42 protein-coding genes, 2 tRNA genes and 2 pseudogenes are annotated in these 47,914 nt (G+C 70.7%); 33 read left to right on the top strand and 13 right to left on the bottom strand.

Going from position 1 to position 47,914, the window contains the following annotated elements; translation table 11 throughout:
• The coding region (locus TR46_RS30225) for a serine/threonine-protein kinase (protein ID WP_201776464.1) at nt 1-1,087 on the bottom strand (1,087 nt) is incomplete at its 3' end.
• 147 nt (nt 1,088-1,234) lie between these two features.
• Between TR46_RS30225 and metG the strand changes: the two genes are divergently transcribed.
• The 10 genes and pseudogenes from metG (at nt 1,235) to TR46_RS30275 (ending at nt 10,389) form a co-directional block, all read left to right on the top strand.
• The gene (gene metG / locus TR46_RS30230; RefSeq protein ID WP_042407759.1) at nt 1,235-2,851 is read left to right on the top strand and encodes a methionine--tRNA ligase; all 1,617 of its coding nucleotides are present in this window, start codon (nt 1,235-1,237) and stop codon (nt 2,849-2,851) included.
• Nucleotides 2,852-2,858: 7 nt separating this feature from the next.
• Nucleotides 2,859-3,806: a TatD family hydrolase gene (locus TR46_RS30235; RefSeq protein WP_084719068.1), complete on the top strand. Its 948-nt coding sequence runs from the start codon at nt 2,859-2,861 to the stop codon at nt 3,804-3,806.
• A 649-nt stretch (nt 3,807-4,455) separates the two neighbouring features.
• Nucleotides 4,456-4,695: pseudogene (locus TR46_RS44675) on the top strand (transglycosylase family protein); the annotation flags it as partial.
• 33 nt (nt 4,696-4,728) lie between these two features.
• Nucleotides 4,729-5,691, top strand: a complete 963-nt coding sequence (gene rsmA, locus TR46_RS30245) for a 16S rRNA (adenine(1518)-N(6)/adenine(1519)-N(6))-dimethyltransferase RsmA (protein WP_042407763.1) — start codon at nt 4,729-4,731, stop codon at nt 5,689-5,691.
• A 4-nt stretch (nt 5,692-5,695) separates the two neighbouring features.
• Nucleotides 5,696-6,616 carry a 4-(cytidine 5'-diphospho)-2-C-methyl-D-erythritol kinase gene (locus TR46_RS30250; protein WP_042407766.1) on the top strand — a complete coding sequence of 307 codons (921 nt, stop codon included), beginning with the start codon at nt 5,696-5,698 and terminating at the stop codon, nt 6,614-6,616.
• A gap of 37 nt (nt 6,617-6,653) precedes the next feature.
• Nucleotides 6,654-7,205 (top strand): SUKH-4 family immunity protein, encoded by a 552-nt coding sequence (locus TR46_RS30255; protein WP_042407769.1) that lies wholly within the window; start codon nt 6,654-6,656, stop codon nt 7,203-7,205.
• A gap of 308 nt (nt 7,206-7,513) precedes the next feature.
• Nucleotides 7,514-8,248, top strand: a complete 735-nt coding sequence (locus TR46_RS30260) for a WXG100-like domain-containing protein (protein WP_042407772.1) — start codon at nt 7,514-7,516, stop codon at nt 8,246-8,248.
• Complete coding sequence (locus TR46_RS30265; RefSeq protein ID WP_042407775.1) at nt 8,245-8,901, top strand: NucA/NucB deoxyribonuclease domain-containing protein; 657 nt, start codon at nt 8,245-8,247, stop codon at nt 8,899-8,901. Before TR46_RS30260 ends, TR46_RS30265 begins: the two co-directional genes overlap by 4 nt.
• 19 nt (nt 8,902-8,920) lie before the next feature.
• Entirely contained in the window at nt 8,921-9,745 is an 825-nt protein-coding gene (locus tag TR46_RS30270) for a hypothetical protein (RefSeq protein WP_042407863.1), read from the top strand.
• Nucleotides 9,742-10,389: a hypothetical protein gene (locus tag TR46_RS30275; RefSeq protein ID WP_042407777.1), complete on the top strand. Its 648-nt coding sequence runs from the start codon at nt 9,742-9,744 to the stop codon at nt 10,387-10,389. Before TR46_RS30270 ends, TR46_RS30275 begins: the two co-directional genes overlap by 4 nt.
• Nucleotides 10,390-10,400: 11 nt before the next feature.
• On the opposite strand, the gene TR46_RS30280 is transcribed toward TR46_RS30275, so the two are convergent.
• Entirely contained in the window at nt 10,401-10,820 is a 420-nt protein-coding gene (locus tag TR46_RS30280; RefSeq protein WP_042407780.1) for a hypothetical protein, read from the bottom strand.
• Nucleotides 10,817-11,158 (bottom strand): ribbon-helix-helix domain-containing protein, encoded by a 342-nt coding sequence (locus TR46_RS30285; protein WP_236655582.1) that lies wholly within the window; start codon nt 11,156-11,158, stop codon nt 10,817-10,819. Before TR46_RS30285 ends, TR46_RS30280 begins: the two co-directional genes overlap by 4 nt.
• A gap of 102 nt (nt 11,159-11,260) precedes the next feature.
• Between TR46_RS30285 and TR46_RS30290 the strand changes: the two genes are divergently transcribed.
• The 5 genes from TR46_RS30290 to TR46_RS40185 all read left to right on the top strand — a co-directional run bounded on the left by TR46_RS30290 (nt 11,261) and on the right by TR46_RS40185 (nt 18,283).
• The gene (locus tag TR46_RS30290) at nt 11,261-12,550 is read left to right on the top strand and encodes an MFS transporter (RefSeq protein WP_042407785.1); all 1,290 of its coding nucleotides are present in this window, start codon (nt 11,261-11,263) and stop codon (nt 12,548-12,550) included.
• Between the two features lie 187 nt (nt 12,551-12,737).
• A complete protein-coding gene (locus tag TR46_RS30295) occupies nt 12,738-14,549 on the top strand; it encodes an ABC-F family ATP-binding cassette domain-containing protein (protein WP_042407788.1) in 1,812 nt (603 codons plus the stop codon).
• A gap of 154 nt (nt 14,550-14,703) precedes the next feature.
• Nucleotides 14,704-15,252 (top strand): hypothetical protein, encoded by a 549-nt coding sequence (locus TR46_RS38410; protein WP_052433217.1) that lies wholly within the window; start codon nt 14,704-14,706, stop codon nt 15,250-15,252.
• A 28-nt stretch (nt 15,253-15,280) separates the two neighbouring features.
• On the top strand, nt 15,281-16,930 hold the full coding sequence (locus tag TR46_RS41615; protein WP_152626769.1) for a WXG100 family type VII secretion target: 1,650 nt from the start codon (nt 15,281-15,283) through the stop codon (nt 16,928-16,930).
• 12 nt (nt 16,931-16,942) lie between these two features.
• Nucleotides 16,943-18,283 (top strand): S8 family serine peptidase, encoded by a 1,341-nt coding sequence (locus tag TR46_RS40185; protein WP_084719069.1) that lies wholly within the window; start codon nt 16,943-16,945, stop codon nt 18,281-18,283.
• Nucleotides 18,284-19,337: 1,054 nt separating this feature from the next.
• Here TR46_RS40185 and TR46_RS30320 read toward each other — a convergent pair.
• Nucleotides 19,338-19,961 carry a hypothetical protein gene (locus TR46_RS30320; protein WP_042407799.1) on the bottom strand — a complete coding sequence of 208 codons (624 nt, stop codon included), beginning with the start codon at nt 19,959-19,961 and terminating at the stop codon, nt 19,338-19,340.
• Nucleotides 19,962-20,089: 128 nt separating this feature from the next.
• Here TR46_RS30320 and TR46_RS45420 point away from each other — a divergent pair, with 128 nt between their 5' ends.
• The 3 genes from TR46_RS45420 (at nt 20,090) to TR46_RS30335 (ending at nt 22,074) form a co-directional block, all read left to right on the top strand.
• Nucleotides 20,090-20,404 carry a type VII secretion target gene (locus TR46_RS45420; protein WP_042407802.1) on the top strand — a complete coding sequence of 105 codons (315 nt, stop codon included), beginning with the start codon at nt 20,090-20,092 and terminating at the stop codon, nt 20,402-20,404.
• Between the two features lie 119 nt (nt 20,405-20,523).
• Nucleotides 20,524-21,933, top strand: a complete 1,410-nt coding sequence (locus TR46_RS30330) for an alpha/beta hydrolase (RefSeq protein WP_152626770.1) — start codon at nt 20,524-20,526, stop codon at nt 21,931-21,933.
• A 65-nt stretch (nt 21,934-21,998) separates the two neighbouring features.
• Nucleotides 21,999-22,074 (top strand) — tRNA-Thr (locus tag TR46_RS30335).
• Nucleotides 22,075-22,148: 74 nt separating this feature from the next.
• Here TR46_RS30335 and TR46_RS30340 read toward each other — a convergent pair.
• Nucleotides 22,149-22,796 carry a nucleoside/nucleotide kinase family protein gene (locus TR46_RS30340; RefSeq protein WP_042407805.1) on the bottom strand — a complete coding sequence of 216 codons (648 nt, stop codon included), beginning with the start codon at nt 22,794-22,796 and terminating at the stop codon, nt 22,149-22,151.
• A 205-nt stretch (nt 22,797-23,001) separates the two neighbouring features.
• On the opposite strand from TR46_RS30340, the gene TR46_RS30345 reads away from it, so the two are divergent.
• From TR46_RS30345 to TR46_RS30365, 5 genes are all read left to right on the top strand, one after another.
• Complete coding sequence (locus TR46_RS30345; protein WP_042407809.1) at nt 23,002-23,673, top strand: response regulator transcription factor; 672 nt, start codon at nt 23,002-23,004, stop codon at nt 23,671-23,673.
• A gap of 96 nt (nt 23,674-23,769) precedes the next feature.
• On the top strand, nt 23,770-24,885 hold the full coding sequence (galT, locus tag TR46_RS30350) for a galactose-1-phosphate uridylyltransferase (RefSeq protein WP_042407811.1): 1,116 nt from the start codon (nt 23,770-23,772) through the stop codon (nt 24,883-24,885).
• On the top strand, nt 24,882-25,883 hold the full coding sequence (gene galE, locus TR46_RS30355; RefSeq protein WP_042407812.1) for a UDP-glucose 4-epimerase GalE: 1,002 nt from the start codon (nt 24,882-24,884) through the stop codon (nt 25,881-25,883). The genes galT and galE overlap by 4 nt, the downstream gene beginning before the upstream one ends.
• Nucleotides 25,884-25,909: 26 nt before the next feature.
• Complete coding sequence (galK, locus tag TR46_RS30360) at nt 25,910-27,088, top strand: galactokinase (protein WP_042407816.1); 1,179 nt, start codon at nt 25,910-25,912, stop codon at nt 27,086-27,088.
• A gap of 128 nt (nt 27,089-27,216) precedes the next feature.
• Complete coding sequence (locus tag TR46_RS30365) at nt 27,217-28,170, top strand: LuxR C-terminal-related transcriptional regulator (RefSeq protein ID WP_439654401.1); 954 nt, start codon at nt 27,217-27,219, stop codon at nt 28,168-28,170.
• Between the two features lie 16 nt (nt 28,171-28,186).
• Here TR46_RS30365 and TR46_RS42705 read toward each other — a convergent pair whose 3' ends face one another.
• The 5 genes from TR46_RS42705 to TR46_RS30390 all read right to left on the bottom strand — a co-directional run bounded on the left by TR46_RS42705 (nt 28,187) and on the right by TR46_RS30390 (nt 33,833).
• Complete coding sequence (locus tag TR46_RS42705; protein ID WP_236655583.1) at nt 28,187-28,927, bottom strand: hypothetical protein; 741 nt, start codon at nt 28,925-28,927, stop codon at nt 28,187-28,189.
• 2 nt (nt 28,928-28,929) lie between these two features.
• Entirely contained in the window at nt 28,930-30,741 is a 1,812-nt protein-coding gene (locus tag TR46_RS30375) for a phosphatidylglycerol lysyltransferase domain-containing protein (protein WP_042407823.1), read from the bottom strand.
• A gap of 132 nt (nt 30,742-30,873) precedes the next feature.
• A complete protein-coding gene (locus TR46_RS30380) occupies nt 30,874-31,764 on the bottom strand; it encodes an SGNH/GDSL hydrolase family protein (RefSeq protein ID WP_052433220.1) in 891 nt (296 codons plus the stop codon).
• Nucleotides 31,765-31,958: 194 nt separating this feature from the next.
• On the bottom strand, nt 31,959-33,221 hold the full coding sequence (locus TR46_RS30385) for a glycosyl hydrolase family 8 (RefSeq protein WP_052433221.1): 1,263 nt from the start codon (nt 33,219-33,221) through the stop codon (nt 31,959-31,961).
• Between the two features lie 114 nt (nt 33,222-33,335).
• The gene (locus tag TR46_RS30390) at nt 33,336-33,833 is read right to left on the bottom strand and encodes a MarR family winged helix-turn-helix transcriptional regulator (RefSeq protein WP_042407829.1); all 498 of its coding nucleotides are present in this window, start codon (nt 33,831-33,833) and stop codon (nt 33,336-33,338) included.
• A 116-nt stretch (nt 33,834-33,949) separates the two neighbouring features.
• Here TR46_RS30390 and TR46_RS30395 point away from each other — a divergent pair, with 116 nt between their 5' ends.
• Both TR46_RS30395 and TR46_RS30400 read left to right on the top strand, forming a co-directional pair.
• Nucleotides 33,950-34,732: a trans-aconitate 2-methyltransferase gene (locus TR46_RS30395; RefSeq protein WP_042407833.1), complete on the top strand. Its 783-nt coding sequence runs from the start codon at nt 33,950-33,952 to the stop codon at nt 34,730-34,732.
• 29 nt (nt 34,733-34,761) lie between these two features.
• Nucleotides 34,762-35,174, top strand: a pseudogene (locus TR46_RS30400) (VOC family protein).
• Here TR46_RS30400 and TR46_RS30405 read toward each other — a convergent pair.
• On the bottom strand, nt 35,171-35,842 hold the full coding sequence (locus tag TR46_RS30405; protein WP_063770702.1) for a TetR/AcrR family transcriptional regulator: 672 nt from the start codon (nt 35,840-35,842) through the stop codon (nt 35,171-35,173). The pseudogene TR46_RS30400 and the gene TR46_RS30405 overlap by 4 nt on opposite strands.
• A gap of 52 nt (nt 35,843-35,894) precedes the next feature.
• Nucleotides 35,895-36,890, bottom strand: coding sequence for an acyl-CoA desaturase (locus TR46_RS30410; protein WP_042407839.1), 996 nt, complete (start codon nt 36,888-36,890; stop codon nt 35,895-35,897).
• 292 nt (nt 36,891-37,182) lie between these two features.
• On the opposite strand from TR46_RS30410, the gene TR46_RS30415 reads away from it, so the two are divergent.
• From TR46_RS30415 to TR46_RS41620, 7 genes are all read left to right on the top strand, one after another.
• Entirely contained in the window at nt 37,183-38,055 is an 873-nt protein-coding gene (locus TR46_RS30415) for a hypothetical protein (RefSeq protein ID WP_042407842.1), read from the top strand.
• A 15-nt stretch (nt 38,056-38,070) separates the two neighbouring features.
• Nucleotides 38,071-38,143 (top strand) — tRNA-Gln (locus tag TR46_RS30420).
• A gap of 144 nt (nt 38,144-38,287) precedes the next feature.
• Nucleotides 38,288-39,748, top strand: a complete 1,461-nt coding sequence (glmU, locus tag TR46_RS30425; protein WP_042407846.1) for a bifunctional UDP-N-acetylglucosamine diphosphorylase/glucosamine-1-phosphate N-acetyltransferase GlmU — start codon at nt 38,288-38,290, stop codon at nt 39,746-39,748.
• A 211-nt stretch (nt 39,749-39,959) separates the two neighbouring features.
• The gene (locus TR46_RS30430; RefSeq protein WP_042407849.1) at nt 39,960-40,937 is read left to right on the top strand and encodes a ribose-phosphate diphosphokinase; all 978 of its coding nucleotides are present in this window, start codon (nt 39,960-39,962) and stop codon (nt 40,935-40,937) included.
• 247 nt (nt 40,938-41,184) lie between these two features.
• Nucleotides 41,185-41,778 carry a 50S ribosomal protein L25/general stress protein Ctc gene (locus TR46_RS30435; RefSeq protein WP_042407852.1) on the top strand — a complete coding sequence of 198 codons (594 nt, stop codon included), beginning with the start codon at nt 41,185-41,187 and terminating at the stop codon, nt 41,776-41,778.
• A 106-nt stretch (nt 41,779-41,884) separates the two neighbouring features.
• Complete coding sequence (pth, locus tag TR46_RS30440; protein WP_042407855.1) at nt 41,885-42,469, top strand: aminoacyl-tRNA hydrolase; 585 nt, start codon at nt 41,885-41,887, stop codon at nt 42,467-42,469.
• A gap of 310 nt (nt 42,470-42,779) precedes the next feature.
• On the top strand, nt 42,780-43,487 hold the full coding sequence (locus tag TR46_RS41620) for an LAETG motif-containing sortase-dependent surface protein (RefSeq protein ID WP_063770703.1): 708 nt from the start codon (nt 42,780-42,782) through the stop codon (nt 43,485-43,487).
• Between the two features lie 76 nt (nt 43,488-43,563).
• Here TR46_RS41620 and ppc read toward each other — a convergent pair whose 3' ends face one another.
• On the bottom strand, nt 43,564-46,317 hold the full coding sequence (gene ppc, locus TR46_RS30450; RefSeq protein ID WP_084719074.1) for a phosphoenolpyruvate carboxylase: 2,754 nt from the start codon (nt 46,315-46,317) through the stop codon (nt 43,564-43,566).
• A 169-nt stretch (nt 46,318-46,486) separates the two neighbouring features.
• Between ppc and TR46_RS30455 the strand changes: the two genes are divergently transcribed.
• On the top strand, nt 46,487-47,833 hold the full coding sequence (locus tag TR46_RS30455) for a sensor histidine kinase (protein WP_052433223.1): 1,347 nt from the start codon (nt 46,487-46,489) through the stop codon (nt 47,831-47,833).
• Nucleotides 47,834-47,914: the final 81 nt, after the last annotated feature.

The raw sequence follows: 47,914 nt of genomic DNA on the forward strand, positions 1-47,914 counted from the left end.
CCGTGGCTGCGCCCGTCCCCGCTCCTGCCGTCCCCGCACCCGCCGCGGCCCCCAGGGCGAGCCCCGCGGCCCCTGCCGCCCCCGCGGCTGCCGCGGCACCGGAGCCGCCCGCGGCACCGGAGCCGTCCCCCGCACGGGAGCCGTCCGCGGCCCGCCTCCCCGTCGCGTCGGTGGTGCCGCCCAGCGAGCGGAGCCGGCTCGGCAGTTCCGCCTCCACCCGCGCGATCATGCCCGTCAGCTCGGCCGGGAGCCAGGTCTGGGTCGGGTCGTGCCCGGCGTCGGCCGGCTCGCTCTCCTCCAGCCGGTCGAGCAGCCCGTCCGGCGTGGGCCGCACCGCGGCGTCCTTGGACAGACAGGCGGCGACCAGCCCGCGCAGCTGTTCGGGCACCCCGTCCAGTCGGGGCTCGCTGTGCACCACCCGGTAGAGCAGCGCCGGAGTCGCGCCCTCCCCGAACGGACCCGCGCCGGTCGCCGCGTAGGCGAGCACCGCGCCCAGCGAGAACACATCCGTGGCCGGGGTCACCGGGGACCCCTCGATCTGCTCCGGCGACATGAAGCCGGGTGAGCCGACGACCATCCCGGTGCGGGTCAGCTCGGTGGTCTCGGCGGCCCGGGAGATGCCGAAGTCGATCACCCGCGGTCCGTCCGCCGCGAGCAGCACGTTCGACGGCTTGAGGTCGCGGTGCACCACCCCGGCGGCGTGGATCGCGGCCAGCGCCTCGGCCAGCCCCGCCGCCAGCGCCCGCACCGAGTCCAGCGGCAGCGGCCCGTGCTCGCGCACGGCCGCGCTGAGCGAGGGACCGGACACGTACTCGGTGGCCAGCCAGGGCGTCGCCGCCTGCGGGTCGGCGTCCAGCACCGACACCGTGAAGGCCCCGCCGACCGCCCTGGCCGAGGCCACCTCCCGGGCGAACCTGGCCCGGAAGTCCGGGTCGTCCGCCAGCTCCGGCCTGATCACCTTGAGCGCCACCCGCCGCCCGCCCCGCGACCTGGCCAGGTACACCCGCCCCATGCCGCCCGCACCCAGCCGCGCCAGCAGCCGGTACCCGCCCAGCTGCGGCGGATCGTCCGATTCCAGTGCCTGCACTGTCCCCCCTCGGCGCTGCCTTCCCCTGTTGGAGCACTTTCCAGGGAACACCGCCCCGACCCCCTTGCATAGACTCTTCTGCCACCGTTCTGTCACGGTCTGTAATCAGTTCGGAACGCCCCCGCCCGGCCGATAGGATTTGGGACCATGGCGGCCACTACAGACAATTCCGGGGCATCGAACGCGTACTACGTGACGACGCCGATCTACTACGTCAACGATCGCCCCCACCTCGGCCATGCCTACACGACCGTCGCAGGCGACGTGCTCACCCGCTGGCACCGCCAGCGCGGCGAGAAGGTGTGGTACCTGACCGGGACGGACGAGCACGGTCAGAAGATCATGCGTACTGCCGCGGCGAACGGCGTCACCCCGCAGGAGTGGTGCGACAAGCTCGTCGAGGAGGCGTGGAAGCCGCTCTGGCAGCACCTGGGCATCGCCAACGACGACTTCATCCGCACCACCGAGGCCCGGCACACCGCGAGGGTCCAGGAGTTCGTCCAGGACCTCTACGACAAGGGCGAGATCTACCAGGGGGGCTACGAGGGCCCGTACTGCATCGGCTGCGAGGAGTACAAGTCCCCGGGCGACCTGCTGGACGGCCAGGGCGAGTTCGCGGGGCAGAAGCTCTGCCCGATCCACAAGACCCCGGTGGAGATGCTGAAGGAGGAGAACTACTTCTTCAAGCTCTCCGAGTACGGCCCCCGGCTGCTGGAGTACTACGCCGCGAACCCGGGCTTCATCCAGCCCGAGTCGGCCCGCAACGAGGTGCTGCGCTTCGTCGAGCAGGGCCTTGAGGACCTCTCGATCTCCCGCTCCACCTTCGACTGGGGCATCCAGATCCCCTGGGACCCCAAGCACGTCATCTACGTCTGGATCGACGCGCTGCTCAACTACGCCACCGCGGTCGGCTACGGCGCGGACCCGGCGAAGTTCGACAGCACCTTCCCGGCCGACGTGCACCTGGTCGGCAAGGACATCCTCCGCTTCCACGCCGTCATCTGGCCCGCGATGCTGATGGCGAACGGCCTGCCGCTGCCCCGCAAGGTGGCCGCCAACGGCTGGCTGATGGTCGGCGGTGAGAAGATGAGCAAGTCCAACCTGACCGGCATCTCCCCGCAGCAGCTCACCGACCACTTCGGCGTGGACGCGTACCGCTACTACTTCCTGCGGGCGATCCCGTTCGGCACGGACGGCTCCTTCTCCTGGGAGGACTTCTCCGCGCGCTACACCTCGGAGCTGGCCAACGACTTCGGCAACCTCGCCTCCCGGGTGGCCGCCATGGTCAACAAGTACTTCGACGGCACCCTCCCGGCGGCCACCGCGAGCGGTCCGGCCGAGCAGGCGCTCGCGGACGGCCTGGCCAAGGCCTTCGCCGAGGCCGACGACCGGATCGGCGAGCAGCTGGACTTCGCCGGCGGCCTCGCGGCGATCTTCGAGTTCGTCAAGCAGGTCAACGGCTACATCACCGAGCAGGAGCCCTGGAAGGTCGCCAAGGACGACTCCGCGGACGGCCAGGCAAAGCTCGCCACCATCCTCTACGCGGCGGCCGAGTCGCTGCGCGGGATCGCGGTCCTGCTCAACCCGGTGATGCCGCGGGTGTCCGGGCTGCTCTGGGACTCGCTGGGCGCCGAGCCGGTGCTGGGCGCGCTGGCCGATCAGAAGATCGGCGAGGCCGCCGCCTGGGGGCTGCTGCCCGCCGGGGTGACGGTGGTCAAGGGCGAGATCCTGTTTCCCCGCCTGGAAGAGAAGAAGGACGCCTGAGCAGCCGATGACTGGCTCCGACAAGACGCCGTCGCATACGACGCCGTCGAGCAAGACGCCGTCCAGCAAGACGCGGTCGAAGAGGTCGCAGGCCGACCGCGGTGTCCCGCCGCCGCTCCCCGAGCCGCTGCGGGTCGCGGTCGCCGACTCGCACACCCACCTGGACATGCAGGACGGCACCCCGGAGGAGGGCCTGGCCAAGGCCTCCTCGGTCGGCGTGGACACCGTGGTCCAGGTGGGCTGCGACCTGTCCGGCTCGCGCTGGGCGGCGGAGCTGGCGGGGCGTCATGCCCACGTCCACGCGACGGTCTCGCTGCACCCCAACGAAGCCCCGCGGATCGTCCTCGGCGACCCCGACGGCTGGTCGGGGCAGAAGCGCGGGCCCGGCGGCATGAAGGCCCTGGACGAGGCGCTCGCCGAGATCGACGCCCTCGCGGCGCTGCCGCAGGTCCGCGGGGTGGGGGAGACCGGCCTGGACTACTTCCGCACCGGGCCCGAGGGCGTCGAGGTGCAGCAGGAGTCCTTCCGCCGGCACATCGCGCTGGCGAAGAAGCACGGCAAGGCCCTGGTCATCCACGACCGGGACGCCCACGAGGACGTCCTGCGGATCCTGGCGGAGGAGGGCGCGCCGGAGCGCACCGTCTTCCACTGCTACTCGGGCGACGCGGAGATGGCCAAGGTCTGCGCCGCGGCCGGCTACTACCTGTCCTTCGCCGGACCGGTCACCTTCCCGTCCAACCACCACCTCCGTGAGGCCCTGGCGGTGGCCCCGCTGGACCGCGTCCTCGTGGAGACCGACGCCCCCTTCCTGACCCCGGCCCCGTACCGCGGCCGCCCCAACGCGCCGTACCTGATCCCGGTCACCCTCCGCGCGATGGCCGCCGTCCGCGGCCTGGACGAGGACACCATGGCCGCCGCCGTCGCCGCCAACACCGCCCGCGCTTTCGATTACTGACGCGGAGCACCCGACGGGTGACCGGCTCGCCGCTCGATCGTTGATCCTTCAGCAAGCGAGCACATGCCCTGTCGGTCGGCGTAAGGATTCGAGTACTCCAATTCTCCGGGGGCGACCCCCGTACCCCACGCGAATGGTCGGTGGTGGGTGCAGGGCGGTGACCGGCTCGCCGCTCGATCGTTGATCCTTCAGCAAGCGAGCACATGCCCTGTCGGTCGGCGTAAGGATTCGAGTGAACGGTTCTGCGGAGCAGGTGCGGCGGAAGCTGCCCAAGGCGTTGGCGCTGGCCCTGCTGGTGGGCGGCACCGGGGCGTTCGTGAACCAGCAGCACCAGGCGCACCTCACGGCCGACGGTCAGCCGCAGCGCGTCGCGCTGGACGCGGATCCCATCTCGGGGGCCGAGCAGAGCGGCGACCACCTGCTGCCGTCCCCGCCGGCCGCGCTCACCATGCTGACCCCGGACGTGCCGTCGCTCCCGCTGGCCCGGTCCATGCCGGTCCCGGTCCGGGCCGGCGCCGACCGGTCCTCCCGCTCGGAGGAGCCGGCCCGGCCGCCGCTCCGCCACTACCGCTCGACCAGCGACTACTTCCGTCACCACCGCACCCGGTCGGAGGACGGCGGCCCCTCCCTCAGCACCCACCACGGCACGGGTGACCTCAACTGGTCCGCCCTGGCCCGCTGCGAGGCCGGCGGCAACCCGCACGCGGTGGACCCCAGCGGGCGCTACGGCGGGCTCTACCAGTTCGACAGCACCACCTGGCACCACCTCGGCGGCCACGGCCGCCCTCAGGACGCCCCCTCCGACGAGCAGACCGCCCGCGCGCGCCAGCTCTACCACCAGCGCGGCAGCTCCCCCTGGCCCAGCTGCGGCCACCGCGCCGGAGGCTGAGGGAGCGCGGCGGCACCCTCTAGTCTTGACCCCGTGAGCACCAGCCCCGAAACACCCTCCACCACCCCGGCGCCCCCAGCCGACCACGGCCCGCTCCTCGGCGCCGCCGACATCCGCGGCCTCGCCGCGGCCCTCGGGGTCCGGCCGACCAAGCAGCGCGGACAGAACTTCGTCATCGACGCCAACACCGTGCGCCGGATCGTCCGGGCGGCCGGAGTCGGGCCGAAGGACGTGGTGGTGGAGGTCGGCCCGGGCCTGGGGTCGCTCACCCTGGGCCTGTTGGAGGTCGCCGACCGAGTCACCGCCGTGGAGATCGACCCGCTGCTGGCCCAGCACCTGCCGACCACCGTGGCCGCCCGGATGCCGGACCGCGCCGACCGCTTCGACCTGGTCCACGACGACGCCATGTCCGTGGCGGAGCTCCCCGGCCCGCCGCCGACCGCGCTGGTCGCCAACCTCCCCTACAACGTCGCCGTCCCGGTGCTGCTGCACATGCTGGAGACCTTCCCCTCGATCGAGCGCACGCTCGTGATGGTGCAGTCCGAGGTCGCCGACCGGCTCGCGGCCGCCCCCGGGAACAAGGTGTACGGAGTGCCCTCGGTCAAGGCCAACTGGTACGCCGAGGTCAAGCGTGCCGGGGCGATCGGCCGCAATGTCTTCTGGCCGGCGCCCAACGTGGACTCGGGCCTGGTCTCACTGGTCCGCCGCGACCCGCCGGAGACCACCGCCACCCGCGAGCAGGTCTTCGCCGTCGTGGACGCCGCCTTCGCCCAACGCCGCAAGACCCTGCGGGCCGCCCTGGCCGGCTGGGCCGGCTCGGCCGCGGCCGCGGAGCAGGCGCTGACCGCCGCCGGCATCGACTTCCGGCTGCGCGGCGAGACCCTGACAGTGGAGCAGTTCGCCCGCATCGCCGAGGCGAAGCCGGCTGTGAACAGCGCTGCAGGGGGTCCCGCCGAGAGTGCCGCCGGGGGCGCCTCCGACGGTGCGGCAGAATAGGCGCGTGTCCTCAACGATCACCGTCCGGGTCCCGGCCAAGGTCAATGTCCAGCTCGCCGTAGGCGGCCGTCGCGCCGACGGCTTCCACGGCCTGGCCTCGGTCTTCTTCGCCGTGGGCCTCTACGACGAGGTGACGGTCACCCCCTCCGACCGGCTGACCGTCTCCGTCGCCGGTGCTGACGCCGCCGCCGTACCCGCCGACCGCAGCAACCTCGCCGCCCGCGCGGCGGTGCTGCTCGGCGCCCGCTACGGGATCACCCCTGAAGTCCACCTGCACATCGACAAGGGCATCCCCGTGGCCGGCGGCATGGCCGGGGGCAGCGCCGACGCCGCCGCCGCGCTGGTGGGCTGCGACGCCCTGTGGGGCACCGGCGCGCACCCCGCCGCCCTGGCGGAGATCGCCGCCGAGCTGGGCAGCGACGTCCCGTTCAGCCTGCTCGGCGGGGTGGCCCTGGGCGAGGGCCGCGGCGAACTGCTCACCCCCGTTCCCACCGGCGGGACGTTCCACTGGGTCTTCGCCGTCGCCGACGGCGGGCTCTCCACCCCGGCCGTCTACGGCGAGTGCGACCGGCTGCGCGACCTGGACGGCGGCTCCGCCGACACCGACCTGCCGGTCCCGACCGCGGACCCGGCCCTGCTCGAAGCCCTCCGCACCGGCGACGCCACCGCCCTGGGCGCCGCCCTCAGCAACGACCTGCAGCCGGCGGCCCTCTCACTGCGCCCCGCCCTCGCCGCCACCCTCCGCGCCGGCGCCGACGCTGGCGCGATCGGCACCCTGGTCTCCGGCTCCGGGCCCACCTGCGCCTTCCTCACCAAGGACGCGCCGTCCGCCGCAGCCCTGGCCGCCACCCTCACCACCTCCGGCACCTGCCGCACCGCCCACCCAGCCGCAGGCCCGGTCCCGGGCGCCACCGTCCTGTACTGAGAATCCGAGACGGCGCCGGGGAGGGGAGAGCACGGACATGCTCGTGACCGTCGACTGGGACGCGATCGCCGCGGACCTCCCGCCTGGCTCCCTGCTGCGTGTCAGGCCGGAGACGGCGGCCCAGCTCTGGTCCGATCCTGCGGACATCCGCTTGGCCGCAACCATCGGCATCCCGTACGCAGACGGCCTGTTCCGGATCCTGGACGGTCTGGCCGCCCCCGACTCGGCCGCTCCGTCCACCGCGATCGTCAGCGACGGCGGCGCCACCCCGCCTCCGGGCGGACCGCTGGCCCGACTTGGCTCCCTCTACGGTGGCCGACTGTTCGTCAGTCGAGCGGACGGCACCGTCCATGTCTCCCACCCGGACTCGGAGAACAGGTTCGAGCTGATCAACGGTGACCTCTCCTCCCGCTACCTCCTCTACCTCGTCGACGGGGAGAGGCCCCCGCCGGAGGAGGACCCGGACCCCTACGACTGGGTCGACGCGGAAGCGATTGTCCGGGAGAAGATCACCCGCCGGGACCCCGTTCCGTTCGCCGGCCCTGGGAGCTTCTGGGGCGGCTACATGGAGTCCTACGCCATCTACTGACGCCATCTACTGACGCCGCACGGAGATCGCCTGGTGCCGATTGGCGGCAGCCTGCGTTGGTCCCGAACAAGTACCCGCGTCTACAGCGAGCTGCAGCCGTGCCTGATGCCCGGCCACAATCGAACACCATATCCACGAGTGAGGCACTGACCCCGGCCGGAGCCGCCACCTGGCGTGCCCGCCAGGACTGAGGCAGGCCGGGCACCCCGTTGGGTTCCGACCTTTGGGAACCGCTCTATTGGTCGACTACGTGTTCTAGTTATGCTCACGTGTCTGACTAATGGTCATGTTCACGGCTTGGGGGAAGCATGGCGATCGAGCTGCCCGGCGAATTCGTCTGGGTCATGAATCTTCTGGGGCTCAACTGGCCCCAGGTGAACGAGGACAAGGTCCGTGAGTTCGCCGGCCACGTCAAGGACTTCGGAACCAGCCTCGACACCACCCACCAGGCCGCCACCGCGACGATCAAGAAGATGGGCGAGGCCTACCAGGCCAACTCCTACGAGCAGTTGGTGGCCAGGTGGAGCCAGATGTCCAACTCGCACATGACCGACCTGGTCGAGGCATGCCGGGTGACCTCGGTCGCGCTGGACATCGCCGCTGACGGCATCGTCGCGGCCAAACTCGCTGTCATCACCGAACTCGGCATCATGGCTGCCGAGTTCGTAGCCGACCAAGCGGCCGCGGTGTTCACCTTCGGCGCCGCCGAGGCGGCGGAGGCGTTGCTGATCGAGGCGTCCAAGAAGGTCATCAACGCGATCCTGCAGCAGGTCGAGCAGCAGATCATCGGCGATCTCATCGAGAAGGCGGTGGCCCCGCTGGAGTCGGTCGTGGAGAAGGCCTTGGGCGGACTGGTCTTCAAGGGCCTGGACGCGGCCCTCGGCGACCCGACCGCGAGCGGCGGCGCCGGGGCGGGTGACGGTTTCCGAATACACCCCGGCGAGCTGACCACCCATGCCACCGCCCTGCACGGGCATGCCGACGAGGTCGTGGGCCACGCCACCCGGTTCTCAGCCGCGACAGCAGGGATGTCCTTCTCGTGAGCGACCCGATCGTCCAGGCCCTGGAACACGCCGCAGCCCGGGTGGGCCGCACGCTGAGCAAGGACGCCAGCAAGGCCGTCAGCGACATGTACCACCAGGCCGGCCACGGGGCCGCGCAGGTGGCGAAGAACATCTCCGCGGCCGACGCCCAGCACGCCCATGAACTGGTCACCCTGGCGGAGAAGATCGCCAAGAACGACGGCAAGACCGGCCGCGGCGCCCGCAAGCGGATCCGGCAGCAGGCCGACGCCCGCTCCAAGATCGACCAGGCCCTGGGCGGCCACCGTGACTACGATGTGGAACTCGTCGTCGACAAGGCCAAGTACCCCGAATCGGCTCGGCACATCGCAGAGGCGCAGAAGGGGATCAACTGGCGAGGGGCGCGGGACCCCCGGAACACCAAGAAGCAACCGTCGATCCTCACCATCAACCGTGGCGGGGCGGAGACGAACCGGGCGAAGTCTTTGAAGAACATCCTGACCCGGCCGCCGAAGGACCGTGACGAGTACCCGCCGGCGATGTTCAAGGAGGGCGGCGCCGGTGCGAGTGTGAAGTACATCCCGGAGGCTGACAACCGAGGCTCCGGATCAGCTATGGGAAGTGCTCTCTACGGTCTCAAGGACGGGACGCGAGTGAAGATAACGATACGGTGATAGGGGAGGAGTGATGCGGGTGGACCAGGTCGATGTACTAGTCAGCACCGCCAGGGAGGGCCGGTTCCTCGAGGTTCTGCCGGAGCTTCTGAGGCTGACCGGCCAGGAGGACGGCGATCCCGACGCCGCGTGGGAGGCCGCTGCCGCCGCTGTGGAGATCCTCGCCTGGGACGATCGGTCCGAGGAAGGCGCTGAACTGGTCGAGAACCTGATCCGCAGGGACGGCCGCCGCGGCGGGCTACTGAGTGACCAGGACTTCCCCTTCGTCGGAGCATTCCACGACGCCGAGCTGCAGGGCGGCCCGAGAGCGAAGCCCCGGCTGGAGGCAGCGGCGCTGATGCTCCCGGAGGAAAGCAATCTCGGCGAAGCGCTCCGACTGTCCGCGCAGGACCTTGACCAGGCCTCACCCGCCGAGGTCATCCACCGAGCTTATGGCTGGGGCCGTCCGGTCCTCCCGCTGGACGACTCGGTCATCGGAGCCGAACTGGTGGACCGACCGTTCGGAGAGCTGACGCAACGGGAGCGTGGCGTTCTCTGGGAAGCGCTGCAGGAGGTCAACGATTTTCCGCGGGCGCAACTCCTGCACAGTGCCACCGGCGAGCCGCCGGAGCAGTACGACGGGTGCCTCTGGATGGCAGGGTGGTACGCCACCGAAGGCGAGATCTCATCAGCCGAAGGCATGCTCCTTGCTGCTCATGGCCGGTGGTGGCCATTCCAGACCTGGGATGCGATTCCCGCCATGGCAGTTGTCGATCCGGTCCTGCGCCGGGCCTGCACCGAACGTGTGCGTGAGTACTATCTGACCCGTCCGATCGGTCCCGAAGCAGCAAAGGAACAGCGATGACCGGCAGTGATTCCGGTGCGACCAGTGCCCTGGCCCAGCTCCTCGCTCGTGCCCGGGGCCCGATGGGGCCGTCCGCGGAGCTGGACTTCGGTGTCGAGAGCGGGCCGCTGGCCGAGCTCGGCTCTGTGATCTCCCAGCTCAACGGGTTCTTCCTGTTCAACGCGGGGGTCCAGGTCTTCCGGGTCGGCGACGAGGGCTACGGCCCGGACCTGTTGAGCTGGAACCACGAGGACACCTGGAAGGACACCTACGACGGGCTCGCCGACGACCTGTTCTGCTTCGGCCAGGACATCTTCGGCAACCAGTTCGCGATCATCGGCGGCGAAGAGGTCGTCGTCTTCGACCCGGAGTCGGCCAGGGTCGCCCCGCTCGGCAACAGCCTGGAGGAGTGGGCGGCCTGGCTGCTGGCGGACGAGGACGTGAACGGCGCGGCCTCCTTCGCCTACGCCTACCAGAAGGAGCTCGGCGCCCTCGACCCGGCCGAACGCCTGGTCCCGCTGACGTTCTTCATCGGGGGCGGCAGCTACGACTTCGACAACTTCGTGGCCCGCGACTCCGTCACCGCCATGCGGATCCGGGGCCCCATCGCCCAACAGGTCCACGACCTCCCGGACGGTGCCACCATCCGCTTCAGCGTGGACTGAGGACCGGGCAGTCAGACCTTCCGCACGACGATCCGTGGCGGAAGCAACTGCTCCAAATCGTCGACGTCGGACGTGAAAACCGTGACTTGCCCGTCCTGATTCATGGCGACGACGGCGAGCATCGCGTCGATGGCGTACTTGTGGCCGTGGAGCCCGCAGCCGGCGAGCAGGCGACGTGCCTGCCTGCCCTCGTTCCTTCCGAGTTCGGCCACGCGAACGCGGGAGAGCACCCAGCCCCACCGCTGTTCGGTCGTCCTGCCGTCGTACGCCTCCACCAGTGTCAGCGGTGAGGTCACCACCTCGACCTCGCCGCTGGCTGCCATGTCCAGCCGCGTCTTCATCATTCGATCGCCGCGTACTGCGAGCGACAGGGCCTCGCAGTCGAGGACGAAAACCCGAAGCTGCTCGGCCGGGTTGCCCCGCTTCTTCACGCCGCCTCTCCCGCCGTGCGGCGGCCCTTACCCGGTCCACCCTTCTGGGCCGGCTTCCCCTGGGGCGGCGCGGCGGCACGAGCCCCCGTCGCGGCGCGACGGCGTTCATGCTCGGCGTCGATCTCTGCAAGCTCCTCGCGGGCGGCCGCACGATCCGCTGCGGTGACGGGCCCGTACTCCTCCTCGAGCCAGGTGACGAGCTCGCGCAGTCGATCACGGTCCAACTGGAGGCGCAGTGCCCTGGCGACATAGGCCGAGACGCCCCGCTCGGCAGCCTCGGCCCGGACCTCCTCCAGGAGGTCTTCCGGGATGGTTACAGTGATCTTCTTACTCGCCATACTCAATACCATACTCCCCAGCTTCGGCCCCGCCTTGATCCCCGCAGTCGCCACCCTTGCGGGTGATGCCGTTTGGCGTAGTCGGGACGCCATCATGGCGATATGTCAGGTACCAAACCGTCCGGGCGGATCGCGGCGGCCGTGCTCATCGGAACCACCCTCGAGTTCTACGACTTCTTCATCTACGGGACGGCTGCCGCCCTGGTCTTCGGCCGGGCCTTCTTTCCCTCGCTGACCCCGGTCAACGGGCTGCTCGCCGCCTTCTCCGTCTACGCGGTCGGCTTTCTCGGGCGGCCCACCGGGGCGGCGGTGTTCGGGCACCTGGGCGACCGGTTGGGACGCAAGCGGGTGCTGGTCGGATCGCTGCTGCTGATGGGGCTGTCGACCACCGCGGTCGGACTGCTGCCCGGCTACGCCCACTGGGGCGTCTGGTCGCCGATCGCCCTGACCGTACTGCGCTTCCTCCAGGGAGTGGGCCTTGGCGGCGAGTTCGGCGGGGCGGCGCTGCTCGCCGTCGAGCACGCGGAGGAGGGACGGCGCGGACGGCTGGCGGGCTTCGTCCAACTGGGTCCGTCCATCGGATTCGCGCTGGCCACCGGCCTGTTCTGGCTGCTGTCGGCGCTGCTGCCGGAGGCCGGGTTCCAAGCCTGGGGCTGGCGGCTGCCGTTCCTCGCCTCGATGGTGCTGGTCGGCTTCGGACTGGTCGTCAGGTCGCGCGTCCAGGAGACCCCCGCGTTCCTGGCGGCGGACACCGGTGGCGCTCCGGCGACCCCGCTCAAGGAGCTGGCGGCCGGCCACCTCCGCCCGCTCCTGCTCGGCGCGGGCACCGTGATGTCAGGCTCCGTCCTCTTCTACACCGCCACCACGTGGTGCCTGGCCCGGGCCACCGCGGACCTGCACCTGCCCCGGACCCGGATGCTCGGCCTGCTGCTGATCGCCAACGTCTTCCTGGCCGCCGCGACCTACGCCTCCGCCCGCCTCTCCGACCGCTGGGGCCGACGCAGGATGATCCTGGTCGGCACGTTCGTAGGGCTGCTCTGGTCCCCGATGCTCGTCCCCCTGCTGGACACCGCCCGCACCCCGCTGATGTTCACCGGACTCACCGGAGCCCTCGTCGCCCTGGGCCTCTGCCTCGGCCCGGTCCCGGCACTGCTCTCGGAGCTCTTCCCCACCGCTGTCCGCTGCTCCGGCGCGTCCCTGTCCTACAACCTCGGCGGCCTGGTCGGCGGCGCCGTCGCCCCGCTCATCGCCACCCGCATCGCCGCGACCTTCGGCGGTCCAGCAGTCGGCGCCTACCTCGCAGCCGTCTGCGCCATCTCCACCCTCAGCGCCGCCGCCCTCCCGGAGACCAGCGGCCGAGCCCTCACCGAACCCGTTCCCGAACCGGCTTGAGCCGCGAACCACGACTGCGCAGGGGCGGTTCAGGCGATGGTCGTCGCTCCCCGAACACCTCGCCCTCGCCCGGGCGCCCACGTCATGATCGCGACTCCGACCAGGGCACGCCCCGCGCCGACTAGGCTGGAGGGGTCGCAGACGCGTCCGTCCGCGCAGCCCCCAGCCCCGCAGGAGCGCAGCACCCGTGGCAGTCAATCTCGTAACCGTCGAAAATGTCGTCAAGGTCTACGGCACCCGTGCCGTCCTCGACGGCGTGTCCATCGGCGTCAGCGAAGGCGACCGGATCGGCGTCGTCGGCCGCAACGGCGACGGCAAGACCACCCTCACCCGGATCATGGCCAAGCTGGAGGAGGCCGACAGCGGCCGGGTCACCCATGTCGGCGGCCTGCGGGTGGGCGCCCTCACCCAGAGCGACTCGCTGGACCCCGCCGCGACCATCCGCCACGAGGTCATCGGCGACATGGACGACCACCAGTGGGCCGGCAACGCCAAGATCCGCGACGTCCTCACCGGACTCTTCGGCGGCCTTGACCTCCCCGGCTTCACCCAGGGACTGGACACCGTCATCGGCCCGCTGTCCGGCGGCGAGCGCCGCCGTATCGCGCTCGCCAAGCTGCTGATCGCCGAACCCGACCTGCTGGTCCTGGACGAGCCCACCAACCACCTCGACGTCGAAGGCATCGCCTGGCTCGCCGGGCACCTGCGGGTCCGCCGGTCCGCGCTGGTCGTGGTCACCCACGACCGCTGGTTCCTGGACCAGGTCTGCACCCGGATGTGGGACGTCCAGGACGGCGCCGTGCACGAGTACGAGGGCGGCTACTCCGACTACGTCTTCGCGCGCGCCGAGCGCCAGCGGATCGCCGCGACCGAGGAGACAAAGCGGCAGAACCTGGTCCGCAAGGAGCTGGCCTGGCTGCGCCGCGGTGCCCCGGCCCGTACCTCCAAGCCCCGCTTCCGGGTCGAGGCGGCCAACGAGCTGATCGCCGACGTTCCCGAGCCGCGCGACCGCGCCGAGCTGATGAAGTTCGCCAACTCGCGGCTGGGCAAGACGGTGTTCGAGCTGGAGGACGTCACCGTCCAGGCCGGACCCAAGGTGCTGCTGGAGCGCCTCACCTGGAACCTCGGCCCCGGCGACCGCATCGGCGTGCTCGGCGTCAACGGCGCCGGCAAGACCTCGCTGATGCGCGCCATGCAGGCGGCCTGGGCCAGCGACGGCGACGTCCAGCCCGCGGCAGGACGGGTCGTGGTCGGGAAGACCGTGAAGCTGGCCTACCTCTCCCAGGAGGTCACCGAGCTCCCGGCGACGCTGCGGGTGCTGGAGGCGGTCGAGCAGGTTCGCGGCCGGGTGGACCTGGGCAAGGGCCGCGAGATGTCGGCCGGCCAGCTCTGCGAGACCTTCGGCTTCGGCAAGGAGAAGCAGTGGACCCCGGTCGGCGACCTCTCCGGCGGTGAGCGCCGCCGGCTGCAGCTGCTGCGCCTGCTGATGGACGAGCCCAACGTCCTGTTCATGGACGAGCCCACCAACGACCTCGACATCGAGACCCTCAGCCAGCTGGAGGACCTCCTGGACGGCTGGCCGGGCTCGCTGGTCATCGTCAGCCACGACCGCTACTTCATCGAGCGGACCACCGACCGGGTGTTCGCCCTGCTCGGCGACCGGACCCTGCGGATGCTGCCGAAGGGCATCGACGAGTACCTGGAGCGCCGGCACGCGATGGAGGCCGCAGCCGCTGCCGCCTCGGGTCACGCCGCCGGCGGCGCCGCGGCTGCGGCCCCCCGCAAGGGCGGCGACACCCGCACGGCCAAGAAGGAGCTCCAGCGCCTGGAACGGCTGATCCAGAAGCTGGACAAGGAGGAGACCAAGCTGCACGCGCAGATGGCCGAGCACGCCGCCGACTTCGGCAAGGTCGGCGAGCTGGACTCCAAGCTCCGTGCCCTGAAGGAGGAGCGGGACGAGCTGGAGCTGGAGTGGCTGGAACTGGCCGAGGACGTGTGACGTCTCACAGCAGTGCGGACGGCGTTCCGACAGCGGGCGCTTCGTGCACCACGGGACGGGGAACGAGATGGGGGACGGGGCGTGAGAACTGTCGTAGGTGTGAGGTAACTTTGTCTTGGCTCTGACACAGATGACGGGTACATGGAGGGGGACCATGACAGCGCCGGACCTGACAACTGAGCTCACCACGCTCACCACCTTCCGCAACCGGGTGGACGATCTACTCACCTCGTTGAACTCCAGTCCTGCCTCGACCACATCCATGGGTCGTCAGCAGTTCGACATGGAGAGCCTGGGGACGACGGTCTTCACCAACGACGGGAAGATGGGTTTCGACGAGGTCATCGACCTCTTCTCGACCTACAGCACGGTGCAGGAGCAGCTGCAGAAGCTCTCCCAGACGCTGACCGACCAGATAAACGCGATGAGCATCACGGTGAAGATCTCCCAGGTCGGCTACAACAACGTCGAGGCCAGCCAGGTGGACACGCTGTGGAAGATCCAGCAGCAGACCACCGCTGACGTCCCGCCGCCGGGTCAGACCAACCTGACGGTGCAGCAGCAGATCGACATCGCCAACGCGCAGGACGACCGGCCGCCGCACCCGCACCCGCAGACCAGCGCTACGACGACGCCGAGCAGCGACACCAGCACGTCCACCAGCAGCAGCGACACAGGCAGTTCGACCAACCGAGGGCAGTAGGCGGACCGGGGGAACGGGGAGTAAGGGCATGCGACCAGACGAGGGCGGTGGCGACTCGTGGACCGCCAACACCAACTTCGAGCAGTTCACACACGCTGATCTGCTCAAGATGATGGCGGGTGCCAACCCGCAGGCAGTCAACAAGGTCGGCAGCACGCTGGCCGAGGCCAGTACGCACATGCAGACCCTGGCGGACGACCTGGCGGCGCACATCAACGGGCTGGAGTGGGACGGCGAGGCGGGTGACTCCTTCAAGTCCTGGGCCCGTCAGGTCGTCTCCGCGACGGACACCCTCGCTGTCTTCACCAGCAACACCGCGGTGGGCATCAACATGGCGGGCGAGACGTTGAGCAGCACCCAGGTGCCGCCCATCCCGGCAGCCGACCAGGCGACGGTGGACGCCTACAAGCGCCAGTTCGGCGCCCAGACGTTCGTCGGCCCGGACGGCGAGGCCAAGGTCGCCAAGCCGCTCCTCAACACGAACTTGTCGCTCAACGGCGGCACCGCGAGCCCGGCGATCACCCATGAGGTCACCCAGGAGACCGCGTACCAGGCGCAGACGCGCCTGGACGCGGCCCACCAGGAGGCCATCGGACAGATGGAGAAGCTGGGCGGCGCGTACGTCGGCGCGAAGTCCACACTGACGGTGAGCACGATCCCGACCTTCCCGCCGACGCCGGCGGCGCTGATGCCGCCGCAGGGGAGTGGGATCGACTCATACGCTGGCAACGTCGGCGGGGTCAACAATGGCACGAGCCGTAGCGGCGTCACCGGCGGTGTGGCGACCACTGTGGGTGGAACCAAAAGCACCCGGAAAAGCGCCGAAGGTTCTACTTCGGAGGGCAATACGGGAACAAAGACCGTTCAGCCGGTTGCATCTCCCGGGTCGGGATCAGGATCTGGAACCGGGGGCGGTTCCACCGGTGGCGGTTCCACGACCCTTCAAGGTGTTCAGGACCCGAATGCTCCGTCAAGTTCCGGCGGAGGCAGCACTAACGGTGGTGGGACCGGTGGCTCCGGGGGCACCAACGGCGGGACGGGAGGCGGTGGCGTTGTCGTTCCCGTACCCGGCGGGGGAAATGGCGGCCAGGGATCCGGTGGCACCAACCCAGGTGGGCTGGGCTCGGGAAAACCGACGGATTCGGGCACCGGCGGCACCAATAACACAGGTATCGGTGGCAGCGGTGGCCGGTCGGGAGGCACTAGTGGGGAACCCGAGCCCGGGATCCACGGTGGTCTGCCCTCCACAGCCGGTGGGGGCAGCAGCCCCAATCGCGTGAAGTCGGGTGTCATCGGCGCAGAGGGGGAGGGTGCGGGCGGCTCTGCCTCGGCTCTCGGTCGAGGACGCATCGGCGGTGGAGTTGCGGGCGTCGAAGGCGCAGGAGGCGGCGCATTCAGCGGGGTCGGGGGCTCGGCCACGGGCGAAGCGGCATCCATGGCTGAGAGCGCGGGTTCGAGCACGGCACGAGCCGGGCTCGGCAGCGCCGCGGCCACCGAGGGCGCAGCGGCTGCGGCAGGCGAGCACGGCGGCAGCGGCATGATGCCGATGAGTGCCGGCGGTATGGGTGGCGGCGCTGGTGGCGGCGGCAAGCGCAAGCGTGCGCGAGCGGCCTACCTCACAGAAGATGAGGAGACCTGGGCTCCGGACGTCCAGGCCAACCCGACCGTGATCAAGTAGGTTCTTGAGCGGATGATCGAGCGCGAAGGCAAGGAGAGCACAGTGGCACGGTCCGGTGGACGATTGGTGCCTCCTGCCGTCGCAGCCTTCTGTGTGGCGGCTGCGCTGTTCATGGGCAGCGCAGCCCCAGCGCAGGCGGCGAGCCTAGATATTCGTGCCAAGGAGTGGTGGCTCACGACCATGCACGCGACTGACCAGATGTGGCCGGTCTCGACGGGCAAGGGCATCACTGTTGCGGTAATCGACAGCGGCGTGAACTCAAACCATCCGGATCTTGTGGGCCAGGTCTTGCCAGGGCAGAACTTTTCGGGGTTGCCCGGTGGGGCCACCACAGATGTGGATAAGGACAGCCATGGCACCGCAATGGCCAGCCTAATCGCCGGAACCGGGAAGGGCCTGAACGGTCGGGGTATGTACGGCTTGGCCGCAGGGGTGAAAATTCTCCCACTGCGTGTCGTGGGCCAAGGCGCCAATGAGGCAGCCTTTGCCGCGAATTACTCCCCGCAGCTCGCCGCAGCCATAAGGGCAGCAGCGGACAGCAACGCGCAGATCCTGAGCATCTCCCAGGCTCAGATGGAAGACGAACCTAGCGTTCGTAGCGCAGTGGCCTATGCACTAGCCAAGGGGAAATTGGTCGTTGCAGGGGTCGGAAACAGCGCCAAGATCGGGAATCCGATCGAATATCCGGCTGCCTTCCCCGGGGTTGCAGCCGTCGGGGCCACGAACCAACAGGGGGGTGTTGCCGACTACTCTGAGTACGGCCCTCAGGTGAACTTCACGGCCCCGGGCGATCACATGTACAACGTGTGCAACGGCCCCAGCGGATACTGCTACTCGGGGGGGACCAGCGACGCTACCGCCATCTTCTCCGCCTCCGCAGCCCTCCTCTGGTCCGCGCACCCCTCCTGGACCGCGAACCAGGTACTCCGGGTCCTCAAGAACACGGCCAGCCAGGGAGACACCCCCGGAGTTCAGGACCCGCACTTCGGCTACGGCATCATCCGTCCCCGCATCGCCCTGACCACCCCGGGCGACCCCGGTCCGGCTGACGTCAACCCGCTCACGTCCCAGGCCACGAACGCCGGTTCCGCCACCCCGAGCGCCAGCGCCGCAGCACCCACAGCATCGGGGAACCCGGCGGCGAGTGCACCGGCCAACGCCGCTCCACAGGCGGCCGCGAAGAAGTCCAGCAGTACCGGGCTCTTCATCGGCATCGGAGTCGGCGTCGTAGTGATCATCGGCGCGGCGATTGCCTTCGGTCTCACCCGTCGTCGCAACCGGCCCGGTCCGCCCCCGCCGCCGCAAACGCCGTCGAACCCCTACAACCACCTGCCGGACCCCTACCGGCAGTAGCCGAGGCCCCTGTCGGACTCCGCGCAGCCCTTGGGCCGCCCGCAGGTACCGGCAGGCGGGGTGCGCCACCGTAGGCCGGAGCGTCACCGTAGGGGGTGGCGGCGGTGCGGAGCAGGTGTGACGGCCGAGCCCCCGTCCCGACGCCGTCCCCGACGTGCGCGCTTGCTCCCGCTGAACCACCGTCACCTCCGTGGGGCACGTCGGCATAGTTGCGAGCTGGGGTGGCTCGCGGGCGCTCGCGGCGACAACCAGGCGAGGAGCCGCCTGCCCGTGCCCGGTTCCCACCGTGGGCCGGCTGGGGTTCAGTGATCGGTGCGTGTTCCTGTCGCTGTTCTTGTCCGATTCATCCGTACATGTCGCCACGGTTTCACGCACACATCACCGGAACACCACCCGTTCGGGGCGCAACCACTGCCGCAGAACCAGGCGCGGTGGACGGCATGAACGAATCGCAGCTGCGCTACTTCGCCGTGCACCACGCGGCTCCGTCAGCACGGCCACCGCACTGTCCCTGGGCTGCACCTTGCATCAACTGCGGACCTTGGTGCGGGTGCACGGCTGGAACCACCTCGCACACGGCATGCTGGCCCCACCCGAGGGCGATCCGGGACCGGTGCGACTGCGCGCGCTGCTGCAGCAGCGTCCCTATCTTGCGGTGAGCCATCGGACTGCTGCCCGCCTCCACGGCCTGCACGTCCCGACCATGCCTGGTGAGACGGCACGCAGGCCTGAACTGACCGACTCCCGGCTCGACCGCAGAAGGCACGCCATTGCCGGCGTCATCGTGCATCAGTTGCCGCTGGCCCCAGGCGATATCGCCGTGGTGGAAGGGCCGCGTGAGACCGCCGTCGCGCTGCTGGACGCCGCCCTGCACCCACGCCGCTGCACCAGGTCGCAACTGCCTGAGCATTTGCTGGCCGAGACCGGGCGGCAGGCCACCACCACCGCCCTGGCCGTGCTGACTCTCGCGGACGGACGGTCCGAGTCTGAAAACGGGTGGGATGATCCACCGTCCGATCGCACTCTCGTCCCCTCATCGGCCGGACGGTGGGGTTCAGTGGCGGAACAGGCCGGCGATGGATGGGAGGAGCTTGCGGATGTCGATGTCGCCGTGCTCCTCGTCGAAGTAGGCGACGGCGGCGAGGACCAGCAGGCGGCTGACGCGGGGGTCGTGGATCCGGACGTCGTAGCGGGAACGCACGCCGGAGCGGCGGGTCAGCTCGAAGCCCTCCGAGTCCGGGGCGCGGTAGCGCAGTCGGTGCTCCAGGAGGACGTCGGTCAGCCCGTTGTCGATGACGTTGCTCACCACGTAGGTGTGCCTGGCACGACTGCCCAGGCCGAGCGGAGTACCACGCAGCGCGCCGAGTCCCTCCTGGGTGAAGGTCCACTCCTCGTCGGTGAGGGGCCCGCCTTCCAGGCCGTCCTGGGCCCGGCGGGAGACGGTGCCGAGGCGGGTGCCGTCCGGGCCGAGGGCGATGCTGATCGCCACGCGGCCGAGCAGTTCGTCGAGGCCGGGACCGCCGTAGACCTCGTACGGCTTGATCGAGTTGACCGCGCCTTGCTTGTGCAGCCGGGCGAGCGGCTCGTCCATCTTGCCTGCGCAGACCGTCCAGGTGGTCTCGTTCTGGCGGAACTCGAACCTGACATTGAAGGAGTCGAGGGTGTCCAGGGAATTCACTGACGGCACCTTATGGCATCGCGTTCTGTTCTCACTCCTTGGGGTGAAGCGGGCCCGAACGCGCCAATCACTCTCCGTTGTCTTCTATGCTCTTTGATGACGGAGCGTTAGGGAGGGAGGGGTTTTCCATGGGGGTCGGTGAAGCAGAGGGATTGGCGGTGCGGCCGGAGGCGTTGGAGGCGGAGGCGGGTGCGCTGAACTCGGCGGCGCTGCAGGTGGAATCGGCGGTGAGGGGGTGGCTCGGGGAGGTTGCCGGAGCCGGGGGAGCGCTGTCGGGGTGGCGGACGGGGGGTGCGTTGGAGGAGTGGGGTGCGGCCTGGGGTGGGCGGTTGGGGGCGCTGGTGGCGGCGTTGGACGGGCATGCTGATCGGCTGCGGGCCAGTGCGCGGAACTACCGTGAGGCCGACGCGACGGTGCGTGCCTCGTTGGTGGTGTTGCCGTGAGTCCGGGGCCGGGGCAGGTAGCGCCGGGGCGGGTGGCGGCGGTGCCGGTTGGGGCAGTGGTCGCTGTTGGTCGGGCATGTGACGTGCTGTCGGGGGAGGTTGCCGAGCAGGCTGCCGTGGTGACCGGTGCCCGGGCTGCCACTGGGGACGACTGGCAGGGGCAGGCTGCCCTGCGGGCCGGGCTCGTTGTCGACGCCGACCGGTTGCGGCTGATCGCGGCGGGGGAGCAGATGCAGGCGATGGCCGTCCTATTGGCGCAGTGTGCAGAGGAGTTGCGCGAAGCCGGCGAGGTCGTGGGCGCGGTCCTCGACGGCGGCGGCTCCCCGGACGACGCCGTGCTCCGTGCCGCGATGGCGCGGGCGGCGGAGGTCGATGGGCGATGCTCCGCTGCGCTGTTGAGCTCTGCGGCTCAGGCACGCGACGGCAGTGCCTTGGATCTGCCGGCAGCGGCTACGCAACTCGCCGCTGTCACTGCGCTGGTGGCCGCGGAGCTGCCACCGCGCGGAAGCACTCCCGCCGAGGTCCGTGACTGGTGGGAGCACCTGGGGGCTGACGAACGGCGGATGCTCACCACCGACATGCCGCAGCTGATCGGCAGTCTGGACGGCGTCCCCTGCGCGGACCGGGATCGCGCCAACCGGTCCCTGCTCGACCGTCTCATCGACTCGGAAGGGGACGTCGACCGGCTCGCCGCTCTCACCGCCATCAGGGACCGCCTCCGGCGCCAGCAGGGCGCGTTCCCGCCGGCGCTGCTGCTCGCGATCGGGGCCGAGGGGCAGGGGCGGGCGGTGCTCGCCTTCGGCGACCCGGACCATGCCGCCGATGTCTCCGTCTACGTCCCCGGCATGGGGACGACGCTCGCCGACGTCGCCGGGAAGGACGGGGTGCGGGCTCTGGCCATCCACGACGCCGCGGCGTCGGCATCCGGGGCGCGGGGGCCGGCCGCCTCCGTCGTCTGGCTCGGCTACGACCCGCCGCCCGGACTTCCCGGCGGGGCCTCGGCGGCCCGCGCCGTGGCCGGGGCCGCCTCGTACGGACGGTTCCTGGCGGGTCTGCGCGCCACGGCGGGCGGGGCTTCGCCCCACATCACCGCGGTCGGCCACAGCTACGGGTCACTCCTGGTCGGCAAGGCCGCCCAGCGGCCCGGCGGGATCGCCGCCGACGACATCGTGCTGCTCGGCAGCCCGGGGACGGGGGCGGCCCGCGCGGAGCAGCTCGGAGTGGAGCCGGGTCACGTCTGGGCGGCCGCCGCCCCGGACGACCCGGTCACCGAGCGCCTGCCCGCTCCACCGCAGTTGCTGGCCGCCCTGCTGGCCGGACATGCGCCCGCGCTTGCGCTCCCCGTCCATCTCCACGCCGCCGGCCACGCCCAGGGCTGGTTCGGCACCCGCCCCGTCGCCCCGGCGTTCGGAGCCCGCCCCCTCCCTGCTGAAGACGGCCCCGACGGCACTCCGCACTCCCACTACCTGGACCCCGGCAGCCCCACTCTCGCCGCCCTCGCCGCCGTCGTCACCACCCCGCCGGGCTGAGGTCGAACGCGTGCGGGAGTGGATTTTGATGCGGGGGCGGTGACCAGGTATTGTCTTCCTCGTTCGCCCCTATAGCTCAGTCGGTAGAGCGTCTCCATGGTAAGGAGAAGGTCTGCGGTTCGATTCCGCATGGGGGCTCCAGCAGGACCGAAGGCCCCCGCCCATGGCGGGGGCCTTCGTCGTGTCGGCCGCTGCCGGCGTTTGCTGACCCCGGCTCAGATGCCGGGTACCACGAGGTCGTAGCGGTCGGCGGGGGTGGCCTTCACCAGGTCGCCGTTGGGGCGGTCGTTGTCCTCGACGCGGGACCTGGCCCGGGTCGGTGAGGATCCGTTGCGGCGGTGGCGGTGGTCGAGGCGGCGTTCGCGGAGGTCGTCGGGGGCCTCCACGTACCACAGCCGGTCGAGGACGCCGGCCGCCTCGCGCCAGCCGGGCTCGTCCAGGCCGAGGTAGTTGCCCTCGGTGATGACCAGGCGGACGCCGGACGCGATGACGTGCCGGGCCGCCACCGGCTCGTGCAGCAGGCGGTCGTAGTCGGGGGCGTACACGTCGTGGTCGGCCGCCTCGGCCCCGCGGCCGACGCGGCGCAGCAGCGCCAGGTACCCCTGCACGTCGAAGCTGGGCGCGGAGCCCTTGCGGTCGGTCAGGCCGAGCCGGGCCAGCTGGGCGTTGGAGAGGTGGAAGCCGTCCAGCGGCAGCAGCGCGGCCGTGCCGGGGCCCAGCCTGGCGTCCACGCCTTGGAGCAGCGCGGCCGCGAGCGTGGACTTGCCGGCCCCGGGCGGCCCGCACAGGCCGAGGAGCCGTCGCCCCGGCTGTTCGAGCAGACGGGCGGCCTCGTCGACGAGATTCTCGGGTGCGGAGTACATGGCACCAGTCTGCTCCGGTGGCACGCGTGGGGGCCGCCCGGTTCGGGCCGGCCGCCGGGGCTGTGGGCGGGGTTCGGGGGCGCCCCGAGAAATTGCGGCGCCCGCACCCGTTCGGGGGGTTCCGCTGCGCGGCATGCTGGCGGTACGTGTACGGCATGGGATGTGATGGTGCGTCACACCGAAGGCGTCACTTCTAGGGGGAATCGTGGGCGTGCGGCTTGTGGTCGTTGACGACCACCGTCTGCTGGCGGAGGCACTGGCGACCGCACTGCAGCTGAGAGGGCACCGGGTGCTCGCCGTGGGCACGCCGGTGGGGGCGGCGGCGGAGCTGGTGCTGCACCGGCGGCCCGAGGTGTGCCTGCTGGGGGTGGCGCACCCGGAGGACGGGGCGTCGTTCGACGCGGTGCGCCGGATCCGCCGCGAGCGTCCGGAGGTGGGCATCGTGGTGATGGGGGGCGCGGCGAGTCTGGGCGGGGTGGCTGCCGCGTTCGGGGCCGGCGCGGCCGGGTATGTACGGCAGGACGACCGGATAGAGGTGGTGGAGCGCGCGCTGACCCGGGTCAGGGCGGGCGAGGCCGCGGTGGCGCCGGAACTGCTGCAGGCGGCGTTCCAGCACCTGCTGCGGCCGTCGGCGGAGCCGGACGACGAGGCGGTTCGGCTGCTGCGGCTGCTGACCCGGCGCGAGGTGCAGGTGCTGATGCGGATCGCCGAGGGGGAGGACACCAGGGAGATCGCGGTGGGGATGTCCATCGCCCCCAGCACCGCACGCACGCATGTGCAGCGGGTACTGATGAAGCTGGGCGCCCGGACCAGGCTGGAGGCGGCGGCGGTGGCGGCCCGTACCGGGCTGCTGGAACGGGCCGCCCAGGAGGACTGATCGCGACCCATTCATTCAGGGGTGTTGACTCATGATGTGTTGTGTTTGAATATGTTGGTAAGGGAGTCCGTTGTAGTGTGAAAAATGGAGCGAGTAGTGAAGAAGACCAGCACTCGGATGGCCGACGGCCGCGAGTTGATCTACTACGACTCCCGTGACGACACGGTGCGCGACGACCCCGACCGGCGGCCGCTCGACGCCACCGCCACCACCTCGGAGATCCGCTACGACCCGCTGCTGGACGAGTGGGTCGTCATCGCGTCGCACCGCCAGGGCCGGATCTACCACCCGCCGGCGGACGAGTGCCCGCTCTGCCCCTCCCGAGACGGACGGCTGAGCGAGATCCCGGCGCCCGACTACGACGTCGTGGTCTTCGAGAACCGCTTCCCCTCGCTGACCACCACCGCAGCGGGCGCGCCCGACACCGTCACCGGGACACTGCCGCACCACGCCCGCCCCGGCAACGGCCGCTGCGAGGTGGTCTGCTTCACCTCCGACCACGACTCCTCCTTCGCCGACCTCACCCCCGACCAGGTCGGCCTGGTGCTGGAGGCCTGGACCGACCGGACCGCGGAGCTGTCCGCCCTCCCCGGCGTCGAGCAGGTGTTCTGCTTCGAGAACCGCGGCGAGGAGATCGGGGTCACCCTCGGCCACCCGCACGGCCAGATCTACGCGTACCCGTTCGTCACCCCGCGCACCGAGCGGATGCTCGCCAGTGCCGCCGCCCACCGCAGGCGCACCGGCCGCAACCTCTTCGACGACCTGCTCGCCGCCGAGCGCGCCGAGGGCGACCGGGTCGTCATCGCCGGGGAGCACTGGACCGCCTTCGTCCCCTACGCCGCCCACTGGCCCTACGAGGTGCACCTCTACCCCAACCGCAGGGTCGGCGACCTGCTCGCCCTCAACGACGCCGAGCGGGCCGAGTTCTGCACCGTCTACCTCGACCTGCTGCGCCGCTTCGACCTGCTGTTCGACACCGACGGCAGCGGGACGAACAAGACCCCCTACATAGCGGCCTGGCACCAGGCGCCGGTCCGCTCCGGCCTCCCCGGCACAGGCGGCGAACTGGCACTGCACATGGAGCTCTTCACCATCCGTCGTACGGTGGGCAAGCTCAAGTTCCTGGCCGGCTCCGAATCGGGCATGGACGTGTTCATCAACGACGTGTCGCCCGAGACGGCGGCGAAGCGCCTACGAGAGGTCTCCCCATGACCCCCCAGCCCGCAAAGGCCCACCAGCCCGCGAAGTACCTCGTCACCGGCGGAGCCGGTTACGTCGGCGGCGTGGTCGCCGCGCACCTGCTGGAGGCCGGTCACCAGGTCGTCGTCCAGGACGACCTCTCCACCGGGCACCGCGTGTCCGTCCCCGCGGGCGCCGAGTTCGTCCAGGGCCGCGTCCAGGACGCCGCCGACGTGCTCGACGGCTCCTTCGACGGCGTGCTGCACTTCGCGGCCAGCTCCCAGGTCGGCGAGTCCGTCGCGGACCCGGAGAAGTACTGGCGCAACAACGTCGCCGGCTCGCTGGAACTGCTCAGCGCCATGCGCAAGGCCGACGTCCGCCGGCTGGTCTTCTCCTCCACCGCCGCCGTCTACGGCGAGCCCGAGGTCAGCCCGATCGAGGAGACAGCGCGCACCGCGCCGACCAACCCCTACGGCGCCACCAAGCTCGCCGTCGACCACATGATCACCAGCGAGGCGAACGCCCACGGCCTGGCCGCGGTCTCGCTGCGCTACTTCAACGTCGCCGGCGCCTACGGCGTCCAGGGCGAGCGGCACGACCCCGAGTCGCACCTGATCCCGCTGGTCATCCAGGCCGCCCTGGGCAAGCGCCCGCACATCGCCATGTACGGCGACGACTACCCCACCCCCGACGGCACCTGCATCCGCGACTACATCCACGTCGCCGACCTCGCCGAGGCCCACCTGCTGGCCCTCGCCGCCGCCGAGCCCGGCCGGCACCTGATCTGCAACCTCGGCAACGGCAGCGGCTTCTCGGTCCGCGAGGTCGTCGAGTCGGTGCGCCGGGTCACCGGCCGCGAGATCAAGGCCGTGATGGCCGAGCGCCGCCCCGGCGACCCGGCCGCGCTGGTCGCCTCCGCCGACCGGGCCCGCACCCTGCTCGGCTGGACGCCCCGCCGCACCGACCTCGACGCGATCGTCGCCGACGCCTGGAGCTTCGCGCTCAGCCTGGAAGACAACGCCAACCAGTAAGTCCCGTCAGCCGACAAGGAGTAGCAGTGACCGATCAGCATGCCGTGGCCAAGGGGTTCGAGTCCGTGTACGGGACCGCCCCGCAGGTGGTCTGGCAGGCACCGGGGCGGGTCAACGTGATCGGTGAGCACACCGACTACAACGACGGCTTCATGCTCCCGATAGCCCTGCCGCACGCCACCCGCCTCGCCGTCGCCCTGCGCGAGGACGGCGTGCTGCGACTGCACAGCGCCCAGTCCCCGGACGGCTCCGGTGTCACCGAGCTGGTCCTGGCCGAGCTCGTCCCCGGCTCGGTCCCGGGCTGGGCCGGCTACCCCGCCGGGGTGGTCTGGGCGCTGCGCGAGGCCGGCCACGACGTCCCCGGGGCCGACCTGTACTTCGACAGCGACGTACCGGTCGGCGCGGGGCTGTCCTCCTCGGCCGCTCTGGAGTGCGCCGTCGCCGCGGCCTACAACGACCTCTGCGGGCTGGGCATGACGCCCACTCAGCTGGCGCTGCTGAGCCAGCACGCCGAGAACGAGTTCGTCGGCGTGCCCTGCGGCATCCTGGACCAGCTCGCCTCCAGCTGCTGCGCCGAGGGCATGGCCCTCTTCGTGGACGTGCGCAGCATCGACCCGGCCGAGGGCAGGACCCGCCAGGTCCCGCTCGACCTGGCCGGGGCCGGCCTGGTGCTGCTGGTCATCGACACCCTGGTCAAGCACGCCCACGCGGACGGCGCCTACGCCGAACGCCGCCGGGGCTGCGAGAAGGCCGCCGCGCTGCTGGGCCTGCCCGCCCTGCGCGACCTCCCCTACGCCGACCTGGACACGGCACTGGAGCGGCTGCCCGAGGCCGGGCTGCGCGCCCTGGTCCGGCACATCGTCACCGAGGACGCCCGGGTCGAGCGGGTCACCGCGCTGCTGGACGCCGGCGAACTGCGGGCCATCGGCCCGCTGCTCACCGAGGGGCACGCGTCGATGCGCGACGACTACCGGATCTCCTGCGCCGAGACGGACCTGGCGGTCGACACGGCCGTGGCGGCCGGTGCGCTGGGCGCGCGGATGACCGGCGGCGGCTTCGGCGGCTCGATCATCGCCCTGGTGGAGAAGGACGACGCGGACGGCGTCGCCGCGGCGGTGCGCGAGGCCTTCGCCGCGCAGGGGTGGGCCGAGCCGCGGGACTTCACCGTGGTGCCGTCCGCGGGGGCGAGGCGGTTGCTGCCCTGAAGGTGAACGCCTTTTGAAGAACAGCATGCGTGAACAACGACGACGGCGGTGCGCGATCTCGCTACCCTGAATCAACATCCGGCTGGGGGGCCGGACTGATGCAGGATCAGGGGGCAGCAGTGGCGCGTATCCGGGTCCTGGTCGCGGACGGGCACCGCATCTTCGCCGAGGCGCTCGCCACGGCGCTCGCCGCCGAACCGGATGTGGACGTCGCCGCGGCAGGCAGCGCGCAGGCCGCCGAGCGGGCGCTGGACCGTGCCGAGGCCGAGAACCGGCCGTTCCAGGTGCTGCTGGTGGACGCGGACCTCGGCCCCGGCGCCGCGGTGCCGCCGGCGGCGGGCCAGCCGAGGGTGCCGGAGGCGCGCAGGCCGCTCGCGCCGCCGCAGCGCGCCCCCGTCGTCCACCTTCCCGCCCAGCGCAAGCCGGGCTTCGGCGCGCCGCCGACCACGGGGGCACGGCCCGACACCCGGATCCCGGCACCCCGGGCGGGGGGCGGTGCGGGCGGGGGTGCGGCGGGCGCCAACGGCAACTCCGGTTCGGGGGCACCGGCGGTGGGCGGGACGGCCCCCGCACCTGTCGTAGCCTCCGCGGGGGCCGTCCCGGCGGGTGACGGCCTCAGCTTCGCCGCGCGTGCGCGTGCCGCGCACCCCACGCTGCAGGTCGTTGTGCTCGCCGTCGACGACGACCCGCGGCGGGTGGTCCAGGCCCTGCAGGCGGGGGCCGGCGCGTGGGTCGCCAAGGAGAGCTCACTCGGGCGGCTGATGGCCGTCATCAAGGGCGTGATGCGGGACGAGACGCACATCCCGCCGTTACTGCTCACCGGGGTCATCAGGGAGCTCACCGCGGCCCGGCGCGACCGCACCGAGAGCGAGCGCCTGGTCGAGTCGCTCACCCCGCGCGAGAAGCAGGTGCTGCGCTGCATGGTCGCGGGGCTGGGACGGCAGGCGGTCGCCGACCGGCTCTTCCTCTCCCCGCACACCGTGCGTACGCACATGCAGAACGTCCTGGGCAAACTCGGCGTCCACAGCACGCTTGCGGCTGTCGCCCTGGCCCGCCGCGCGGGCGTCGGCCCGGCGGACTAGGTGCACCTGCGGTGCCCTACCTGGGGGCGCGGGGAACTGCGCCGTAGACCACGGCAGACCTGCACCCCCGCTCCAGCGCCGCCAGGCACAGCGCCGACACCGTGACGAGGAAGATCGCGGCGAGGTGCTCCGCCCCCGCCAGATTCGGGTACAGCACCTGCTCCAGCACCAGCGCCACGACGGTCACGCCCCCGGTGACCCACGCGTGGTGGCGCCAGGCGACGGCGACCGCCAGAGCGACCACCGCCGCGGAGGGGCCGGTGTCGCGGACCCACGCGTCCTCCCACGGGAGGCCGAACAGCGCCGCGGGCCCCTGCTGGACCCCGTGCCGGGCATAGAGGGTGCCGGCCAGCGTCCCGGCGTAGGCGATCAGCAGGGTGCTGCGCCGTCCCAGCGTGAGCTCGGCGATCCCGAAGACCACGAAGACCTGCAGTGCGGCCCCCCAGACCGGCAGGTCCGGCGCCGGGACGAAGAGCGACAGCGGCGTCCGCGCGAGCGACTCCCACAGCGGCAGTTCCGCCCGCACCACGCCTATTCGCTCCACCAGTGCCGCGCCGCCCGCGGTGTGCTGCAGCAGTTGGAAGCCCAGCACCGCCGCCGTCGCCGCGAAGGTCATCCGCAGCGCCGCCAGCCGCTCCCGCGACAGGCTGTCCCGTACCGCCAGGTACAGCCCGCTCCACTCGGTGCTCGCGGCTGACCGCGCGACCGACAGCGTGGGCAGCTGCTGGAAGTACCCCATCCCCCGAAAATAGGACATAACTACGAAACCGGCTCCTTGGTAGCAGGTGATCTCACGTCCCCGCCCCCGCCTTTCTGCAGGGCCAGGCTGTGCCGCCGCTTGAACAGGCTCGGCAGGCTGGGCGCGGTGATGAAGCCCTCGGCCCGGGCCGAGGCGAGGCCGATCCTGGGCAGGTCGCTGCTGCGGGCGAACAGCAGGTAGCGGGGCTCCCAGATGGGCCGGTACTTGGCGTTCGCCCGATAGAGGGACTCGATCTGCCACCAGCGCGAGAGGAACATCAGCACCGAGCGCCACAGCCGCAGCACCGGCCCCGCGCCCAGCCTGGATCCGCGCTCGAAGACGGCGCGGAACATGGCGAAGTTCAGCGACACCCGCTTGATGCCGACGGTGTCGGCCTGGCCCATCAGCTCGATGACCATGAACTCCAGCAGCCCGTTGTCGGAATCCCGGTCCCGCCGCATCAGGTCCAGCGAGAGCCCGTCGCCGCCCCAGGGGACGAAGCTCAGCAGGGCCCGCAGCTCGCCCTGCCCGTCGTGGCACTCGAGCATCACGCACTGGCCGTCGTCGGGGTCGCCCAGCCGGCCCAGCGCCATCGAGAAGCCGCGCTCGGTCTGGCCGTCGCGCCAGGTGTCGGCGCGCTCCAGCAGGGTCCGCATCTCGTCCTCGGGGATGTCCGCGTGGCGGCGCACCCGGACGGTGTAGCCGGCCCGGCCGACCTTCTTGTGCGCCTGGCGCACGCCCCGCATCGCGCGCCCGTCCAGGGTGAACTCGTCCACCTCGACGATGGCCTCGTCGCCCAGCTCCAGGGCGTTCAGCCCGTGCCGGGCGTAGACGGTGCCGCCCTCTTCGCTGGCGCCCATCACGGCCGGGACCCAGGCGTGCTCGCGGGCCTGGTCCAGCCAGCGGTCGATGGCCCCCGGCCAGGCCTCCACGTCCCCGATGGGGTCGCCGGAGGCCAGCGAGACCCCGCCGACCACGCGGTAGGCCACCGCGGCCTTGCCCGAGGACGAGAACAGCACCGACTTGTCGCGGCGCAGCGCGAAGTAGCCCAGCGAGTCGCGCTCCCCGTGCCGCTCCAGCAGCTCACGCAGCCGCACCTCGTCCCGCGGGCACAGGTACTCCTTGCCCTTGGGGGAGCGGAACAGCGCGTACAGCACCAGCAGGAAGATCAACGCACTCATCGCGTTGATGAAGATGTCCACCCAGTGCGGGATGACGATGTCCTGGTAGCCGGAGCCGGACGGCGCCAGGGTGTAGACCCGCATCGCCGCGTACTGGACCCGGTGCCGCAGGAACGATCCTTCGGCCTCGTTGGTCAGGGTGACCAGCAGCGTGCCGATCAGCACACCGACCGCGCCGCCGCCGATCAGGGCGGCCAGCGCGAGCCTGGGGTTGTTGCGGTCGCCCTTGGCGCGGAACTCCCTGCGGCCCACCAGCAGGGCGATGAACATCAGCAGGGTGACGCCGGCCGAGATCCAGTTGAACCAGTGCTCCCTGACCTCCGGATAGACCGCCAGCAGGAGGGCCATCAGGACGACATAGAGGCCGACGACGACCAGGTTGAAGATCCAGGCCGCGCGCTTGCGGCGGCGCATCATCATCGCCAGGAACAGCGCCAGGGCACCCGACGTGAACCCCGCGGTGATCATGTACGGGGTGAAGAAGTCGCCGGTGTTGTGGCGGGTGACCTGGCTGTGGAAGGGGGCGGAGACGGCTCCGACGAAGTTGAGCACCGCGGCGAGCCGCAGGTACCAGACCGCGAACCCGGCAGCGCGCGGACGCCACGTCGAGAGCCGGTTCGTTACGGTTTCGGACGACACGTCTCTCCCCATCCCTTTTAGGTGCATCTTCATAATTGCATAACATTTTCGCAACGACGTCGCCCGTAACGCCGAGAGCCCGCCCCCCGAACGGCGGGGGCGGGCTCTGACTCCGGTCTTACGGAGCGGATGCGCGGAACAGGGTCAGCGGCGGCGCAGCACCTTCTCGAAGACGCCGGCGATCACCGCATGCCCGGTCGGGTTGGCGTGGATGTCCCGGTACTGGGTGCACTCCCAGGTCCAGGAGCAGATCCTGGCCACGTTCACCGGCAGCGTGCCGAACACCGGCAGGGTCGCCTGGTCGGTGAAGTCGTCGGTGGAGAACGCCTTGGCGACGTCCGCCAGCGCGAAGCCGTTCCGGTGCAGACCCTGCTTGATGACGCCGTTCAGGGTGTCCGACAGCACCGTGGACTGCTGGGCCTCCGCCTGCCCGGTGGCCCCGGTCAGCCACACCGCCAGGAACGGGTCGTAGTAGTTCATGCCCGCGTACCGCGGCGAACCCCAGCCCTCGCCGCCCGCCCGGCGCAGGCCGGAGGCGATCTGCGGCAGTTGCGTGGCCACGGTGGCGATGCCCTTGGCGGTGCAGGCCGGGTCGATGCCGGTCGCGCCGAGGCAGCCGTCAACGTCGTTGGCGCCGATGTCCAGCGTCACGTACTCCACCCGGCCCCGGTGCGCCCGCAGGAACGCCTCGGCAGCGCCCAGCTGCGAGCTCGCCCCCGGGTAGCTGCAGATGCCGCCGGCGATCATGGTCTCGGTGGTCTCGCCGCTGCACCCCAGCTTGATGTGGACCAGGGTCGGGTCGTGCTTCTTCAGCTGGGTGTACAGCTGGTCCGTGTAGGACACATCGGTGTTGGTGCGGACGTTCGGCTGGTAGCCGGCCGCCAGCGAGTCCCCGAGCGAGACGTAGTAGTGCGGCTGCTGATGGTGCCGGCCGCCCTGGTCGTGCGCGGAGGCGGTGCCGGCCATCGCGGCCGTGGCGAGGGCCGCGGCGGCGAGGACGCCGAAGGCGCGGCGCAGCCGGGAAGTGCTGGGCATAGGTGGTGCCCCCCTTTGGGAGGGGCCGCGACGGTGCGGCCCCTGATCCCAGGGAGTATCCCAACTCACCGGTAGCTTGTGGCAAGACCCCTGCACACACCGGTGCAGACGGTGCCGCCGGTGCCGCCGGGGCGCAGACGGCACCGCGTCCCCTCGGCCCAGGAGGCGGGGGGACGCGGCGGGGGAGGGCCCGGTCAGCTCGCCGGGCTCCAGTAGTCGCCGGCCATCACGATGTAGACCAGCGTCTTGATGGTCTCGCCGTAGTACGCGTCACCGAACGGGTTGGTCGCCAACTGCTTCCAGATCGCGTCGGTCCACGCCTGGTCGCCGGAGGCCATCGCCGCCGGGCCGACCGAGTCGCCGGCCTCCTCGGCCTGGGTGTCGCCGGAGACGTTGCCGTTGGCGCAGTTCAGCTTCACATGCGGCTGGACCTTCGCCGGATTGCCGCCGGACAGCGACTTCAGGCAGGCCGACTCCAGCTTGGCGGTCCGGTAGGCGGTCGCGGCCGTGGTCGAGCCGTTCACCAGGGCGTCGGTGCCCAGGTGCCAGGGGACCCGGATGGAGTTGTAGCCGACGATGTTGTCGGGCTGGCTCTCCTGGTAGTCGGCCGGGGCCGGCTTGGGGCTGGTGCCGTTGGCGCCGACCACGAAGTCGGACAGCAGTCCCGCGCTCGCGGAGTACTTGGCAGTGAACTCGTTGATGACCGCCTCGGTACGGCTGACCACCTTGCTCCAGTCGTGCGCGGTGTCGTACGCGGCGAACGCCCGCAGGTGGTCCAGCATCATGTCGGACGGGCGGGTGTCGGTGCTGGGGCCGTCGTCCTCGCACTTCAGGTGGCCGTCCGAGGCCACGTCGTGGGCGTAGACACTGGCCAGCCAGGCCTTGGCGTCCGCGGTGTAGCCGCCCCACTGCCGGTCGGCCAGGACCAGGCCGTAGCCGACGTCGAGGTCGCCGTCGGTGGCCGAGTCCGGGGTGCCGCTGTCGGTGTACTTGCAGGACTTCCCGTCGAGCTGCCACTCCATCAGGCCGTCGGCGTCCTTGTGGTCCTTGACCAGCTGCCACAGGCCGTTGAACTCGGTCTGCGCGCTGCTGTCGTAACCGGCCATCAGCGGCACGATGTTCATGCCGTAGCCCTGTGCCTCGGACACGGTGCCGTTGTTGGGGGCGTCGTCGTCCCCCTTGGTGGAGACGTAGTACTCGTTCGAGGCGCAGCCCTTGACCAGGTAGGTGTTCTTCCAGGAGTTGTACTGCTTCTCCACCGCCGCGTCCCGGCTGGACTGCGACGCCGAGGGCATCACGCCGACCTTGTAGGTGACATGGGCGGGGAAGGGCTTCGCCGGGGCGGTGGCGGCCGAGGCGCTGGCCCCGCCGGTGGCGGCGAGACCCAGGCTGATACAGCCGGCCGCCGCGGCTGCGGCGATCATCTTCCGGGCAGGGGAGCGCAACTGACGAACCATCGGGTGGTTCTCCTTCGTGGGGGAAGGTGCTGGGCGGTTAAGTTAGGAAAGCTTCCTAACTCAATTTCGGCAAGAATGGCCCCGTTGCCGGTACTCCGTCAAGAGGATGGCCGACTATTCCGGCAGGTTGTCGAACGGGGCGACCAACTGCCGCAGCAGTCCGGCCAGATCCCCGCGCTGGGCCGGGGACAGCTCCGCCAGCAGCGCTCGCTCGTGCACCAGCAGTCCGGCCAGCGCCTGGTCCGCCAGGTCGCGGCCGGCCTCGGTCAGCCGCACCAGCACCCCGCGCCGGTCGCCCGGATCGGGCAGCCGCTGGACCAGTCCCTTGACCGCGAGCCGGTCGATCCGGTTGGTCATCGTCCCCGAGGTGACCAGAGTCTGCGTCAGCAGCTGCCCCGGGGAGAGCTGGTACGGGGAGCCGGCCCGGCGCAACGCCGTGAGGACGTCGAACTCCCATGGCTCCAGGCTGTGCTCGGCGAAGGCGGTGCGCCTGGCCCGGTCCAGGTGGCGGGCGAGCCGGCTGATCCGGCTCAGCACTTCGAGCGGTTCCACGTCGAGGTCCGGGCGCTCTCGGCGCCACGCAGCGACCAGCCGGTCGACCTCGTCCTCCATGGTTGATCAGTGTAGTGGGCGGTGTGTCGACATGAAGTCTCTTGACATCAAGAAAAGGTATCGGTCAGACTCGAACCAGAAGTATCTTGACGTCAAGATATCTGGAGACTCTGCCCATGACCGGCACCACCTGGGACCCCGCCCAGTACCTCCGCCACGCCGACCACCGCAGCCGCCCCTTCCACGACCTGGTCGACCGCATCCCCGGCACCCCGGCCGACATCGTCGACCTCGGCTGCGGCCCCGGCAACACCACCGCCACCCTCACCGACCGCTGGCCCGGCGCCGCCCTCACCGGCATCGACAACTCCCCCGAGATGATCGACAAAGCCCGCGCGGACCACCCGGCCGTCTCCTTCAGAGTCGGCGACATCACCACCTGGACCCCGGAGGAGGACGGCAACCCCGACCTGATCCTCTCCAACGCCGCCCTGCAGTGGATCCCCGGCCACGCCGAACTGCTCCCGCGGTGGGCCGACGCCCTGCCGGCCGGCGGCACCCTCGCCTTCCAGGTCCCCGGCAACTTCGGCGCCCCCAGCCACACCCTGCTGGCAGAACTGCGCACCAGCCCGCGCTGGAACGGCCGGCTGGCCGGGACCCAGAAGCCCGCCGTGCTGGAACCCGACGACTACCTGGCCCGGCTCAGCGCCCTCGGCTGCACCGTCGACGCCTGGGAGACCACCTACTACCAGACCCTCCAGGGCGCCCACCCCGTCCTCGACTGGATGCTCGGCACCGGCCTGCGCCCCGCCCTCGCCGCGCTCACCGACGCCGGCGAACGAGCGGAGTTCCTCGCCGAGTACAGCGACCTGCTCGATCACGCCTACCCGGCCACCCCCCACGGCACCGTGCTCCCGTACCGCCGGATCTTCGTCGTCGCCACCAGGAAGAAGCAGTAGCCACCGAGAAGCAGAAGGAGCACACCGTCGTGATCACCGCCCTCGACCACGTCCAACTCGCCGCCCCGCCCGGCAGCGAGCCCGTGCTCCGGCGCTACTACGCCGACACCCTCGGCCTGCAGGAGATACCCAAGCCCCCCGTACTCGCCGCCCGCGGCGGCTGCTGGTTCCGGACCCCCGGCGGCGGCGTCCAACTGCACCTCGGCGTGGAGACCCCTTCGTCCCCGCCGGGAAAGCCCACCCCGCCCTGCGCATCCAGGGCATCCACGCCTACGCGGAAGGCATCGCCGCCCTCGGACCCCCCGTGAGCTGGGACGGCGACCTCCCCGGACACCACCGCTTCTACTCCACCGACCCGGTCGGCAACCGCATCGAATTCCTGGAACCGATCGCCGTCGGCCCGGAAGCCGAAGCCCGCCGCCCGGCGGCGGACCACACCTAGTTCTTCCGCCGCCCCACCAGCTGGGGCCGACGCTCCATCCCCTCCAGACCGTGCCAGGCCAGATTCACCAGATGGGCGACGACCTCGGCCTTCTTCGGCTTCCGCACATCCAGCCACCACTGACCCGTCAGCGCCACCATCCCCACCAGCATCTGCGCGTACATCGGCGCCAGCTTCGCGTCATAGCCCCGCGACTTGAACTCATGGCCCAGGATGTCCTCGACCTGCGTCGCGATGTCATTGACCAGCGACGCGAAGGTCCCCGTCGACTGCGCCACCGGCGAATCCCGCACCAGGATCCGGAAACCGTCCGTCGACGTCTCGATGTAGTCCAGCAGCGCGAACGCCGCCTCCTCGCACAACTCACGTGGATGGCCACCGGTCAGCGAACCGGTGACCATGTCCAGCAGCAACTGCATCTCACGGTCCACGACGACCGCGTACAACCCCTCCTTGCCGCCGAAGTGCTCGTACACCACCGGCTTGGACACCCCGGCCTTCGCCGCGATCTCCTCCACCGACGTCGCCTCGTACCCGCGCTCCGCGAACAGGGCGCGGCCGACGTCCAGCAGCTGCTCCCGCCGCTGCTTTCCGCTCATCCGGACCCTGGCGCCCCGTGCTGCCGGCGCCTTCCTGGCCCGGCCCCCCCGGCCGGCCCGCGCCGGCACAGGTGGATCCCCCGCCCCGTCCGACCCACTGCTGCTCTCGTTCACAGGACCATCATGCCGCGCGCCGCGACTCGATCCGCTCCGGGCTGGGCCAGCGGACGTCCCGGGCCCACCCGGCCAGTTCGAACCAGCGGATCAGCCGCGCCGAGGAGTCCACCTGCCAGCGCAGCACCCCGTGCCGGGCCGAGGTCGGGTCCGCATGGTGCAGGTTGTGCCAGGACTCGCCGCAGGACAGCACCGCCAGCCAGGCCACATTGCCGGAACGGTCCCGCGACTTGAACGGGCGCTTGCCGACCGCGTGGCAGATGGAGTTGATCGACCAGGTCACATGGTGCAGCAGCGCCACCCGGACCAGGGAGCCCCAGAAGAACGCCGTCAGCGCGCCCTCCCATGACCACGACCACAGGCCGCCGACCAGCGGCGGCAGCAGCAGCGAGGTGAGTGTGAAGAAGGCGAACTGGCGCGAGATCCAGGAGATGTCCTCGTCCTTGACCAGATCCGGCGCGTAGGTGAGCTGCGGAGTCTGCTCCTCGTCGAACAGCCACCCCATGTGCGCCCACCACAGGCCCTTCAGCAGCGCCGGGACGGACTCGCCGTAGCGCCAGGGGGAGTGCGGGTCGCCGTCCTTGTCGGAGAACTTGTGGTGCTTGCGGTGGTCGGCGACCCAGCGGACGATCGGGCCCTCGATGGCCAGGCTCCCGGCCACCGCCATGGCGATCTTCAGGGCCCGGTTGGCCTTGAACGAGCCATGGGTGAAGAAGCGGTGGAACCCGACGGTGACGCCGTGGCAGGCGGTGAAGTACATCACCACCATGATCACCACATCGTGCCAGCCCAGGCCCCACCCCCAGGCGAACGGCACCGCCGCGAGCACGGCGAGGAACGGCACGGTGATGAACGAAGCCAGCGCGAAGCGCTCGGCTGGGCCCTGCTTCTCGCCGCCCCGGGTGGCCGACACTGTGGCCTGCGGGCTCGGCTGTTGCTGCTGCTCGGCCGGTACGGCTGTCGCAGCGGCGGCGACGGTCTCCTCGGTGGGCTGGATCGTCATAGCGGCTACCTCGTGGCTGAATCAGAGATGCGGAGACGGGACAGAAGGCCTGGTCGGCCGCGCCGTCCCTACGGGTCCGTAACTTACGGCATCGTAGGTTGATTGCCCCGGGATGCGCACCCCCAACCGTGTCGGGCGTGGCGGGGAGTGGCGCCGCCGTCGCCCTGTCGCCCCAACCGGGGACAAGTCGACATTCGCGAACCGGGTTCCCGATCATGGCGGGAATCGCTCGAACGTGTGCTCCGAACGAGTTTTCCTGCGGGCCGCTGACCAGCGGGGTGAGGCTCTGCCCATGGACGACGAACCGGGCCTGCGGGAGCAGGTGATCGCACTGCGGCGGGCGGGGATGAGCCGCCGCCAGATCAGGGACGAGCTCAAGATCTGGAACAACGACAAACTCAACCGCCTGCTACGGGGCGAGCCCCCACCCGAGTGGACCAGGCGCCCCAACGCCAAGGACGACCTCCGTGCGAAGGCCCGCGAGATGCGCGTCGGGGGATCCACCTATGACGAGATCGAGGAGGCTTTGGGCGTCGCACGCAGTTCGGTCTCGCTCTGGGTGCGTGACCTGCCGAGGCCTCCGCGCCGAAAGCCGGCGGGTGATCGGCAGGAGTACATGGAGCGGGTGTACTGGGGACCGCGGCGCGAGCTGCGCGATCGGGAACGTCAGGACGCCAAGTCGGTGGCGTCGGGCGAGATCGGGCGGCTGACGAGTCGGGAGCTGTTTCTCATCGGTGTGGGGATCTACTGGTCCGAGGGCGCGAAAGACAAGGAGTACTCACGTCGCGAGTGCGTAACCCTGGTCAACAGCGATCCGAGCTTGATCGGTGTCTGTCTGGCCTGGCTGGACCTGCTTGCAGTCGACCGATCGAAACTGCGCTTCCGGGTGCAGATCCACGAGTCGGCCGATGTCGAAGCGGCTGAGCGGTTCTGGGCGCAACTGGTGGGTGTCACTGTTGACCGCCTGCAGCGGTCGAGTCTGAAGAAGCACAACCCGAAGACGGTGCGTCACAACACGGGAGCGGACTACAGAGGTTGCTTGGTCATCAAGGTGCTTGGCGGGGCCGACCTCTATCGAAGGATCGAGGGGTGGTGGTCGGGATTGGTAGTGGAGGTGGGGCGCCTAAACCCGTACTCTAGGGAAGCGTCAGGGCCGGTTCGATAATCCCTTGACAAATATTCCGCTGTAGTGTAATTGGCAGCACGGCACCCTTTGGAGGTGTTCGGTCTAGGTTCGAGTCCTAGCAGCGGAGCGCTAGTTCGGATCCTCTCCCCCACGCGAAGGATCTCGCTTCCAGCCCCGCCCGGTATCCTCGACGGACCCGGGATCGCCTGTGCGGAGCCTTCTGGTGTACCCGGCGAACCCTTACCCCCGTATCGCCGAGGAGCCTCCTGTCGTGAGCTTCAACCCGCCGGCCGCTGTCGTCGTTCTCGCCGCTGGCGGGGGCACCCGGATGAAGTCGGCGGTGCTGCCGAAGGTGCTGCACCCGCTGTGCGGGCGCACCCTCGTGGGGCACGCGCTGGCCGCGGCCCGGGAGCTGACGCCGGAGCAGGTGGTCGTGGTGATCGGGCACATGAAGGACAAGGTCGCCGCGCACCTCGCAGAGGTCGACCCGGAGGCCAGGACCGTCGTCCAGGAGCAGCAGAACGGCACCGGCCACGCCGTGCGGGTGGCCCTGGAGGCGTTGGCCGCCGACGGGGTGACCCTGGACGGGACCGTCGTGGTCAGCACCGGCGACACCCCGCTGCTGACCGGGGAGACCCTGCGGCGGCTGGTCGAGGCGCACGCGACCGACGGCAACGCCGTCACCGTGCTGACGGCGGAGGTGCCGGATCCGGCCGGCTACGGGCGGATCGTTCGCGGGCCGAGCCACGAGGTGCGGGCGATCGTCGAGCACAAGGACGCCAGCGAGGCGCAGCTCGCCATCGCGGAGATCAACTCCGCCGTGTACGCCTTCGACGGGAAGCTGCTGGCCGAGGGGCTGGGGCAGGTGCGGACGGACAACAGTCAGGGTGAGGAGTACCTGACCGACGTCCTGGGCATCCTGCGGGAGGCGGGGCACCGGGTGGGCGCGCTGGTTGCGGGGGACTACCGGGACATCCTGGGGATCAACGACCGGGTGCAGCTCGCGGAGGCCCGGCGGATCATGAACGACCGGCTGCTGGAGCAGGCGATGCGGGCCGGGGTGACCGTGGTCGACCCGGCCTCCACCTGGCTGGACGTGCAGGTGTCGTACGAGCAGGACGCGGTGATCCTGCCGAACACCCAACTGCAGGGGGCGACCTCGATCGGGGCCGGCGCCGAAGTGGGGCCGAACTGCACGTTGAAGGACACGCGGGTGGGTGCCGGGGCCGTTGTGAGCAATGCCACAGCGGAGCGCGCGGTGGTCGGTGAGGGCGCGAACGTGGGCCCGTACGCCTATCTGCGGCCCGGGACGGTGCTGGGTGCCAAGGGCAAGATCGGCACCTATGTGGAGACCAAGAACGCGGTCATCGGGGAGGGCACCAAGGTGCCTCACCTCAGCTATGTGGGCGACGCCACAATCGGCGACGGCACGAACATCGGGGCGGCCTCCGTCTTCGTGAACTACGACGGTGTGAACAAGCACCACACCACGATCGGCAGCCACTGCCGGACCGGTTCGGACAATATGTTCGTCGCTCCGGTGACGGTCGGGGACGGTGCTTACACGGCGGCAGGTTCCGTCATCTACAAGGATGTTCCGGCCGGGGCCCTCGGTGTCACCCGTCCGCAGCAGCGCAATGTCGAGGGGTGGGTGGAGCGCAAGCGCCCGGGGACGGCGGCGGCCCGCGCGGCGGAGGCCGCGCGCTCGGAGGATGCTCCGAGCGCTCCCTGACGCGCCCCCTCATAGCCCCCGAACTGGCCCAGGGCCCGTCCCCTGGGCCGACCCGGAGGCGACGGGAGCTGCCGCGTCCGCGTAACCTGGGGGACATCCAAGCGCCGCGAGCCTGTGTTCGTCGTCGGCGCTCCAGCCAACCCCCCAGCAGCTGCGCCGCATCATGCGGCGGGCTGAGGCGCGCGTCAGCTACGCATGAGGAGACGGTGCAGTGACCGGGATCAAAACGTCCGGTGAGAAGAACTTGATGCTCTTCTCCGGCCGCGCACACCCCGAGTTGGCCAGGGAGGTGGCGGAGCAGCTGGGTGTGGACCTGGTACCCACCAAGGCGCTGGACTTTGCCAACGGTGAGATCTACATCCGCTACGAGGAGTCGGTGCGCGGCGCGGACGCGTTCGTGCTGCAGAGCCACACGGCGCCGATCAACCAGTGGATCATGGAACAGCTGATCATGATCGACGCCCTGAAGCGGGCGTCGGTCAAGAGCATCACCGTGATCATGCCCTTCTACGGCTACGCCCGGCAGGACAAGAAGCACCTGGGCCGCGAGCCCATCTCGGCCCGGCTGGTCGCCGACCTGCTGAAGCAGGCGGGCGCGCACCGGCTGATGTCGGTGGATCTGCACACCGCGCAGATCCAGGGCTTCTTCGACGGCCCGGTGGACCACCTGTTCGCGCTGCCGCTGCTGGCGGACTACGTGGGCGGCAAGGTCGACCGCGAGCGGCTGACCATCGTGTCGCCGGACGCCGGCCGGGTGCGGGTGGCGGACCAGTGGTCGGACCGGCTCGGCGCGCCGCTGGCGATCATCCACAAGCGCCGTGACCCGAACGTCGCCAACAAGGTGATGTCGGCCGAGGTCGTCGGTGACGTCAAGGACCGGGTCTGCGTCCTGGTCGACGACATGATCGACACCGGTGGCACCATCTGCGCCGCCGCCGACGCGCTGTTCGAGCAGGGCGCTGCGGACGTGATCGTGGCGGCGACGCACGGTGTGCTGTCGGGCCCGGCCGCGGACCGGTTGAAGAACTCGCGGGCCAGCGAGTTCGTGTTCACCAACACCCTGCCGACGCCGGGTGAGCTGCAGATGGACAAGGTGACCACGCTGTCGATCGCCCCGCTGATCGCCCGGGCGATCCGCGAGGTCTTCGACGACGGCTCGGTGACCAGCCTGTTCGACGGCGCGCACTGACCGCCGGTATGTGATCGTTTTGGGCCCCTCGCCGGGTATCGGCTAGACTGCTGAAATTGCTCGGCGAGGGAGTTCCCGCTCCGTTATCGACGCGCTGCTCCACTTCTGGTGTGGCTGTGCCGGTAGTGGTCCGTGGTACCGATGCCGCCGGGCGACTCATCCCTGATTCTTCGGGTGAGGTTCTGCCGGCGGCTTTTCTGTTGAGTCGAGCCGGATGGCACCCGCCCCGCGCGCAAGGAGTGCCGTCATGGCCGAGATCCGCCTGGAAGCCCAGCCCCGCAACGAGTTCGGCAAGGGTGCCGCTCGCCGTGCCCGTCGTGAGGGCCTGGTCCCCGCGGTCGTCTACGGCCACGGCACCGACCCGGTCCACATCAACCTCCCGGGCCACGCCCTGATGCTGGCGCTGAAGACCCCGAACGCGCTGTTCACCCTGCCGATCGACGGCAAGGACGAGTTCGTGCTGCCGAAGGCCGTGCAGCGCGACCCGATCAAGCGCAGCCTCAAGCACGTCGACCTGATCCTGGTGAAGCGCGGCGAGAAGGTCACCGTCGAGATCCAGATCAACACCGAGGGCGAGCTGGCCCCCGGCGGCAACCTGGTGGAGCACGTGCTCAACACCCTCCCGCTGGAGGCCGAGGCCACCCACCTGCCCGAGTCGGTCACCATCTCCATCGCGGGCCTGACCGCCGGTGACTCGGTGCTGGCCAAGGACGTCACCCTGCCGCAGGGTTCGACCCTGGCCGTCGAGCCGGAGACCGTCGTGCTGCACATCGTCGCCGCCCAGGCCGAGGCCCCGGCCGCCGACGCCGCCGAGGACGAGGAAGCCGCCGCCGAGGCCTGAGCCTCCGGCAGGCCCTGAGCCTCCCGGGCAGTCCTGCCCTGTCGTACCCGCCCGCTGCCCCGGTCCACCGTGACCGGGGCAGCGGCATACCCGAAGGAGTCCCGCTGTGAGCACGAGCGAGGAGTACACGGGACCGTGGCTCGTGGTGGGCCTCGGCAACCCCGGCCCGGAGTACGCGGGCAACCGCCACAACATCGGCGCGATGGTGGTGGACCTTCTCGCCTCGCGGATCGGCGCGAAGTTCAAGGCGCACAAGAGCCGCAACCAGGTGGTCGAGGGCCGGCTGGCCGGGCAGCGGGTGGTGCTGGCCAAGCCGAACTCGTACATGAACGTGTCCGGCGGCCCGGTGACGGCGTTGCGCGATTTCTACAAGACGCCGCTGGACCGGATCGTGGTGGTCCACGACGAGCTGGACATCGACTACGCGACGCTGCGGCTGAAGCTGGGCGGCGGCGACAACGGCCACAACGGGCTGAAGTCGCTGACCAGGTCGATGGGCCCGGACTACTACCGGATCCGGGCCGGGATCGGCCGCCCGCCGGGCCGCATGGAGGTCGCCGACTTCGTCCTCAAGGACTTCTCCTCCGGCGAGCGCAAGGAGCTGGACTGGTTCGTCGACCGTACGGCCGACGCGGTGGAAGCGCTGATCTCCGAGGGCCTTGAGCGGGCGCAGGGGACGTACAACTCCTGACGCGGTCGGCCGGCAGGGCTATCGAATTGTTATGCGGCGGATGTTTGGCCGCTTTGCGGTGCTTGGTGGGTTTTGCCCCGTCAAAACCCCTGGTGGGCCTCCGTGTTGCCGGGTTTGGAGTGAATTGACAAGACTCCCTGGCGAAAAGACGATGTGTGGTGCTCATGGGGGAGGCGTGCATGGCATCGCCACATTTCCCGGCTCGACGCCCGTTGCGCGGGTGGCGCTGGTGAGCCCATGTGGCTGCAACCGCTCTGGTTTTGTCCAGTTAGGGGAAGACGTGTCCATATCCCGCCGCACTGCCTTCGCAGTGCGTTCTCTCGGTGTTGCCTCCGCTGCTGGCGCTCTCGCGCTCGGCGTTGCAGGTAGCGCCTTCGCGTGCAACATCGCGGACTTCAAGGCCACCGTGAAGTGTGCGAGCACTGATGGCACCGCCACCGTCACGGTCACCGACTCGGACGGCAGCTATGCGCTGCTGACCCTGCAGAAGGACGGCAAGGACGTCGTCCCGCCGGTGACCCAGGGCATCAAGGGCGGTCAGGACCACGCGCAGAAGGCCGTCTTCACCGGCCTGCCCTGGAAGGACGTCAGCAGCTACTCGGTGCATGTCGTGGTCAGCGGCCAGCTCGACCAGACCCTGAACTTCCCGGCCGGCAAGGGCGATTGCGGAACGAAGACCCCGCCGCCGCCGAGCCAGTCGGCCAGTGCCTCGGCGTCGGCTTCCGCCAGTGCCTCGGCTTCGGCCAGTGCGTCCGCCTCGGCTTCCGCGTCCTCCTCCGCGCCGGTCGTGGTCGTGCCCTCGTCCTCGGCCTCCCCGTCCAGCAGTGTCGAGGCCACGACCTCGCCGTCCCCGTCCGGCACCGTCGAGGCGGCTGCCTCGCCCAGTGGCTCCGTGCTGGCCAGCACCGGTGGCGGTAGCGACACCGGGCTGTTCGCCGGGATCGGTGCTGTGCTGATCGCCGCCGGTGGCGCCACGGTGTTCTTCCTGCGTCGTCGGGCCGCGGGCAGCCACGCCTGACAGTCGGTCACAACGTGAGGCCCGCACCGCCGGAAGGCGGTACGGGCCTCGTTCGTTCAAGGGTGGTGACGCCGGGTCAGCCGGTGTTGCGCAGCCCCGCGGCGATGCCGTTGACGGTCAGCAGCAGCGCGCGGGAGCGCAGCGGGTCCTCCGGGAGTCCCTGGGCGGCGTCCTCGCGCTGACGGCGCAGCAGCGCGACCTGGAGGTAGGAGATCGGGTCCAGGTAGGCGTCGCGGATGCCGAAGGTCTGCTTCAACACCGGGGTGTGCTCCAGCAGTTCGTTCTCGCCGGTGATCCGCAGCACCTCCTTGAGCGTGATCGCGTGCTCTGCCTCGATCAGCTCGAAGATGTGCTTGAGGTTGTCGGGGACCAGCTGGTCCACGTAGTGGCGGGCGATCCGCAGGTCGGTCTTGGCCAGCGTCATGGCGACGTTGGACAGGAAGTTGCGGAAGAAGTGCCACTCGTTCTGCATCTCGTCGAGGATGTCGCCGAGTCCGGCGTCCCGCGCGGCGGCGAGGCCGGAGCCGACGCCGTACCAGCCGGGGACGATCTGCCGGGACTGGGTCCAGCCGAAGACCCAGGGGATGGCGCGCAGGCCGTCCAGTCCGGCGCCGCTGTCGGGGCGGCGGCTGGGGCGGGAGCCCAGGTGCAGCGAGGCGAGCTGGTCGACCGGGGTGGCGGCGAAGAAGTAGGCCGGCAGGTCCGGGTCCTCGACCAGGCGGCGGTAGGCGCTGTGGGCGCCGTCGGAGACGGTGTCCATGGTGGCGTCCCAGCGGGCCAGCGCCTCGGGGGACTGCCGCGGCGCGGTGTGCAGGGCGCTGGCCTCCAGCGTGGCGGAGACCGTGAGTTCCAGGTTCTCCCTGGCCAGGGCGGGGATGAGGTACTTGTCGGAGATCACCTCGCCCTGCTCGGTGACCTTGATCTCGCCTTCCAGGGTGCCGTAGGGCTGGGCCAGGATGGCCTCGTGGGAGGGGCCGCCGCCGCGGCCGACGGTGCCGCCGCGGCCGTGGAAGAGGCGCAGCCGGATGCCGTAGCGGTGGGCGACGTCGCGCAGCCGGCGCTGGGCGCGGTGGATCTCCCACTGGCTGGTGGTGATGCCGCCGAACTTGGAGGAGTCGGAGTAGCCGAGCATGACCTCCTGGAGGTCGCCGCGCAGTGAGACCAGGCGGCGGTAGGAGGGGTCGCGCAGCATCTCGTCGAGGATGGTGTCGGCGGCCTTGAGCTCGTCGGTGGTCTCCAGCAGCGGCACGATGCCGATCCTGGCGACGCTGGCGTGCAGGTCGATCAGTCCGGCCTCGCGGGCCAGCACTGCGGCGGCGAAGACGTCGTCGGCGCCCTGGCACATGGAGATGATGTAGCTCTCCACGATCTCGTCGCCGAAGCGCTCGAAGCTGTCGCGGACGGTCTCGAAGACGCCGAGGGTCTTGGCTCCGGCGGCGTCCAGCGGGGCCGGGGTGGGCGCCAGCGGGCGGCGGGACTTGAGCTCCTTGGCGAGCAGCCGCTGCCGGTACTCGCGCGGCATGTCGGTGTAGCGCCAGGCCTCCTCGCCGAGCCGGTCGAACAGCTGCCCGAGCGCGTGGTGGTGGGCGTCGGCGTGCTCGCGGACGTCCATGGTGGCGAGCTGCAGTCCGAACGCGGAGATGGTGCGGATGGAGCGGGACAGCCGTCCGTCGGCGATGAGCCGGCCGCGGTGCTCGCGCAGCGAGTCCTGGATCACCTGCAGGTCGGTCAGGAGCGGGGCGGTGCCCAGGTAGTCGCGCCCCTCGACGTGCGGGGTGCCGTTGGCGAGCCGCTCGCGGGTGTTGATCAGCTTCTGCCGGATCGCGGTGGCCTTGAGCCGGTAGGGCTCCTCGGCGTTCATCCGCTTGTAGCGGGGGCTGATCTCGGGCAGCGCCTCCAGGTCGGCGGCGAGCGAGGTGAGCAGGTCCTCGCTGGCGCCGGAGAGCCGCACCGAGGAGGACAGCTGGTCGCGCAGTTCGTTGACGACGTCCAGGGCGTCCTTGATGCCGTACTCGTGCTGCAGCAGCAGGACGTCCAGGGTGACCGAGGGGGTGACGTTGGGGTTGCCGTCGCGGTCGCCGCCGATCCAGGTGCCGAAGCTCAGCGGGCGGACGCCTTCGGGGATCGCCACGCCGACCCGGGCGAGTTCCTCGTTGAGCTCCTCCAGCACGTCGGGGACGGCGCGCTTGTAGAGCTCGTCGAGGTAGTAGACGGCGTTGCGGGCCTCGTCGGCGGGCTCGGGGCGGGCGATGCGCAGCTCGTCGGTCTGCCACAGCAGGTCGATGACCTCGGCGAGGCGCCGGTCGGCCTGGCGGCGGCCGCTGGGCCGGGTCGGGGTGTCGGTCTGCTCCAGCAGTTCGGCGATGCGGCGCAGCTTGGTGAGGACGCTGCGGCGGGCGGCCTCGGTGGGGTGCGCGGTGAACACCGGGCGGACGGCGAGGTGCGACAGCGCGTCGGAGACCTGCTGCGGGTCGGCGTCGGCGAGCTTGTCGGCGGTGCGGGAGAGCAGCGAGCCCTCCTGGGCGCGGTGGACGCCGAGTTCGCGGCCGCGGTGCACCTGCTCGGTGACGTTGGCGAGGTGGAAGTAGGTGGAGAAGGCCCGGACCAGCTTGGCTGCGGTCTCCAGGTCGGTCTCCTCCAGCAGCGCGGCCGCGGCCGCGCCGTCGCTGCGGGTGAGTGCCCGTACCTGTTCGACCAGGTCGAGCAGTTCCTGGCTCTCCTGCCTGACCAGGGTCGCGCCGAGAAGTTCGCCGAGGCGGCGGATGTCGGCGCGCAGGGCGGTGTTGTCGGGCTCTGCTGCCGTTGCGGCGGCCTGGTGTGCGTCGCTCACGCTGGTGCTCCCTGGTGCGGGTGGGTGGTACCGGTGGGTGGTGACCGGTGGGTGGCGGTCTCCCGGACGGCGCTGTCCGACGCGACCAGCATAGGTGTGCGGGTGCCCCGGGCAGAGGTGGCGGCCGTATGCCGGACACAGCGGGCCGGACGCCGCATAGGCTGGCCCCATGAGCATGGCGACGCCCGGTGTGGGCGTGACGGGGATGCGGACCGGGTGGTGGACGGGGTTCTGGGCGCGGCGCCGCAGTATGTGGTTCGACCTGGGGGTCATGGCGCTGGCCGCGGCCGAGTGCGCTGCCAGTGCGGCGAGTTTTGCGACGAAACAGGGGGTGGGGCTGCTCGGTTCGGTGCTGCTGGGCGTGTTCGGGGCGCTGGCGGCGGGCACGTTGTTGTTCCGGCGGCGCTGGCCGCTGCTGCCGGTGCTCGCGGCGCTGGCGACGATTCCGCTGTCGGCCGGCTATCTGCTGCTGATGGTGGGTCTGTACACGCTGGGCGCGTACAACACCGAGGGGGTGGCCAGGAAGTTCTCCGAGCGGCGGGCGATGTCGCTGCTGTGCGCGGTGGCGATCGCGGAGACCACGGTGGTGTCGGCGCTGACCATCGGCACCCAGCAGGCGGACGCGATCCGGCGCGGGGTGCCGAGCTACGCGCTGGTGATCATCTCGGTGCTGGTGGCGGTGGGGATCACCGTGGCGCCGACCATGCTGGGCCTGTACATCGGGGCGCGGCGGCGGCTGTGGGAGACGCTGCACGAGCGCGCCGAGGGCCTGGAGACGGAGCTGGCGCTGCTGGCCGAGCAGGCCATCGAGCGGGCCCGCCGGGCGCGGATGGAGGAGCGCACCCGGATCGCCCGGGAGATGCACGACGTGGTGGCGCACCGGGTGAGCCTGCTGGTGGTGCACGCCGGCGCGTTGGAGCGGGTGGTGCACAAGGACGCGGGCAGGGCGGCGGAGAGCGCCAAGCTGATGGGCGACATCGGCCGGCAGGCCCTGGACGAGCTGCGGCAGATCCTGGGGGTGCTGCGGACCGTGGAGACCGACGCGGTCAGCGGCGACGTCGCCGCGGCGGTGCTGGCGGTGCCGTCCTCGGAGGGTCCGGGGCTGGGCGATGTGCCGCGGCTGGTGGACGAGTCCAGGGCGGCGGGGCTGCGGGTGCGGCTGACGGTCGGCGGGGCGCGGCGCGCGCTGAGCGAGGAGACCGAGCGGACGGCGTACCGGGTGGTGCAGGAGGCGCTGACCAATGTGCTGAAGCACGCTCCGGGGGCCGATGCGGAGGTGGTGCTCGCGTATGTCCCGGGCGGGGTGGCGCTGGCGGTGTCCAACAGCTGCCCGGGCAAGGGGGAGGGCGGCGGCCCGGAGGCGACCGGGCGGGGTCTGCCCAGCGGCGGGAACGGCCTGATCGGCATGCGTGAGCGGGTCACCGCGCTGGGCGGCAGCTTCGCGGCCGAGCCGACCGGCGAGGGCGGCTTCCGGGTGGAGTGCCGGCTGACGGCGGTGGGGACCGCGGCGCGGTAGCGGCTGCGCCTGGGCTTCGGCGTGGTCGGGGTTTCGGCGGGCGGTGGGGCTTCGGCGGCCGGGTTGGGGCCGGGGGTTGTG

The sequence above is a fragment of the Streptacidiphilus carbonis genome, assembly GCF_000787775.1.
GTDB lineage: Bacteria > Actinomycetota > Actinomycetes > Streptomycetales > Streptomycetaceae > Streptacidiphilus > Streptacidiphilus carbonis.

Coding starts and splice junctions, on each gene's coding strand:
- TR46_RS30435 (WP_042407852.1), top strand. CDS start 41,185: ATGGCCGAGATCCGCCTGGAAGCCCAGCCCCGCAACGAGTTCGGCAAG.
- metG (WP_042407759.1), top strand. CDS start 1,235: ATGGCGGCCACTACAGACAATTCCGGGGCATCGAACGCGTACTACGTG.
- TR46_RS30285 (WP_236655582.1), bottom strand. CDS start 11,158: ATGGCGAGTAAGAAGATCACTGTAACCATCCCGGAAGACCTCCTGGAG.
- TR46_RS30275 (WP_042407777.1), top strand. CDS start 9,742: ATGACCGGCAGTGATTCCGGTGCGACCAGTGCCCTGGCCCAGCTCCTC.
- TR46_RS30375 (WP_042407823.1), bottom strand. CDS start 30,741: ATGGGGAGAGACGTGTCGTCCGAAACCGTAACGAACCGGCTCTCGACG.
- TR46_RS40185 (WP_084719069.1), top strand. CDS start 16,943: ATGATCGAGCGCGAAGGCAAGGAGAGCACAGTGGCACGGTCCGGTGGA.
- TR46_RS30235 (WP_084719068.1), top strand. CDS start 2,859: ATGACTGGCTCCGACAAGACGCCGTCGCATACGACGCCGTCGAGCAAG.
- TR46_RS45420 (WP_042407802.1), top strand. CDS start 20,090: ATGGGGGTCGGTGAAGCAGAGGGATTGGCGGTGCGGCCGGAGGCGTTG.
- TR46_RS41615 (WP_152626769.1), top strand. CDS start 15,281: ATGCGACCAGACGAGGGCGGTGGCGACTCGTGGACCGCCAACACCAAC.
- TR46_RS30395 (WP_042407833.1), top strand. CDS start 33,950: ATGACCGGCACCACCTGGGACCCCGCCCAGTACCTCCGCCACGCCGAC.
- TR46_RS30340 (WP_042407805.1), bottom strand. CDS start 22,796: ATGTACTCCGCACCCGAGAATCTCGTCGACGAGGCCGCCCGTCTGCTC.
- TR46_RS30410 (WP_042407839.1), bottom strand. CDS start 36,890: ATGACGATCCAGCCCACCGAGGAGACCGTCGCCGCCGCTGCGACAGCC.
- TR46_RS30380 (WP_052433220.1), bottom strand. CDS start 31,764: ATGCCCAGCACTTCCCGGCTGCGCCGCGCCTTCGGCGTCCTCGCCGCC.
- TR46_RS30385 (WP_052433221.1), bottom strand. CDS start 33,221: ATGGTTCGTCAGTTGCGCTCCCCTGCCCGGAAGATGATCGCCGCAGCC.
- TR46_RS30290 (WP_042407785.1), top strand. CDS start 11,261: ATGTCAGGTACCAAACCGTCCGGGCGGATCGCGGCGGCCGTGCTCATC.
- TR46_RS30255 (WP_042407769.1), top strand. CDS start 6,654: ATGCTCGTGACCGTCGACTGGGACGCGATCGCCGCGGACCTCCCGCCT.
- TR46_RS30260 (WP_042407772.1), top strand. CDS start 7,514: ATGGCGATCGAGCTGCCCGGCGAATTCGTCTGGGTCATGAATCTTCTG.
- TR46_RS30415 (WP_042407842.1), top strand. CDS start 37,183: ATGGACGACGAACCGGGCCTGCGGGAGCAGGTGATCGCACTGCGGCGG.
- galE (WP_042407812.1), top strand. CDS start 24,882: ATGACCCCCCAGCCCGCAAAGGCCCACCAGCCCGCGAAGTACCTCGTC.
- TR46_RS30455 (WP_052433223.1), top strand. CDS start 46,487: ATGAGCATGGCGACGCCCGGTGTGGGCGTGACGGGGATGCGGACCGGG.
- TR46_RS30390 (WP_042407829.1), bottom strand. CDS start 33,833: ATGGAGGACGAGGTCGACCGGCTGGTCGCTGCGTGGCGCCGAGAGCGC.
- TR46_RS38410 (WP_052433217.1), top strand. CDS start 14,704: ATGACAGCGCCGGACCTGACAACTGAGCTCACCACGCTCACCACCTTC.
- TR46_RS42705 (WP_236655583.1), bottom strand. CDS start 28,927: ATGTCCTATTTTCGGGGGATGGGGTACTTCCAGCAGCTGCCCACGCTG.